The organism is Caenimonas koreensis DSM 17982 (assembly GCF_009646335.1).
Lineage (GTDB): Bacteria > Pseudomonadota > Gammaproteobacteria > Burkholderiales > Burkholderiaceae_C > Ramlibacter > Ramlibacter koreensis.
In genome coordinates this window covers 111,459-169,129 of record NZ_WJBU01000009.1, presented here as the reverse complement: position 1 = coordinate 169,129, position 57,671 = coordinate 111,459, and the positions used below count along the sequence as shown (strand labels likewise).

39 protein-coding genes (2 of these 39 cut by a window edge) are annotated in these 57,671 nt (G+C 64.9%); 16 read left to right on the top strand and 23 right to left on the bottom strand.

The window, feature by feature from the left end:
- From plsX to GHT07_RS10390, 3 genes are all read right to left on the bottom strand, one after another.
- A protein-coding gene (gene plsX, locus GHT07_RS10400) for a phosphate acyltransferase PlsX (RefSeq protein WP_153585003.1) crosses the window boundary here: on the bottom strand, positions 1-714 show its 5' portion. It extends 336 nt beyond the left edge of the window; only the first 714 of its 1,050 coding nucleotides appear in the window; the start codon lies at positions 712-714; its stop codon lies beyond the left edge, outside the window.
- Positions 715-820: 106 nt separating this feature from the next.
- Positions 821-1,003 (bottom strand): 50S ribosomal protein L32, encoded by a 183-nt coding sequence (gene rpmF, locus GHT07_RS10395; RefSeq protein WP_153585002.1) that lies wholly within the window; start codon positions 1,001-1,003, stop codon positions 821-823.
- 152 nt (positions 1,004-1,155) lie between these two features.
- The gene (locus GHT07_RS10390; RefSeq protein ID WP_153585001.1) at positions 1,156-1,707 is read right to left on the bottom strand and encodes a YceD family protein; all 552 of its coding nucleotides are present in this window, start codon (positions 1,705-1,707) and stop codon (positions 1,156-1,158) included.
- 26 nt (positions 1,708-1,733) lie between these two features.
- On the opposite strand from GHT07_RS10390, the gene GHT07_RS10385 reads away from it, so the two are divergent.
- Complete coding sequence (locus GHT07_RS10385) at positions 1,734-2,342, top strand: Maf family nucleotide pyrophosphatase (RefSeq protein WP_153585000.1); 609 nt, start codon at positions 1,734-1,736, stop codon at positions 2,340-2,342.
- Positions 2,342-3,100 (top strand): SAM-dependent methyltransferase, encoded by a 759-nt coding sequence (locus tag GHT07_RS10380; protein ID WP_153584999.1) that lies wholly within the window; start codon positions 2,342-2,344, stop codon positions 3,098-3,100. The genes GHT07_RS10385 and GHT07_RS10380 overlap by 1 nt, the downstream gene beginning before the upstream one ends.
- 6 nt (positions 3,101-3,106) lie before the next feature.
- Here the strand turns inward: GHT07_RS10380 and GHT07_RS10375 are convergent, their stop codons facing one another.
- Genes GHT07_RS10375 through GHT07_RS10365 form a run of 3 tightly spaced genes read right to left on the bottom strand, consistent with a single transcriptional unit; the run spans position 3,107 to position 5,155 of the window.
- Positions 3,107-4,123 carry a S49 family peptidase gene (locus GHT07_RS10375; protein ID WP_153584998.1) on the bottom strand — a complete coding sequence of 339 codons (1,017 nt, stop codon included), beginning with the start codon at positions 4,121-4,123 and terminating at the stop codon, positions 3,107-3,109.
- A gap of 2 nt (positions 4,124-4,125) precedes the next feature.
- A complete protein-coding gene (locus GHT07_RS10370) occupies positions 4,126-4,491 on the bottom strand; it encodes a Rieske (2Fe-2S) protein (RefSeq protein WP_153584997.1) in 366 nt (121 codons plus the stop codon).
- A 4-nt stretch (positions 4,492-4,495) separates the two neighbouring features.
- Positions 4,496-5,155, bottom strand: coding sequence for an HAD family hydrolase (locus GHT07_RS10365; RefSeq protein ID WP_153585135.1), 660 nt, complete (start codon positions 5,153-5,155; stop codon positions 4,496-4,498).
- Positions 5,156-5,233: 78 nt separating this feature from the next.
- Here GHT07_RS10365 and GHT07_RS10360 point away from each other — a divergent pair, with 78 nt between their 5' ends.
- The gene (locus GHT07_RS10360) at positions 5,234-15,982 is read left to right on the top strand and encodes a tetratricopeptide repeat protein (protein WP_153584996.1); all 10,749 of its coding nucleotides are present in this window, start codon (positions 5,234-5,236) and stop codon (positions 15,980-15,982) included.
- Here the strand turns inward: GHT07_RS10360 and GHT07_RS10355 are convergent.
- A complete protein-coding gene (locus tag GHT07_RS10355) occupies positions 15,900-16,859 on the bottom strand; it encodes an RluA family pseudouridine synthase (protein ID WP_153584995.1) in 960 nt (319 codons plus the stop codon). The two genes, GHT07_RS10360 and GHT07_RS10355, sit on opposite strands and share 83 nt — an antisense overlap.
- Positions 16,856-18,400, bottom strand: a complete 1,545-nt coding sequence (locus GHT07_RS21730; protein ID WP_153584994.1) for a tetratricopeptide repeat protein — start codon at positions 18,398-18,400, stop codon at positions 16,856-16,858. The genes GHT07_RS10355 and GHT07_RS21730 overlap by 4 nt, the downstream gene beginning before the upstream one ends.
- 496 nt (positions 18,401-18,896) lie before the next feature.
- Between GHT07_RS21730 and GHT07_RS10345 the strand changes: the two genes are divergently transcribed.
- Entirely contained in the window at positions 18,897-22,136 is a 3,240-nt protein-coding gene (locus tag GHT07_RS10345; protein WP_153584993.1) for an Rne/Rng family ribonuclease, read from the top strand.
- A 134-nt stretch (positions 22,137-22,270) separates the two neighbouring features.
- Here the strand turns inward: GHT07_RS10345 and GHT07_RS10340 are convergent, their stop codons facing one another.
- The 4 genes from GHT07_RS10340 to hemC are packed head-to-tail and all read right to left on the bottom strand — an operon-like array spanning position 22,271 to position 26,307.
- Positions 22,271-23,524 carry a heme biosynthesis protein HemY gene (locus tag GHT07_RS10340; protein WP_323740879.1) on the bottom strand — a complete coding sequence of 418 codons (1,254 nt, stop codon included), beginning with the start codon at positions 23,522-23,524 and terminating at the stop codon, positions 22,271-22,273.
- A gap of 8 nt (positions 23,525-23,532) precedes the next feature.
- Complete coding sequence (locus tag GHT07_RS10335) at positions 23,533-24,627, bottom strand: uroporphyrinogen-III C-methyltransferase (RefSeq protein WP_153584992.1); 1,095 nt, start codon at positions 24,625-24,627, stop codon at positions 23,533-23,535.
- Positions 24,624-25,391 (bottom strand): uroporphyrinogen-III synthase, encoded by a 768-nt coding sequence (locus GHT07_RS10330; RefSeq protein ID WP_323740878.1) that lies wholly within the window; start codon positions 25,389-25,391, stop codon positions 24,624-24,626. The genes GHT07_RS10335 and GHT07_RS10330 overlap by 4 nt, the downstream gene beginning before the upstream one ends.
- 13 nt (positions 25,392-25,404) lie before the next feature.
- A complete protein-coding gene (gene hemC / locus GHT07_RS10325) occupies positions 25,405-26,307 on the bottom strand; it encodes a hydroxymethylbilane synthase (protein WP_153584990.1) in 903 nt (300 codons plus the stop codon).
- Between the two features lie 87 nt (positions 26,308-26,394).
- Between hemC and ppc the strand changes: the two genes are divergently transcribed.
- Positions 26,395-29,202: a phosphoenolpyruvate carboxylase gene (ppc, locus tag GHT07_RS10320; protein WP_153584989.1), complete on the top strand. Its 2,808-nt coding sequence runs from the start codon at positions 26,395-26,397 to the stop codon at positions 29,200-29,202.
- Positions 29,203-29,344: 142 nt separating this feature from the next.
- On the opposite strand, the gene GHT07_RS10315 is transcribed toward ppc, so the two are convergent.
- Genes GHT07_RS10315 through GHT07_RS10305 form a run of 3 tightly spaced genes read right to left on the bottom strand, consistent with a single transcriptional unit; the run spans position 29,345 to position 32,369 of the window.
- Entirely contained in the window at positions 29,345-30,589 is a 1,245-nt protein-coding gene (locus GHT07_RS10315; protein ID WP_153584988.1) for an AI-2E family transporter, read from the bottom strand.
- A complete protein-coding gene (locus tag GHT07_RS10310) occupies positions 30,586-31,320 on the bottom strand; it encodes a LytR/AlgR family response regulator transcription factor (RefSeq protein WP_153585133.1) in 735 nt (244 codons plus the stop codon). Before GHT07_RS10310 ends, GHT07_RS10315 begins: the two co-directional genes overlap by 4 nt.
- Positions 31,320-32,369, bottom strand: coding sequence for a sensor histidine kinase (locus tag GHT07_RS10305; RefSeq protein WP_228488279.1), 1,050 nt, complete (start codon positions 32,367-32,369; stop codon positions 31,320-31,322). The genes GHT07_RS10310 and GHT07_RS10305 overlap by 1 nt, the downstream gene beginning before the upstream one ends.
- 60 nt (positions 32,370-32,429) lie before the next feature.
- On the opposite strand from GHT07_RS10305, the gene argH reads away from it, so the two are divergent.
- Genes argH through GHT07_RS10285 form a run of 4 tightly spaced genes read left to right on the top strand, consistent with a single transcriptional unit; the run spans position 32,430 to position 43,204 of the window.
- Positions 32,430-33,821: an argininosuccinate lyase gene (gene argH / locus GHT07_RS10300; protein WP_153584986.1), complete on the top strand. Its 1,392-nt coding sequence runs from the start codon at positions 32,430-32,432 to the stop codon at positions 33,819-33,821.
- Between the two features lie 54 nt (positions 33,822-33,875).
- Entirely contained in the window at positions 33,876-39,839 is a 5,964-nt protein-coding gene (locus tag GHT07_RS10295; protein ID WP_407646624.1) for an alpha-2-macroglobulin family protein, read from the top strand.
- Positions 39,836-42,028 (top strand): penicillin-binding protein 1C, encoded by a 2,193-nt coding sequence (gene pbpC / locus GHT07_RS10290; RefSeq protein WP_323740877.1) that lies wholly within the window; start codon positions 39,836-39,838, stop codon positions 42,026-42,028. Before GHT07_RS10295 ends, pbpC begins: the two co-directional genes overlap by 4 nt.
- Before the next feature lie 27 nt (positions 42,029-42,055).
- The gene (locus GHT07_RS10285; RefSeq protein ID WP_323740876.1) at positions 42,056-43,204 is read left to right on the top strand and encodes an alpha-hydroxy acid oxidase; all 1,149 of its coding nucleotides are present in this window, start codon (positions 42,056-42,058) and stop codon (positions 43,202-43,204) included.
- Between the two features lie 778 nt (positions 43,205-43,982).
- On the opposite strand, the gene GHT07_RS10280 is transcribed toward GHT07_RS10285, so the two are convergent.
- Positions 43,983-44,876 carry a c-type cytochrome gene (locus GHT07_RS10280; RefSeq protein WP_153584985.1) on the bottom strand — a complete coding sequence of 298 codons (894 nt, stop codon included), beginning with the start codon at positions 44,874-44,876 and terminating at the stop codon, positions 43,983-43,985.
- A 171-nt stretch (positions 44,877-45,047) separates the two neighbouring features.
- On the opposite strand from GHT07_RS10280, the gene GHT07_RS10275 reads away from it, so the two are divergent.
- Together GHT07_RS10275 and GHT07_RS10270 are read left to right on the top strand one after the other, a co-directional pair.
- Positions 45,048-46,259 carry a Y-family DNA polymerase gene (locus GHT07_RS10275; RefSeq protein WP_153585129.1) on the top strand — a complete coding sequence of 404 codons (1,212 nt, stop codon included), beginning with the start codon at positions 45,048-45,050 and terminating at the stop codon, positions 46,257-46,259.
- 72 nt (positions 46,260-46,331) lie between these two features.
- The gene (locus tag GHT07_RS10270) at positions 46,332-47,162 is read left to right on the top strand and encodes an enoyl-CoA hydratase-related protein (RefSeq protein WP_153584984.1); all 831 of its coding nucleotides are present in this window, start codon (positions 46,332-46,334) and stop codon (positions 47,160-47,162) included.
- 75 nt (positions 47,163-47,237) lie between these two features.
- On the opposite strand, the gene queF is transcribed toward GHT07_RS10270, so the two are convergent.
- The 5 genes from queF to GHT07_RS10245 are packed head-to-tail and all read right to left on the bottom strand — an operon-like array spanning position 47,238 to position 50,907.
- Positions 47,238-48,083: an NADPH-dependent 7-cyano-7-deazaguanine reductase QueF gene (gene queF / locus GHT07_RS10265; protein ID WP_153584983.1), complete on the bottom strand. Its 846-nt coding sequence runs from the start codon at positions 48,081-48,083 to the stop codon at positions 47,238-47,240.
- 12 nt (positions 48,084-48,095) lie between these two features.
- Positions 48,096-48,989 (bottom strand): alpha/beta fold hydrolase, encoded by an 894-nt coding sequence (locus GHT07_RS10260; RefSeq protein ID WP_323740875.1) that lies wholly within the window; start codon positions 48,987-48,989, stop codon positions 48,096-48,098.
- Positions 48,986-49,849 carry a 2OG-Fe(II) oxygenase gene (locus GHT07_RS10255; RefSeq protein WP_153584982.1) on the bottom strand — a complete coding sequence of 288 codons (864 nt, stop codon included), beginning with the start codon at positions 49,847-49,849 and terminating at the stop codon, positions 48,986-48,988. The genes GHT07_RS10260 and GHT07_RS10255 overlap by 4 nt, the downstream gene beginning before the upstream one ends.
- Positions 49,846-50,628, bottom strand: coding sequence for a peroxide stress protein YaaA (gene yaaA / locus GHT07_RS10250; RefSeq protein WP_153584981.1), 783 nt, complete (start codon positions 50,626-50,628; stop codon positions 49,846-49,848). The genes GHT07_RS10255 and yaaA overlap by 4 nt, the downstream gene beginning before the upstream one ends.
- 9 nt (positions 50,629-50,637) lie before the next feature.
- The gene (locus tag GHT07_RS10245; protein WP_228488278.1) at positions 50,638-50,907 is read right to left on the bottom strand and encodes a hypothetical protein; all 270 of its coding nucleotides are present in this window, start codon (positions 50,905-50,907) and stop codon (positions 50,638-50,640) included.
- 78 nt (positions 50,908-50,985) lie between these two features.
- Here GHT07_RS10245 and hemA point away from each other — a divergent pair, with 78 nt between their 5' ends.
- The 5 genes from hemA (at position 50,986) to GHT07_RS10220 (ending at position 55,800) form a co-directional block, all read left to right on the top strand.
- Positions 50,986-52,245: a glutamyl-tRNA reductase gene (gene hemA, locus GHT07_RS10240; RefSeq protein ID WP_153584979.1), complete on the top strand. Its 1,260-nt coding sequence runs from the start codon at positions 50,986-50,988 to the stop codon at positions 52,243-52,245.
- 90 nt (positions 52,246-52,335) lie between these two features.
- Positions 52,336-53,427, top strand: coding sequence for a peptide chain release factor 1 (gene prfA / locus GHT07_RS10235; protein WP_153584978.1), 1,092 nt, complete (start codon positions 52,336-52,338; stop codon positions 53,425-53,427).
- A gap of 22 nt (positions 53,428-53,449) precedes the next feature.
- A complete protein-coding gene (prmC, locus tag GHT07_RS10230) occupies positions 53,450-54,277 on the top strand; it encodes a peptide chain release factor N(5)-glutamine methyltransferase (protein ID WP_153585127.1) in 828 nt (275 codons plus the stop codon).
- Positions 54,278-54,321: 44 nt separating this feature from the next.
- Positions 54,322-54,648 carry a Grx4 family monothiol glutaredoxin gene (gene grxD, locus GHT07_RS10225; protein WP_153584977.1) on the top strand — a complete coding sequence of 109 codons (327 nt, stop codon included), beginning with the start codon at positions 54,322-54,324 and terminating at the stop codon, positions 54,646-54,648.
- A 153-nt stretch (positions 54,649-54,801) separates the two neighbouring features.
- Entirely contained in the window at positions 54,802-55,800 is a 999-nt protein-coding gene (locus GHT07_RS10220) for an AAA family ATPase (protein WP_153585126.1), read from the top strand.
- 10 nt (positions 55,801-55,810) lie between these two features.
- Here GHT07_RS10220 and GHT07_RS10215 read toward each other — a convergent pair whose 3' ends face one another.
- Positions 55,811-56,443: a lytic transglycosylase domain-containing protein gene (locus GHT07_RS10215; protein ID WP_153585125.1), complete on the bottom strand. Its 633-nt coding sequence runs from the start codon at positions 56,441-56,443 to the stop codon at positions 55,811-55,813.
- Positions 56,444-56,490: 47 nt separating this feature from the next.
- Positions 56,491-57,671, bottom strand: partial view of a proline--tRNA ligase gene (locus GHT07_RS10210; protein ID WP_153584976.1) — the 3' portion only. The gene runs 565 nt beyond the window's last position; 1,181 of the gene's 1,746 nt are visible here — the last part of the coding sequence; its start codon lies off the right edge, out of view; the stop codon is at positions 56,491-56,493.

Sequence of the window (57,671 nt, the reverse complement as noted above, 5' to 3'; positions counted from 1 at the left end):
ACCCTCGCTAGTCTTGAGGGCCACGTTGCCGACAAAACCGTCACACACGACGATGTCGGTCGTTCCCTTGAAAATATCGTTGCCCTCGACATTTCCATAAAAATTGAGATCGCCGGAGTTAGCAGCTGAACGCAGCAATTCGCCAGCTTTTTTAATTACTTCGCTGCCTTTTATCTGTTCTTCGCCGATGTTCAGGAGGCCGACTGTGGGTGCTTCGACATGGTTGAGCGCAGACACCAGTGCCGAGCCCATGACGGCGAACTGGAGCAAATGCTGCTCGGAGCAGTCCACATTGGCACCCAGGTCAAGCACGGTCGTGGCGCCGCCTTTTGCGTTCGGCAACGGATAGGCAATGGCCGGCCGGTCAATTCCCTCGACGGTCTTGAGGAGGTATCGCGCCAGCGCCATCAGCGCCCCTGTGTTGCCGGCAGAAACGGCGGCCTGCGCGTTGCCGTCCTTGACCTGCTGGATCGCCACGCGCATGGAAGAGTCTTTTTTGCGGCGCAGCGCCACTTCGACCGGGTCGTCCATCGCGACGACTTCAGAGGCACCCACCACGGTCGCGCGAGGATGATGGAACCCCTTCAGGCTGTCAGGCACGCCGACCAGCAACAGGTGTGCCTGCTCGTGGGATTCCAGGAAGTGGCGGCAGGCGGCGAGCGTGACCCGGGGGCCATGGTCACCCCCCATGCAGTCGACAGCCAGAGTAGTCATGGACCTAAATGTACGAGCAAATAAAAAGGGCCCGGACTGCGCCGCAGTCGGGCCCTGGAATTCGGTGCAAAACGCGCTTCAGGCGTTCAGTCTGAGGTGACGCGAATTACGCGTCGTTCTTGGTCTTGAGCACCTTGCGGCCACGATAAAAGCCCGTGGGGCTGATGTGGTGACGCAGGTGAATTTCGCCGGTGGTCGGCTCGACAGCGATGCCCGGCGTGACCAGGGCGTTGTGCGAGCGGTGCATTCCGCGCTTGGAAGGCGACTTTTTGTTCTGCTGGACGGCCATGAGGGGCTCCTGGAGTTCAAGCCCCACACGGCAAGCGCGAGGCGGTTAGATTGGTTGGATGGACGCGGCGAACTGTCGGCCGAAGCCAAGTCCACAGACGCGAAGCCCACGATTATAGCCCAACCGGACTTCTTTGCGACGCCCGGGCGGGCTCAGCTTTCCTTTTTCCCGGGCTTGAGTTTGCCCAGGACGGCAAATGGATTCTCGCGCTCCTCATTGGCAGCCTCGAATCCGGGGTCCTCGACAGACAGAACCACAGGCTCGGGGCAGACGTCGTGGCGGGGTGCAATGGGCATCTCCAGGAGCATCTCGTCCTCGATCAGCTCGTGCAGGTCGAAGGCGCGACTGAGCGCCAGCAAATCCTCTTCGGCCTCGTCGTCCTGGGCTTGCGCCGTCTCCTCATCCGCGACAAACCGGAATGACCGCTCCACTTCCACGTCGACATCAACAGGCTGCAGGCAGCGCTGACACGTCAGGGGCAGCGTTGCTCCCGCGCGAAGATGCAGCCAGATGTCGGGGTGAACATGCAGCGGATTGCGCACTTCACCCGTTGCCGTCCACTCGACCTGCGCCTGTTGGCTCGCTCCCGCCGTCTCGGCCTCGAGGCGCTTGAATTCACCGATGGGCGCCGCGCCGTCGATCACGGCGCCCGCTTCGGCGAACGACTTCACATCCAGCTTGCGCGGCGAAAACTGCTTGTCCATCGATTCAGTGTAAGAGAATCCCCGGCATGCCCCATGCCCAGGCCCCCAAGCAAACGCAGCGCGCGCTCGTGCTCGGCTCCAGTTCCCCTTACCGGCGCGAACTGCTGTCCCGCCTCAAACTCAGCTATGACGTCGCCGTGCCCGATGTCGACGAAACGCCGCATCCGCAGGAAAACCCGCGCGATCTCGCCCTTCGACTGGCGCTGGCAAAAGCCCACGCGGTCGCGCGCAACCACCCCACTGCCGTCGTAATCGGCTCCGACCAGGTCGCTGACCTCGACGGCGAACCCATCGGCAAACCTGGCACGCACGATCGCGCGGTGGCCCAACTGCGCCGGATGCGCGGCCGCACGGTCGTATTCCAGACGGCTGTCGCCGTGGTGTGCCATGAGACCGGTTTCGAGCAGGTCGATCTCGCGCCTGTGCATGTGAAGTTTCTCGATCTCACGGACGATGAAATCGAGTCCTACCTGCTGGCTGAGCAACCTTATGACTGCGCAGGCTCGGCCCGCAGCGAAGGCCTGGGCATCGCATTGCTTGCCGCCATCGAGAGCGACGATCCGTCGGCGCTTGTGGGCCTGCCGCTCATTCGCACGTGCCGCATGATCCGCGCGGCTGGCATCCGGGTGCTGTGATGGCGAGTCAACCCGGCGCGCTTTATCTCGTCCCCGCCCCACTCGACTTCGGCGGCACGCCGCAGCCGCTGGCGGGCTCGATTCCTGACCACACGATGGTGGTGGCTGCCGGATTGACGCACTGGATCTGCGAGAACGCCAAGACAGCTCGCTCGTACCTCAAGCGCATTGGCGAGTTGCATCCGCTCGCAGCGCCATTGCAGGAGCAGCACATCACCGAACTGCCGCGTGAAGTGCACAAAAAGGGCGACCACGATGGCAGCTTTGACGCCAGGCCCCTGCTCGCCGCCGCGCTCGCAGGCCACGATACCGGCCTGCTCAGCGAAGCCGGCATGCCCGCAGTGGCAGACCCTGGTTCGTCGGTCGTTCGGGCCGCGCACGAGCTGAACCTGCGCGTCGTGCCCCTGGTCGGGCCGGTGTCTCTATTGCTGGCGCTCGCCGCAAGCGGCCTGAACGGCCAGAACTTCGCATTTGTGGGCTACCTGCCGCAAGACGCCGGACCGCGCGCGCAGCGAATCCGCGAGCTGGAAACGCTGGCATTGAAAGGCCAGACCCAGCTCTTCATCGAAACGCCGTACCGCAACGCTGCGATCTGGGATGCGCTCGTCAAGACGCTGCACCCACAGACGCGGCTCGCTGTTGCCAGCGCGCTCACATTGCCTGCTGAGTCGACTCGCTGCCGCGCAGTGAGCGCGTGGCGCGGTGCGCCCTGCCCCGCTTCCAACGACGTGCCCGCCGTTTATCTGATCGGCAAATAGCCGCGATCAGCGAATGGCGGGAATGCCCTTCATCGCCTTGACGGCGCCTTCGCCAATGGCAGCGCCGAACTTCTTCGCCAGGCGTTCAGCGACGTTGTCGCGGCGCGTGTAGTCCACCACGTCTTCAGCCTTGATCACTTCGCGGGCGACATAGTCAAGGTTGCCGAGCTGGTCGGCCAGGCCCATTTCCACCGCTTGCTGGCCCGTCCAGAACAGGCCCGTGAACAGCTCGGGGCTGTCCTTGAGGCGCTTGCCGCGGCCGGCCTTCACCGCATCAATGAACTGGCGGTGAATCTGGTCGAGCATCGCCTGTGCGAATACGCGGTGCTTTTCCGTTTGCGGGCTGAACGGGTCCAGAAAGCCCTTGTTCTCGCCGGCGGTCATCAGGCGCCGTTCAACGCCAAGCTTTTCCATCAGCCCCGTGAAGCCGAAGCCATCCATCAGCACGCCGATGCTGCCGACGATGCTGGCCTTGTCGACAAAAATGCGATCGGTTGCGGCGGCAATGTAGTAAGCCGCCGATGCCGCCGACTCTTCCACCACCGCATAGACCGGCTTCTTGTACTTCGCGCGCAGGCGGCGGATTTCGTCGTTGATGATGCCGGCCTGCACCGGGCTGCCACCCGGCGAGTTGATCAGCAAGATGATGCCCTGCGCGCCGCTGTCTTCGAAGGCGCTTCGCATGGCGGCAACGACTGTTTCAGCGCTTGCATCCGAGCCCGATGCGATCTCGCCCTTGATCTCGATCACCGCCGTGTGGGCCAGCGTCTTGTCGCTCGCCGTGCCGCGGTGCATGAGTGACCAGGCAAGTACAACGAAGAACAGCAGCCATGCCAGCCGGGTGAACATGCGCCACCGGCGCGTCGTGCGCTGCTCATCGAGCGTGGCAAACATGAGTTTTTCGAACGTCGCCCGCTCCATCGCCAGCAAGCGCTCGGTCTCGCGTGCGGTCGCCGCTGCTGCGTCGGCCGCAGGCCGCGGATCCGGCTCTTGCGCAGCCGGAGGTTGTGTATCGATCGTCATCTTCAGAACTCGACTGGTTTGAGGTTATGGTCAGTATGCCAGTGCACCACACCGCCCTGCTCGGACAGGGTGATCTTCACCAGGCCACCGCGACAGGGGCCGCCTGCGCACTTGCCACTGTCCGGCTCGTACACCGCGCCGTGCGTGCTGCAAAGCAGCCAGCGCCCCGAATCGTCGAAGAAGCGATTGGGCTGCCAGTCCATCTCCATCGCGATATGTGCACAACGGTTGAGATAGGCATGCACGTGCCCTTCATAGCGCACGGCGAAGGCGCGGCAGGTCTGCCCGCCATACATCACATCGAACGGCACGGCGACGCCGCCGTCGACAAGGTCACCCGAATTGCAAAGCGGGATCAGTGCGTCCATGTGCTCAGGCGTTTTCAAGCAGCCAGTTGCGCAGATCCGCCACGGAATGCGCCACATGCAACGGCGCCAGCGCTTCGAACTCCGAAGGCTCATGCGCGCCGTAGCTCACCCCCACAGCGGCGCAACCCGCATTCACGGCCATCTGCAGGTCGTGGGTGGTGTCGCCCACCATCAGCATGCGCCCGGCAGGCACATCAAATTCACGCATCAGCTCCTGCAGCATCAGCGGATGCGGCTTGCCCTGCGTTTCATCAGCCGTGCGCGAGCCATCAAACAAGCCGTGAAGCTGCACCGAATGCAGCGCTTCATTCAAGCCTCGCCGCGACTTGCCCGTGGCAACGGCAAGCAGGTGGTGCCGCTGCTTCAACTCATTGAGCATGCTGATCGCGCCGTCGAACAACACAAGGTCGTCTTTGTGAGCCAGGTAATGATGCTGGTAGCGCGCACCGAGCTGCGGATACATCTCTTTCGGCACATCAGGCGCGGCGTGTGCCAGCGCCTGCATCAGGCCCATGCCGATGACATAGGCCGCCGCCTTCTCTGTCGGCTGCGCGCCGCCCACGTCGACGACTGCACGCTGTATGCAGCGCGTGATGATCCGGGTGGAGTCGAAAAGCGTGCCGTCCCAATCGAAGGCAATCAGGTCGAACCGGCGGGGGCGCATCTTGTTCATGGGGCGATTATCCGGGGGCTGGCAGCAAACCGTGTGCAGGTATAAACAGGCAACCCATCCAGGCCAGCAGTGAAGACCACCCGCACGACCTCGAACGCGGCGCCAGCGCCGGCGCTGGCTGCCGCATTCGCAGCCCACGCGGGCGGCAACATGCACGAGGCCGAGCGCATTTGCCGCGCCGTGCTCGCCCATGACGAGTCGAATGCCGACGCGTGGCACCTGCTCGGTGGCTTGATGCTGCAGGCGTGCGACTTTCCACAGGCCCAGGCGCACTTCGCCAAGGCACTGGCGCTGCGCGAAGACGCCACCTACCTGCTCAATTTCGCGCGTGCCCTGCAGGCGCAGCAACAGCTTGACGCCGCGCAAGCAGCCTTGCGCCGCGCGGCCGCACTCGCGCCGGGTAACCCCGAGATCCAACACCAGCTCGGCGTCGTTCTGCTCGAAGCGGGCCGACCGGGGCAAGCCGAACTGGCATTTCGCGCCCGCCTCGCCTGCGGTCCGCGCGATGCGGCCACGCTGTTCGCACTTGGCAGCGCACTGCTCAGTCAATCCAGGCTGCAGGACGCTCACGCCGCGCTGCTCGAAGCAACCCAGCTCCAGCCCGGCTTCGCAGATGCATGGCTGCAGCTGGGCCTGGTGCTCAACCAGCTCAACCAGTTGCAGGCCAGCGAGCAGGCACTTCGCAAGGCGATCGACCTGGGGCTGGTCTCTGCCGAAGCGTTTCATGCACTGGCTGTTGCCGTGCAAAGGCGCCGCCAGAGCGCGCAAGCCGAAGCCCTCTACGCACGTGCCATTGAGCTCAAACCCGACTTTGCTGCGGCCATCAATGGCCTGGGGTCCATCCATCGCCAGTGCGGCCGGTATGTCGAAGCCGAAGCAGCATTCCGGCATGCGCTTGAGCTCGACCCGCGTCACTTCTGGGCCCTGAACAACCTGGGCGGGCTGCTGGCCGGGCTGAACCGTCCTGGCGAAGCGCAAGCCGCCTTCCGCCAGGCCCTGGCACTGGAGCCGGCCAACGCCGACGCACGCCTGAATCTCGGCCTGCTCCTGCTCGCCAACGGCGACTTCCATGAGGGCTGGCCGCTCTACGAAGCGCGCTATGAATCCGGCCGCTTCGACGAGCAGTTCCCCACACCCGACTATCCGTTTCCCCTCTGGCAAGGCGAATCCCTCACCGGCAAATCTTTGGTCGTGTGGAGCGAGCAGGGCTTTGGCGACACGGTCCAGGTCGCGCGATACGCCGCGATGCTGAGGCAACGCGGACTCGCAAAATTGACGTGGGTGTGCCGGCCAGCGCTGCAGGCGCTGATTGCCACGGTCGATGGCATAGACCATGTCATCGACGAGCGCGCGCCTGTGGCCCCGCACGACTACTGGTGCCGCGCGATGAGCCTGCCGCTGCGTTTTGCGACGGACCTCGGCACGATTCCCGCGCAGCTGCCATACCTTCGCGCACCACCGTCGCGCATCGACAAATGGCGCACACACCTGCCCGCAGGAGGCTTCAAGGTCGGCCTGGTCTGGAAGGGATCGCCGCATCACATGAACGACGCGAACCGGTCGCTGCCCGGGCTGGAAACGCTGGCACCGCTGTGGTCAGTGCCGGGCATCACCTTCGTGAGCCTGCAAAAAGATGCGGATCAGGAGCAGGCGCTCCACCCACCGCCGGGCCAGCCTATCCTGACGCTGGGCAACGACATCGAGGATTTCGCCGACACCGCAGCGATCATCGAATTGCTCGACCTGGTGATCAGCGTCGATACAGCCACGGTGCATGTCGCGGGTGCGCTGGGCAAACCCGTGTGGGTGCTGCAGCCCGCATTCGGCATCGACTTCCGCTGGCTCGACAACCGCGACGACTCGCCGTGGTACCCCGGCGTGATGCGCCTGTTTCACCAGACCGCTGCGCAAGACTGGGCACCTGTGATCGAGCAAGTGCGTGACGCGCTGCGAGAAGCGGCAGCGCACGAGGCAGGCCATCAAGAACCGGCGCAGTTGCAAAATGCCCAGCTGAAGATGGACGCAAAAGCAGCAATCGCCGCAGGATTTGCAGCGCACACCGCAGGCAGGCTTGAGGAGGCGCAAGCCGCCTACCAGCGGGCGCTCGACGCAGACCCGGCGAGCGCCGATGCCTGGCATTTTCTGGGCGGCGTGCGCTTGCAATCCGGCGATCTCGCGAGTGCAGAAGCCCACTTTCGAAAAGCGCTGGAGCTGCGCGAAGACCCGCTCTTCCTGCTGAACCTGAGCCGCCCGCTGGAAGCACAGCAGCGCTGGGACGAAGGCATTGCCGCACTTCGCCGCGGCTGCGAGCTCGCCCCGCAGAACCAGGAGATGCGCTATCGCCTCGGCGTGTTGCTGCTCAATGCGCGCCGCTTTGGCGAAGCCGAGGCCGCTTTGCGAACTGCCCTCACGCTGGGCCCGCGTGAAGCCGCCATGCTTTATCCGCTGGGCACAACGCTCGAGAAGCTCAATCGGCTCGAAGAGGCAGAGGCTGCGCTGCGCGAAGCGATCGCGCTCAAGCCTGACTACGCTGACGCCTGGTTTCATCTCGGGCTGGTGCTCAATCGCCGCGTCCAGCTGGCTGAATCTGAAGACGCGCATCGCAAGGCCATAGCGTTCGGCCAGACATCGCCCGAGTCCTACCAGGGCCTGGCCGTCGCGCTGCAACGCCGCCGCAAATGGGATGAGGCCGACGCCACATTCCGCCACGCCCTCGCGTTAAAACCCGATTTCGCAGCCGCCGTGAACGGCATGGGCACCACGCACCAGCAGCGTGGCGACCTGGCCAGTGCCGAGGCGGACTTCCGCCGCGCCATCGAGCTCGACCCGGAGCATTTCTGGGCCTACAACAACCTGGGCGTTTTGCTCGCGGGCCTCGGGCGGCGCACTGAAGCTGAAGCCATGCTGCGCCGCGCACTCGAGCTGCAGCCCAACAACGCCGATGCGCTGATCAACCTCGGCTTCCTCTTGCTTGCAAGCGGGCGCTTCGAAGAAGGCTGGCCCTACTACGAAGCGCGGCACAAGCCGGGGCGCTTTGATGGGTCGCTGCGCTCGCCCGAATACCCGTTCCCGATGTGGAAGGGCGAGCCGCTGGCGGGCAAGTCGCTCGTCATCTGGAGCGAACAGGGCTATGGCGACACGATACAGATCGTGCGCTACGTGCCGCTGCTGCGGCAGCTGGGCATCACCAGGCTCACGTGGGTCTGCCGGCGGCCGCTGCGCGATTTGCTCGCGGGCGTTGTGGGCATCGACGCCATCGTTGACCAGAAAGCATCACCCGCACCACACGACTACTGGTGCCATGCCATGAGCCTGCCGCTGCGCCTGGGCACGCGGCTCGACAACATTCCCGCGCAACTGCCTTACCTGCGTGCGCCGGCGCAACGCATTGAAAAGTGGCGCGCGCGCCTGCCGGCAGGCGGATTCAAGGTGGGCCTGGTGTGGAAGGGCTCCACATCGCACCTGAACGACGAGCACCGTTCGCTGCCCGGCTTGCAGACGCTCGCACCGCTGTGGTCAGTGCCCGGCGTCACTTTCATCAGCCTGCAAAAAGGCGCCGGCGAACAGCAGGCCCTCAAGCCGCCCGCAGACCAACCCATCGCGGCGCTGGGCAACGACATCGATGACTTCGCTGACGCGGCGGCCATCATCGAGCAGCTCGACCTCGTCATCAGCATCGACACCGCACCGGTCCACCTCGCTGGCGCGCTGGGCAAGCCCGTGTGGGTGCTGCTGCCCGCACGCGGTATCGACTTCCGCTGGCTCATCGACCGCAAGGACTCGCCCTGGTATCCGGGTGTGATGCGCCTGTTCCACCAAGCCACGTCCGGCGACTGGTCCGCCGTCATCGACGAAGTGCGCACTGAACTGCGCAAGCTCGCGCCTGCAGGCTCGATGGCGCCGCAAGCAGGCAAGCCGCTTCTCGCACCACCTGCCAGGCCCGCGGCCAACACGGCGCTCGATGAAGCCATTGCCCTGCACAGCGCAGGCAAGCTCAAGCAAGCTGAAGCGGCCTACCGGCAATTGCTGGATCGCAGCCCGGACAACGCCGACGCATGGCACCTGCTTGGTGGTGTGTACCTGCAGTCGAGCGATTTCGTGCAGGCCGAAGCGCACTTCCGCCACGCGCTCACCCTGCGTGAAGACCCGCTCTTCCTGCTCAACCTCAGCCGCCCGCTCGAGGCGCAGCGCAAGTGGGACGAAGCGGTGCAAGTCGCCCGCCGCGCCATCGAGCTGCTGCCCGAGAGCATCGACATGCGGCATCGCCTGGGCGAAGTGTTGCTGCAGGCGGGGCGCCTTGAAGAGGCCGAACAGGCCTTTCGTGCAGCCATCGCTGTCGCACCCACTTACGCGCCATCGTGGCTGCAACTTGGCCAGGTGCTGGGCCGCCGCAGCCAACTGGAAGAAGCCGAAAAGGCGCACCGTAAAGCCGTGGACCTGGGCCTCGTTTCTGCCGAGGCCTTGCATGGCCTGGGTGTGGCGCTGGAACGCCTGCGCAAGTTCGATGAGGCCGAGGCCATGTTCCGGCGTGCCATCGACACCAATGCAGACTTCGCGCCTGCGATCAACGGTATCGGCACCTGCCATTTGCGCCGCGGCGAATTCGCTCAGGCTGAAACAGCCTTGCGGCGTGCACTTGAAATTGAACCGCGCGACATCTACACGCTGAACAACCTCAGCATGGTGCTGTCGGACACGGGCCGGCGCGATGAGGCGGAGACGCTCTTGCGCCGCGCGCTCGACATTGGCCAGGCAGGTGACGACACTTCCGCCCCGCACATTGCCACGGTGCAGCTCAACCTGGGCATGCTGCTGCTCGAATCGGGCCGGCTTGAAGAAGGCTGGCCGCTTTACGAAGCACGCTATCAACCGGGCCGCTTCGACACAACGCTGCGCACGCCGGCGTACGCCTTCCCGATGTGGACAGGTGAACCGCTCGCGGGCAAGTCGTTGGTGATCTGGAGCGAGCAAGGCTTTGGCGACACATTGCAGATCGTGCGTTACGCAGCCATGCTGCGCGAGCGCGGCCTGTCGACGCTGACGTGGGTGTGCCACCCAGCCCTGCACGAGTTGCTGTCGGCCGTCGAAGGCATCGACGCCGTCATCGATCACGACACGCCACCGCCGCCGCACGACTACTGGTGCTATGCCATGAGCCTGCCGCTGCGGTTCAGCACATCGCTGGCCACCATCCCGGCGAAGCTGCCGTATCTGCGCGCTCCGGCTGACCGTCTGGCAAAGTGGCGCCCGCGCCTGCCGCCTGCCGGATTCAAAGTCGCACTCGTGTGGAAAGGCTCGGCCAGCCACTTCAACGATGCGCAACGCTCGCTGCCCGGCCTGCAGACACTCGCGCCACTTTGGTCCGTGCCGGGCGTGAGCTTCATCAGCCTGCAAAAAGGTGAGGGCGAGCAGCAGGCCGCGCGCCCGCCTGCGAACCAGCCTGTCCTGCCGCTGGGCCACAGCATCCAGGACTTTGCCGATGCAGCGGCCATCATCGAACAGGTCGATCTCGTCATCACCGTCGATACCGCCACGGCCCATCTCGCCGGCGCACTCGGCAAACCCGTGTGGGTGCTGCTGCCCGCACGCGGCGTCGACTTCCGATGGCTGCTTGGCCGTGACGATTCGCCGTGGTATCCCGGCGTGATGCGCCTGTTCCGGCAAAGCTCGACTGACTGGGCGAGCGTCGTCAAGGCAGTGCGCACTGAACTCGCGCAACGCGTTCCGAAGGAGGTGGCCGCGCATCACACCCAGCTGGCCATGCCCAACATCGTGCTTTCGGCACCCGTGCGAAAGCCCGCATCGACGCCCGCGCCGCCAGCCCAATCGGCACCCGCACCGACCCTGCCTCCACTCGGCGAGCTGACGGCCCTGTACGAGCAAGGCGGCCGGCTGATGAATGCGGGCGATCTCGCGGGTGCGCAAAGCTGCTTGCGGCAAGTGCTGGCGAAACAGGAGCATCCGGTCGTGATGCTCAACCTCGCGCGCGTGCTGCGCGCAACCAAGGCACTCGATGAGGCCGAAGCCCTGCTGCGCCGCGCCATCTCTCTGTTGCCCGGCGCCGTGGAAATACAGCAGTTGCTGGGCATGGTGCTGCTGGATGCCGGCCGGCATGAAGAGGCCGTCACGGCCCTGGAGCTCGCACTCGCGTGGGACCGCAACAACCTCGCCACGCTCACGGCGCTGGGCCGCGCGCTCGAGGCGCTCGGCCGGCTCGAAGAGGCCGAAGCCCGACTGCGCAGCGCCATCGCCCTACAGCCCATGCACACCGATGCGTGGTTCACGCTGGGTCATGTGCTGCGAAAACAAGGCCGTCTCGCCGATGCCGAGGCGGCGCACCGCTTTGTGGTGCAGCAAGATCCGCGCTCGCCAGAAGCCGTGATTGGCCTGGTGAGCGTGCTGGCGATGCAAGGCGCCTATGACCAGGCTGAGGCCTTGCTGCGCAACGCCGTGCAGCAGCATCCCGAGCACGCCGCCTTGCAAACGCGGCTGGCCATGGTGCTGCAGGAGTCAGGCCGCACACGCGATGCCGTCGCGCAGTTTCGCCTCGCCCTGCAAAGCGATCCGGAGAACTTCTGGGCGCTCAACAACCTGGGCGTGTTGCTGGGTGAACTGGGCGATAGCGAGCAAGCGCAGCACATGCTGCTGCGCGCGCTTGAAGTCCGCCCCGGCAGCGGCGATGCGCGCTTGAACCTGGGCATGGTGCTGCTGGCAGCGGGCCGCTTCGACGAAGGCTGGCCGCACTACGAAGCGCGCAACCAGCAAGACCGGCTCGGCGGGTCGCTCTACTCGCCCCGCCATCCGTTCCCGCGCTGGACGGGCGAGCCGCTGGCGGGCCGTTCGCTGCTGATCTGGAGCGAGCAGGGCTACGGCGACACGCTACAGATCGTGCGTTACGTGCCGATGCTTCGGCAGCTCGGCATCACCCGGCTGAGCTGGGCCTGCCTGCCGCCCATGCGAGCGCTGCTGGCCTCGGTCGAAGGCATCGACGAAGTGATCGACCTGCACGACACGCCTGCGCCGCACGACTACTGGTGCCACGCCATGAGCCTGCCGCTGCGCCTGGGCACACGGCTGGACACGATCCCGTCGAAGCTGCCCTACCTGCGTGCGCTGCCCCAGCGCATGGCAAAGTGGCGCCCGCGCATGCCCGCCGCTGGGCTGAAGGTCGGGCTGATCTGGAAAGGCTCGACAACGCACGCCAACGACTCGCATCGATCGCTGCCGGGGCTGGAGACGCTCGCGCCTTTGTGGTCCGTGCCGGGTGTGACATTCGTGAGCCTGCAAAAAGGCGCCGGCGAACAGCAGGCCCTCAAGCCTCCCGCTGGCCAGCCGATCGTGCCGCTGGGCAATGACATCGAAGACTTCGCCGATGCAGCAGCCATCATCGAGCAGCTGGACCTGGTGATTGGCGTCGATACCGCATCGGTCCATCTCGCGGGCGCACTCGGCAAACCCGTGTGGGTGATGCTGCCGAACTACCGCGTTGACTGGCGCTGGCTGCAAGGCCGCGACGACTCGCCGTGGTATCCCGGTGTGATGCGTCTGTTCCGCTCCACGGCCGAAGGCGGATGGCCGCCGGTGATCGACGCCGTGCGCGCGGCGCTCGCAGGCCTGGCCGACAAGGAGACGCAGGCGAACCAGTGGTTCGCACGCGCCAATGCAGCGCGCCGTGAGGGCCGCACCGCACAGGCCGAAGCCGGGTACCGCAGCGCCATCGCACTGATGCCAGCTGCAGGCCGCTTCCACAGCAACCTGGGCGTGCTGCTGCGCGCATCGGGCCGCGCCGCCGAAGCAGAGGCCGCCTATCGCAGCGCGATCGAGGTCGAGCCGGGGTACGCCGAAGCGCACGCCAATCTGGGCAACCTGCTGCGCGCCAGCGGCCGTGTCGATGAAGCCGAAGCCAGCTACCGCGCCGCCATCGCCGCCAAGCCCGCGCTGCTCTCCGCGTGGAACGGCCTGGGCGCGCTGCTGGTGGAACAGAAGCGCTGGGACGAATCTGAAGCCGCGTTTCGCCGCGCGCTCGAAATCGACCCACAGCACGCTGAATCGTGGAACAACCTCGGCACGATGCTGCAGGACGCGCGACGCATCCAGGAATCTGAAGAAGCCTATGCGCGGGCGCTGGCGCTCAAGCCCGACTTTGCCGATGCAAGCAACAACCTGGGCGTGCTGCTGCAAAAGGCCGGGCGCGGGCAGGAAGCGCAGGCCATTTACGAGCGCGCGAAGAAGTTCCAGCCACTCGATGCGCGCTTTGCCAACAACGAAGCAGCGTTGCTCACCGAGGCCAAACGCTGGAAGGAAGCAGAGAGTGCCTACCGCCGCGCGCTTGAACTCAAGCCCGACTACGCCGATGCGCACAACAACCTGGGCGCCTTGCTGCACATCACCAACCGGCCAGAGGAAGCAGAAAAGGAACTGCGCGAAGCATTGAGGCTGCGGCCCGACAGCGCAGAGACGCAGCTCAATCTCGGCTCGCTGCTGCTCACGCAAGGCCGGCTCGCGCAAGGCTGGCCCTACTACGAAGCGCGCTACTCGTCGCAGCTGGCCGACCCGACGGTGCACGCGCCCAACTTGCCGTGCCCGGCATGGCGCGGTGAGTCGCTGCAAGGCAAGTCGATCATCCTGTGGCCCGAGCAGGGCTTTGGCGACAGCATCCAGTTCGTGCGCTACGCGCCGATGCTCAAGAAGCTCGGTGCTTCGCGCGTTACCGTGGTGTGCCATCCACCGCTGCAGCCCGTGCTGCAAACCGTGGCGGGCGTCGATGAAGTGGTGATCGACTTGCGCCAGCTGCGCACCCATGACTACTGGACTTTTCCGCTCAGCCTGCCGATGCGCTTTGGCACCACGCTCGAATCGATCCCGGGCGAGCTGCCCTATATCAGCGCAGATCCAGCGCGCGTGGCCCACTGGAAGAAACGCCTGCCCGAATCGAAGCTGAAGATCGGCCTCGTCTGGAAGGGTGCTGCGGGCCACAAGAACGACATGAACCGGTCGCTGCCTTCACTGGCGACGCTGGCTGCGCTGTGGACCATCGCAGGCGCCGCTTTTGTGAGCCTGCAAAAAGGCCAGGGCGAAGACGAAGCGTTACATCCGCCCGCGGGACAGCCCATCACCGCACTCGGCCAGGACATCAAAGACTTCGGCGACACGGCCGCGATCATCGCGAACCTCGATATCGTCATCTGTGTCGACACCGCCATCGCGCACCTCGCCGGCGCCATGGGCAAACCCGTGGCCGTGCTGCTGCCGTCTGTGGGCGTGGACTGGCGCTGGCTGCGCGAGCGCATCGACTCGCCGTGGTACCCCGGTGTGATGCAGCTGCGCCGCCAACCCACACCGGGCGACTGGGCCACGCCCATCGATGCGCTGTGCCAGTCGATCATGCCGAAGCGCACGCCGGAGCACGACCTCTTCGACGAAGCCGTGCAGCTTCAGCGCAAAGGTCAAACCGAGCCAGCGCTGGTGGCCTACCGCAAGCTGCTGACAATCAAGCCTGACAACCTGGCTGCACTCAACAACCTGGCTGTGCTGCTTGAAACGCAGGGGCCTTCGCAACAAGCAGAGCAACTCCTTCGCCGCGCCATCGCGCTGGATGCTTCTTACACCCAGGCGCGCACAAGCCTTGCCAACCTGCTTCAGCGAAGCGGCCGGCCCGATGAGGCAGAGCATCTGTATCGGCAAGTGCTCGAAGCAAGCGCGGCATCGCCGGTCAAATCCAGCGCAGAAGCGCAGCTGGGCCTGGGCAGCCTGCTGCTGTCCGAAGGCAAGTTCAAGGAAGGCTGGCCGCTTTATGAAGCGCGGCACTCACCCGTTCTCACCACACCCCTGGTCAGCGCGCCCGAACTGCCCTTCCCGCCGTGGTGCGGTGAGTCGCTTGAAGGCAAGTCGATCGTCATCTGGCCCGAGCAAGGCCTCGGCGACTTGATCCAGTTCTCACGTTATGCGCCTGTTCTTAAATCGATGGGTGCTGCACGCGTCGTGGTCTTCTGCAACAAGGCACTCGAGCCGGTGATGCGCACCGTGCAAGGCGTCGATGAAGTCAGTGTGGACGTGCTGCCTGTCTGCGACTACTGGTGCTTCGCGCTGAGCCTGCCGCTGCACTGCGGCACCACGCTGGAATCGATTCCTGCGGCGCTGCCTTACATCAGCGCCGACGCGAAGCGCGTGAAGACGTGGGCTCGGCGAATGCCACGAGCCGCGCTGAAGATCGGCCTGGTGTGGAAGGGTGCTGCCGGCCATGCCAACGATATGAACCGGTCGGTGCCGTCGCTTGCAGTGCTCGCGCCGCTGTGGTTGGTGCCGGGCGCCGCATTCGTGAGCTTGCAAAAGGGCCAGGGTGAAGACGAGGCCGCGCATCCGCCCAAAGGCCAGCCGATCAAGGCGTTGGGCGAGCAGATCGAAGACTTCGGCGACACCGCCGCCATCATCGCCAGCCTCGACATCGTGGTGTGCGTCGATACCGCCGTCGCACATCTTGCAGCCGCCATGGGCAAGCCAGTGGCGCTGCTGCTTTCTGCGCGCGGCACCGACTGGCGCTGGCTGCGTGAGCGCACCGATTCGCCTTGGTACCCAGGGGTGATGCGCCTGTTCAGGCAGCCCGTGCCCGGTGACTGGGCGACACCGGTTGCGCAAGTGGTTGCGCAGCTCGCGGCCGCAGCGCCTGCCGCGACCGTGCAAGCGGCCACACCAGCAGCCACACCAGCGGCCAAGCCTGCACGCAAGGCCGCAGCTGCTAAGCCTCGCGCGAAAACGCCGCGAGCGCCGAAGGCAACGGACTCTGCAGCGAAACCGCCTCGCCCGAAGCGGGGTGCGTGAACGCGAGCCGCCACGCATGCAGGAACATGCGCTTCAGGCCCGCCCTGGCCAGCGCCTTGTTCAATTCGAAATCGCCGTACTTGTCATCCCCCAGGATCGCATGGCCCTGCGAGGCGAGGTGCACGCGAATCTGGTGTGTGCGGCCCGTCTTGATCGTCACTTCGAGCAGGCTTGCTTCGCCCGTGGGCAGCGCCACCCGTCGCGCCACCTTCACAAGCGTGATCGAGCGCATGCCATCGGGGTCATCGCGCGCCACGACCTTCACGCGCCGCTCGCCATCGGCCTGCAGGTACTTGTGCAGCGGAACATCGATCACCTTCTTGTTCGCAGGCCACGTGCCGCTCACCATGGCCAGATAGGTCTTGCCGGTCTCGCGTTCGCGGAACTGGTCTTGCAAGTTGGTGAGCGCCGATCGTTTCTTCGCGACAAGCAGGATGCCGGATGTCTCGCGGTCAAGCCGGTGCACGAGCTCCAGGAATTTCGCCTGGGGCCGCGCTTGCCGCAATTGCTCGATCACGCCAAAGCTCACGCCGCTGCCGCCGTGCACCGCAACGCCGGCGGGCTTGTCGATCGCCAGCAGGTGATCGTCTTCGAACAGCACCGGAAATTCGCGCGCAGGTGCCGGCTTTTCCAGCTTCTCGGCCACTTTGTCGGACACGCGCGTGGGCGGAACCCGCACGATGTCGCCCTGCACCACACGCGTGTCGGCAGACGCACGCCCCTTGTTCACCCGCACTTCGCCGCTGCGGATGATCCGGTAGACGTGCGTCTTCGGCACGCCCTTCAACTCGCGGATCAGGAAATTGTCGAGCCGCTGGCCCGCCGACCCCTCGTCGACTTCGACGAACGTGGCCTGGGGCGCCGCAGGCGCAGTCATTGCGGCTGCGCCTCGCCCTGCGCAGCCAGCGCGTCGAGCGCGGCGCGCACCTCATCGATCACGCCCTGCCAGTTGCCGATCTGCTCCTGCCTGAACAGGCGCATCACGCCGGGGTACCACGGCGAATCATTGCGGCCGATGCCCCAGCGCCAGTCAAGGCCGCGGCGCGCAAGCAAAAGCCACACAGGTTTGCCGAGCGCGGCGGCCAGGTGCGCAACGGCCGTATCAACCGTGATCACCAGGTCCAGCTCATGGATCACGGCAGCCGTATCTGCAAAGTCGCGCAGCGATGTGCCAGCATCCAGAAGCGCCTGTCCAGCGGGGGGCGACTTCGCCTCCTCTTCGCCCGCACCCTTTTGCAGGCTGACGAACTGCACACCGGGCACGCTCCACAGCGACGACAGGCTGGACAGCGCCGCCAGCGAGCGAAACGCGTCATGCCGGTTGGCGGCCATGCCCTTCCAGACCAGGCCGACGCGCAGCACACCGGCCGGCCGCGGACCGAGCAGGGCCTTCGCAAATTCGGCGCGGTGTGCCGGCGCAGACAAATACGGCAGCGTGGCAGGAATATTGGAGATGTCGGTGCGCATGAGCCGCGGCACGCTCATCGTGTAGCACCAGTAGTCAAACTGGGCCGGTGCAGCCTTCACCAGCTCGTCGATGCCTTCCATGCCTTGCAGCAATGGCCGCAGTGGCGCGGCGCATTCGAGGGTGAGCCGCGACACGCCCATGCGCCGCAACAGCGGCACATAACGAACGATCTGGATCATGTCGCCGAACCCTTGTTCGGCCACGATATGCAGCGACTTGCCGTCCAGCGCCTGCCCCGCCCACGGCGTGCCCCCGGGCAAGGCCTGCCGTCGCACTTCGGCGCTCATGCTCGATGCATGGCGCGCTTCATAGCAGGCCCAGCCCTCCTCGTACTTGTCCCGCGCGAGCAGCAAGAGCCCGAGATTGAGCCGCAGGTCTGCCGTATTCGGCCAGCGCTCCACGGCGCCGCGGCATACCTGCTCCGCCTCGTCCATCCGCTGCTCGCAATGAAGCAGCAGCCCCAGGCCCTGGTGCGCTTCGCGCAGGTTCATGTCAATCCCGAGGGCCGAATGGAACATCTGCTCCGCTTCTGCCAGCCGCCCGAGGTGAAAGAGCGTATTGCCAAGACTGCTCATTGCGGCGCCAAAGTCGGGCGACGCTTCAATGGCGCGCCTGAACAGCACCTCTGAGGTGACCCATTCGCCTTTGAGCTGCATCACGACAGCAAGGCCATTGAGCGCCTGCGGATAGTCGGGCCTCAGCGCCACCGCCCGCTCAAATGCTGCCTGGGCAAGCGGCAGGTTGTTGCGCCGATAGTGCTCGCGTGCCAGCTGAAAGTGTGCAGGCGCTGAGTCGGGGTCTTGCTCCACGGCGCGCTTGAAACAGGCCAGGGCCTGATCATGACGGCCATCGTTTGCGGCCGCGCGTCCAACGGCGATCCACCTCGCCGACTCCTGCGGGTTCCGCGTCGTGCTTGCGGGGGTCTGGATGCCCCCTATAATGTGTTTCACTAGCGTAACGCTGTAAGTGGTTGATTTGCCTTGGAGTTTAGTCCACGCACTCACCGCCGGTTACGCTGGAAGGCCGGTGCCACCTTTGCTCACGTGCAAACTCACTCCAGTGCAAAGACAAGCCGGCGCGATGAAACACTTACGGAATACGAGTCCTCCAGCACCTTCTGGCGGACGGACAAAGCGAGACACACCCGTGCTAATGGCGCTCCTCATGATCTGCTGGCGATGGCTCAATGCCCCCGTCACAGTCTGGCTGTCGCCTGATATCTGCAAAACGCAGGTATCGCACACTGCGCCACTGATCGTGGCCAGACGCGCGCGCCGACGGCTCGCGCCACCTGCTGCGCCTCTCGCCCCACTCCCAGCCCTGTTGCCGCGCCCGCTCTCCTAGCAGGCGCCGCTATGCGGCCGTTCCGGTAATTTCATCGCGCCTGCCAGGCACCGTTGGCCCGTCAAAGGGCCCTGGTGTATTGGATTTAAAAGAAGGTGACGCATGAAACGCATGCTGATCAACGCGACGCAGGCTGAAGAACGCCGGCTCGCCATCGTCGATGGGCAAAAGCTCCTCGATTACGAAATTGAAATTGAAGGCCGCGAGCAGCGCAAGGGCAACATCTACAAAGCCGTTGTGACCCGCGTCGAGCCCTCGCTCGAAGCCTGCTTTGTGGACTATGGCGAAGACCGCCACGGCTTCCTGCCTTTCAAGGAAATCTCCCGCTCCTACTTCACCCCCGGTGTGTCCGTCTCGCAGGCGCGCATCAGCGACGTGATCAAGGAAGGCCAGGAACTGCTGGTCCAGGTCGAAAAAGAAGAACGCGGCAACAAGGGCGCAGCCCTGACTACGTTTGTGTCGCTGGCCGGCCGCTACGTGGTGCTCATGCCCAACAACCCGCGCGGCGGTGGCGTCAGCCGCCGCATCGAGGGCGAAGACCGCGCCGAGCTCAAAGAGAACATGGACCAGCTGGAATACCCCAACGGTATGTCCATCATTGCGCGCACCGCCGGCATCGGCCGCGCCGCACCTGAGCTCCAGTGGGACCTGAACTACCTGCTCAAGCTCTGGAACGCCATCGAAGGCGCGTCCAAGGGTGGCAAGGGCGCGATGCTGATCTATCAGGAATCTTCGCTCGTCATCCGCGCCATTCGTGATTACTTCAATCACGACATCGGCGACATCCTGATCGACACCGACGACATCTACGACCAGGCGCAGCAGTTCATGGCGCACGTCATGCCCGAGCATGCCGCCCGTGTGAAGCGCTACCGCGACGACGCACCGCTGTTCTCGCGCTTCCAGATCGAACACCAGATCGAATCGGCCTACGCGCGTGAAGTGAAGCTGCCTTCCGGCGGCGTGATCGTGATCGACCACACCGAAGCGCTCGTCTCCATCGACGTGAACTCGGCACGCGCCATCAAGGGCGGCGACATCGAAGAGACCGCCACCCGCACCAACCTCGAAGCCGCTGACGAAGTCGCGCGCCAGATGCGCCTGCGTGACTTGGGCGGCCTGATCGTCATCGACTTCATCGACATGGAAGAGTCGAAGAACCGCCGCGAAGTCGAAAACCGCCTGCGCGATGCGCTGCGGCAAGACCGCGCGCGCGTGCAGTTCGGCACGATCAGCAAGTTCGGCCTGATGGAAATGAGCCGACAGCGCCTGCGCCCGGCCCTGTCGGAAGGCGCGTCGATTCCTTGCCCGCGTTGCGGCGGCCACGGCCACATCCGCGACACGGAAAGCTCGGCGCTGCAGATCCTGCGGATCATCCAGGAAGAGTCCATGAAAGACGGCACCGCCGCCGTTCATGTGCAAGTGCCGGTGGATGTTGCTTCGTTCCTGTTGAACGAGAAGCGCGCGGAAATCGCCAAGATCGAACTGAAGCAGCGCCTGAACGTGATCATGGTGCCCAACAAGACGCTCGAAACGCCGAACTACCGGCTCGAGCGCCTGAAGCACGACGATCCGCGCCTGGACAACCTGCAGGCCAGCTACGCGATGGCAGAAGAAGTCGAAGACCCGACGGCCGTCACGCGCCGCTCGCACGAACGCACCAACAAGCAAGAGCCCGTCATCAAGGGCGTGCTGCCCGACGCACCCGCGCCGATTGCAGTGCCCAAGCCCGAAGTGGCCAAGCCCGAGCCGGTTGCTGCCAAGCCGCAAGCCGCTCGCGCACCCGCGCCAAAGCCCGCACCGGCACCTGCCGAGACAGGCTTCATGGGCTGGATCAAGAGCCTGTTCGGCGCATCCCCCGCGCCTGCACCCGCACCAGTTGTGCAAACACCTGCGGCAACAGAGGGCAAGCGGGAAGAACGCCGAGATGGCAACCGTGAAGGTGGCCGTGACGGCAACCGCCGCGGTGGCCGCGGTGGCAGCCGCGACGGCAACCGTGAAGGCGGCCAGCGCCGCGAGGGCAATCGCGAAGGCAACCGCGAAGGTGGCCGTGATGGCAACCGCGAAGGCAGCCAGCGCCGCGAGGGCGAGCCCCGGCGTGATCGCGCCGAAGCAGGCGAAGGCCCGCGCCGTGGCGGTGATCGCCAAGGCGGTGAGCGTCAAGGTGGTGATCGCCAGGATCGTGGCGAAGGCCGCGACAACCGCGAGCCGCGTGGCGACAACCGCAATGGCGACCGTCCGCCGCGCGAGCGCCGCGAATCCGACCAGCGTGCGCCGGTTGAAGGCGCGGCAGGCGCGCAGCAATCCAATGAAGGCGCCACTGGCGAGCAGCGCCAGGACCGCCCTGCGCGCGGTGACCGTCCGCGCGAGGCAAGCCGTGACGCGAGCCGGGATGGCAATCGCGAAGGAAGTCGAGAAGGAAGTCGCGACGGCAACCGCGACGGCAACCGCGACGGCAACCGCGACGGCAACCGCGACGGCGGCCGCCGCGAGCGTGGCGGCGAGCGTGGCGGCGAGCGCCGCAACGACCGTGGTCCGCGCGACCAGGCCGCCGCCAATGAGAGCGCGCAAGTCGCAGCACTCGCCGGCGCTGCAACGTCAGTGGGCGCGGTGAACGATGGCGGCCACCAGCAGGCGCCTGCCGCTGATCCGGTGCTCGAGTCGCATGCGCATCAAGACGCACAGCGCCCTGCCGCCGATGGCGAGCAGCCGCGTGAACGCCGTTCGCGCGACCGTTATGGCCGCGACCGCCGTGACCGCGCACCGCGTGAAGGCGAAGCGCCTCGTGAAGACGGCGCTGCACCGCAAGCGGCTGACGCGGGCGATGCTGCCCTGCAGGACCGCGATCGTCCGCGCTACCCGACGGGCTTCGCCAGTGACGACGCGCAGGCGTCCAACGACGAGCAGCGCCAGCCAGCACCCGCCATGCAAGCGGCCGCGCCTTCGATGGCGCCTTCGACGGCACCGGCACCGCAGTCCGACGCCGCGCAAGCCGCACCGGCATTCGTTGCCGAGCCCATCGCCGTGCGTGCTCCCGCGCCCGCAGCAGCCAAGGCCGCAGCGCCTGCCAATGGCCGCGCACCGCTGCCCAAGGTCACGAAGTTCGAGTTGCCCGTGAGCGACCTCGTGCAAGTGGCGCAAAGCTCGGGGCTTGAGTGGGTCAACTCCGACGCCGGCAAGATCGCAGCCGTCCAGGCCGCGATCGCTGCCGAGCCCAAGCCCGTGCATGTGCCCCGCGAGCGGCCGCCTGTTGTCGTCATTGACGAAGGTCCGCTGGTGCTGGTGGAGACAAAGCGCGACCTGCGCGAGATGAAGCTGCCCTTCGAGCAGGCAGGTAGCTGATGGCTGCGCCCTCTCCTGCTCTGGGAGAGGGTTGCGGTGATCTGGAGAGCCGGCGGTAGCAAAGCCGCTTGCCCCCACCCCTGCCCTCCCCCGGAGGGAGAGGGAGAAATTCAATGCTTCTGCCGCGCGGGCGCCTAGTCCGTCGCGGCGCGCTTCCAGGCTTTGGCGGCAGTCTCCGAGTCGCCGCGCTCTTCAGCCAGTTCGGCCAGCGCACGCCACGCTTTGCGATGCAGCCGGATGTCCTGCAAGGCCAGCGCCGCCTGGCTCAGGTGCTGCTGCGCCTTGCCCCAGAGCTGGCGCTTCATGCAAGCCATGCCTGCCAGGTATTGCAGCGTCGCATCGCGCGGGTTGGCCTTTTGGGCTGCCTCGATTCGCGCCAGCCATGCACTGTCGAGGCTGTCCATGCCGGCCTCAAGCGCCAGCACGAGCTTGACCTTGATCGAATCGCCCAGCTCGGCTTGTTGGTCCCACACGGGTGCCAGCCACTCGCGGGCCACCTGCGCATCACCGCCCAGCGCCGAGAGCTTTTGCGCTGCATGCACCGCCAGTTCCGGCATCAGCCGCTCGGACGGCTCCAGTGAATTCCAGGCGCGCTGCAACTGCGCCACATCATGCGCAGCGTTCAGCAAGTCGATAGCGAGGCCGCGCACCAGGCTTTGCGCCGCGCCTGCCGAAAACGCCCGGTGCTTGGCGAGCAAACGGGCCGTCTCCATCGCGTCGGCCGTGCGGCGCGCAAGGCGCGCTGCCTTCAGCTTGGTGCGCAATGCCAGCGTGCGGCGTGCCGCGCCCTGCGGCAAGCCCTGCAGCCACGTCATCGCGGCCTCGGGCTCCTGGTCCTGCAGGGCCCAGCGGGCTGCGCGCATCAAGGCGCCTTCATGCACTTCCTGCGCATCGCGCGCCGAAGCCTGCGAAAGCGCCTGCTTCAAATGATCTTCACGACCCGGCCGGTCTTGCAGCGATTGCGCGCTTTCAGCCGCCAGCAAATGCGCCAGCGTGCGCACCTGCGGCGCATTGGCGACGCGCTGGCCGCTGGTGTCGAGCGAACGCTCCTGCACCAGCACGGCCTCAGCCGACTTGCGCGCGCGGATGAACCGCCCTGCGAGCATGTGCGACCAGCCATCGAGCAGCGAGCCATACATCGCCCGTTCCTTTTGCTGCGTGCGCCAGCGCAGCGCCTGCCGGGGCAAGTCGAACAACGCTGACATCGCGCCCAGCACCGCATGCAAAAACACGAATGCGCCGACCAGCAGCAGCAACACCAGGTTGAGCGACAGGTCCACGCGGTAGGGTGGCCAGTAGAGCGTGACAGTGCCCTGGTTGTTGCCCGCAAACAGGGCAATGGCCACCGCGATGGCAAAGAGGGCCAGAAGCCACAGGGCTGCGCGCACGGCTTTGCTTACCTTCCGGCCGCAGCGGTGTTGATCACGGCCAGCGACTCATCGATACGCGGCAACGCCACCGCCTGCAATTGCGTCTGCACCTGCTGCAGCTGCGTCGCCACCAGTTGCGTCTTGCGTGACGCGGGGTCGAAATACTTGTTCACGGCCAGCAGGGCGGCCGACACATCGGCACGCGCCGCATCGCTTTGGCGCGACAGCAACGCCAACCGCGCGTTGAGCAGCCGCAACTTGAGGTTCTCACGCAGGAAGAACAGCTGCTCGGGTGCCAGCAGCACAGCCTCGGGCTGGTCGATGCGGCTCACGCGCAGCAGGCCGCGTGCTTCATCGCGTATGTCGTCCACGAGCTTGACCCACCACTGCACGCTGATGGGTGTCGATGCCGGCTTGCGAGCGGAGGCGGCGGTTGCAGCCGCACCGGCTTTCGGCACGGCATTGGACGCCGGCAGTTCATCGGCCAGCCGCGCCAGCTCGTCGAGCCGCGCAAGGATGCCGGGCACGTCAGTCGTCGTGGCGGTCTTGATGCGGTCCAGGTCGCGCGTGACGGCGGCGCGCACGCGCGACAGGCGCGGCTGGCCCGCACGCTCGAGCCGCTGGTCAGCCACGCGCAACGCCGAGAGCAATGGCTCGACACTGCCCGTCGATTGCGCCTGCTGCTGCGCAAGGCGCAATGCGGATTCGATGTCGACCAGCATGTTCTCGTCTCGCGAGCGCGACATGCTCTGCACCAGCTCTTCGATCTGCGAGCGCTGCATCGCCACTTCGCTGAGTTTGGTCTCGGCGATGGCCTGCCGCGCCGCAGTGTCCCGCGCGATTTCCTGGGCCTGCTTGGCCAGGGCGCGCGCTTCGATGGCATTGGTGCCTGAGTCCTGGCTTTGCCTGGCCAGCTGCTCCTGGATGGTCGAGAGCTTTTGCCACAGCGTGAAACTGCCCGCCAGTGCGAGTGCGGCGACGATCATGAACAGGTAGAGCACACCACGCGGCACCGCGCCAGATGAAGATGGCGCAGGTAGAACGGCTGCCGCAGGTGGGGCAACGTCCAGGGTTTTCACTTCGGTGCGGGCGGCGGCTTCGTCCGCAGGCTCTTGCGTCATCGAAACGATTTTAGGGCCGCGACTACAGCGTCCACGGTCGGCCGTGACACGCAAACAACACCAAAGCCAGCATCCTGCGCAGCGGCTGCAATGCGTGCATGTGTGGCGATAGCGCGCGCTTGCTTCCAGCTCTGCAAAGGCAGAAGTTGGCGCAGGTTGGCAATGGCCTGCGAGCTGCTGAACAGCCAGCAATCGGCTGCCAGTGCGGCAGCGCTCGCCTGCTCTGCGGGTGTCCATGCGGGTGTGCCGCGCTGGTAGGCGATCACTGTTGTGACGACGGCATCCGCGCCAGCCAATTGCTGCTCCAGCCAGTCGCGCCCCTGGTTTTGAGGCTGGCCCGCCTCTGCGCCACGCACGATCTGCACACGATCACCGGACGATACCTGCGAGGCGACTTGCGCCCACAGCGTTTCGGAGTCGAACTGCTTCGCGTCTGCTGACGGCGCGTCGATCGCATCGCTTGCGACGCCCGCATCGCGAAGCGCCTTCAACGTGCCCGGCCCCGTGGCCCAGGCACGCGTGCCCGGCGGCCAATGCGCTGCGTTCGCGTTGGCGTGTGCGAAGAAGTGGCGCACGGCATTGCTGCTCACAAACATCACCGCGCGCACGCCGGGCAATGCTGCCCACGCCTGCGCCACGCTCGTGGTATCAGCGGCTGGCAGTATTTCGATGAGAGGCAGCGCCTGTGCCTGCACGCCGCGCTGCACCAGCTGCGCGACCCATTGATCGGCCTCCTGGCGGGGCCGCGTCACGATCAGCCGCACAGCAACTTCCTGCTCAGCGCGCGCCCGCAGCGCGCAGCCGCGCGGCGACTTCGGTACCCAGCGCTGCCGCAGCTTCGAGGTCAGCCACCGAGCCGGCGGACTGCGCGCGCAGCAGCGTTGCATCGCCTTCCGGGTCGCCCCAGGCTGCACGCAACTGCAGGTATTCGCCAGCAAACACCGCATGCGCAGCGAGCGGCATCGAGCAACTGCCGCCCATGGCACGGCTGACAGCGCGCTCGGCGGCCACGCACAGCCAAGTGGTCTGGTGAGCGAGTGGCGCGAACAGCTCCAGCAAGTCAGCGCGGTCAGACCGCACTTCAATGCCAAGCGCGCCTTGCCCGGCGGCAGGCAGCATCACTTCAGGCTCGAACACTTCACGAATCCGCTCACCGAGGCCCAGGCGCTTCAGGCCCGCGGCGGCAAGAATGATCCCGTCGTACAAACCTTCATCGAGCTTGCGCAGGCGCGTGTCGAGGTTGCCGCGCAAGGGCTCGATCTTCAGGTCAGGCCGCAGCGCGCGAAGCAGCACGACGCGGCGCAGGCTGGACGTTCCGACCACGGCGCCTTGCGGCAAGTCGGCCAACGCAGCGTACTTGTTGGAAACGAAGGCATCGCGCGGGTCTTCGCGCTCCATCACGCAGGCAAGGGCGAAGCCTTCGGGCAGGTCCATCGGCACGTCTTTGAGCGAGTGCACGGCGATGTCGGCGTGGCCTTCTTCGATGGCCACTTCAAGTTCCTTGACGAACAGGCCCTTGCCGCCGACTTTTGACAGCGAGCGATCAAGAATCTGGTCGCCCTTGGTGGTCATGCCCAGAAGCTCCACGCCATGCCCCCGCTGCACAAGGAGTGACTTGACGTGTTCGGCCTGCCACAGGGCCAGGCGGCTTTCGCGTGTAGCGATGACCAGCTTGCTCAATCCTGTCACCTGTCTGTAATGCTAAAAGGAGCGTCGATGCTAGCATGCAGACTGCTCAAAAACTAAGCACAACGAGATCGCCACCCCATGCCGCCCAGCCCGGAATCCCCCTCGCGCCGCGCCCGTGACAATGAGCGCCCCCTGGTTGAAGACATCCGCCTGCTCGGCCGCATCCTGGGCGATGTGATCCGCGAGCAGGAAGGCGTTGAGGCCTACGAGCTGGTCGAGCGCGTGCGCAAGCTCTCCGTGGCTTTCCGGCGCGACGCCGACCATGAAGCCGACAAGGCACTCAAGAGCCTGCTGAAGTCGCTGTCGAGCGACGCCACGGTGAGCGTGATTCGCGCGTTCACTTACTTCAGCCACTTGGCCAACCTCGCGGAAGACCGCCACCACATCCGCCGCCGCATCGTGCATGAACGCGCGGGCGACACGCAGGAAGGCAGCATCGAGGTCGCCCTGGCGCGCTTGCGTTGGGCAGGCATCAACGCCAAGACGGTTTCGCAAACACTCGCCCACAGCTACGTCTCGCCCGTGCTCACCGCGCACCCGACGGAAGTGCAGCGCAAGAGCATCCTCGATGCAGAACGCGCCATCGCCAACCTGCTGGTAGCCCGCGACGAAATCAAGTCGCATGCGATGCCGAAAGACATGCTTGCGCCGCGGGAGCTTGCCGCCAATGAAGTGCAGATTCGCGCCCGCGTGCTGCAGCTGTGGCAAACGCGCTTGCTGCGGTTTACCAAGCTCACCGTTGCCGATGAAATCGAGAACGCGCTGAGCTACTACGAAGCCACGTTCCTGCGCGAGATCCCCAAGCTCTACGCAGAGCTGGAACACGAGCTGGGCAGCCACCCCGTCGCCACGTTCCTTCGCATGGGTCAGTGGATTGGTGGCGACCGCGACGGCAACCCCAACGTCACCGCCGAAACGCTCGACTACGCGCTGCGCCGGCAAAGCGAAGTGGCGCTGCGCCACTATCTGACAGAGGTGCATTACCTGGGCGGTGAACTGTCGCTCTCGGCGATGCTCGTTGGCGTCACGCCCGAGATGCGCGCACTGGCCGAAAGCTCACCCGACCAGAGCGAGCACCGCATGGACGAGCCGTATCGCCGCGCACTCACCGGCATCTACTCGCGGCTGGCCGCCACGCTGCGCGAACTCACGGGCGGCACAGCTGCCCGCCACGCCGTCGCGCCGCAAAACCCCTACCTGCGCGCGGAAGACTTTTTGGCGGACCTGCGCATCATCGAAGCGTCGCTGCTTGCCCACCATGCAGCTGCGCTCGTTGCGCAACGCCTGCATCCGCTGATCCGCGCTGTCGAAGTGTTCGGATTTTTCCTCGCGACGGTGGACTTGCGCCAGAGCTCCGACAAGCATGAAGAAGTGGTGGCTGAATTGCTCGCCACAGCGCGTGTGGAGCCCAACTACTCGAAGCTCGCTGAAGCCGCCAAGCGTGAGTTGCTGATGAAACTGCTGTGCGACGCGCGGCCGCTGCGCGTGATGGGCGCGACGTATTCGCCGTGGGCACAAAGCGAGATCGCGATCTTCGAAACTGCACGCGTGATGCGCGAGCGTTTCGGCGCGCAGGCGATTCGCCACTACATCATCAGCCACACCGAGACGGTGAGCGACCTGCTCGAAGTGCTGCTGCTGCAAAAAGAAGTCGGCCTGATGGCAGGCACGCTGGACGACAAAGCGATGGCGCAGCTGATCGTCGTGCCGCTGTTCGAAACCATCGAAGACCTGCGCAATGCCGCGCCGATCATGCGAGAGTTCTACGCGTTGCCCGGCATTGCCAAGCTGGTGCAGCGCTCAGGCAGCGAGCAGGACATCATGCTGGGCTACAGCGACAGCAACAAGGACGGCGGCATCTTCACCAGCAACTGGGAGCTGTATCGCGCCGAGATTGCGCTCGTCGATCTGTTCGACCAGCTCGCGAACAGCCACAACATCCAGCTGCGCATGTTCCATGGACGCGGCGGCACGGTCGGCCGCGGCGGCGGGCCCAGCTACCAGGCCATCCTGGCACAGCCACCGGGCACAGTGCGCGGGCAGATTCGCCTGACCGAGCAAGGCGAGGTGATCGGCTCGAAATACGCCAACCCGGAAATCGGCAGACGCAACCTTGAAACGCTTGTAGCGGCCACGCTTGAAGCCACGCTGCTGCAGCCAACCAAGCCAGCGCCGCGCACCTTCCTGCAAACGGCAGATGCGCTTTCCAGCGCGAGCATGGCTGCGTATCGCGCGCTGGTGTACGAAACGCCCGGCTTCACCGAATACTTTTTCGGCTCTACGCCGATCCGCGAAATTGCGGAGCTGAACATCGGCTCGCGGCCCGCGTCCCGCAAGTCGTCGATGCGCATCGAAGACTTGCGCGCGATTCCGTGGAGCTTCAGTTGGGGGCAGTGCCGGCTGACGCTGCCGGGCTGGTATGGCTTTGGCACGGCGGTGCAGCAGTTCCTCGGCGACGACAAGGCGCAGACGCGAAAAGCAAACACGGCGCTATTGCAGAAGATGTATCGCAACTGGCCGTTCTTTCGCGCGTTGCTGTCGAACATGGACATGGTGCTCGCCAAAAGCGACCTCGCGCTCGCCTCACGCTACGCCGCGCTCGTTGCCGATGCGCGTTTGCGCAAGCGCATCTTCGCGATGATCGAAGCAGAGTGGCATCTCACCGTCGAGGCGCTGCAACTGATCACCGGCGAACGCAGCCGGCTTGCGACGAACCCGTCGCTGCAACGCTCGATCAGGCACCGGTTTCCGTATATCGATCCGCTGCATCACTTGCAGGTGGAACTGGTGCGCAGGCACCGCGAAGGATCGCTCGATGATCGCGCGCGGCGCGGGATTCATTTGTCGATCAACGGGATCGCCGCGGCGCTGAGAAACACCGGCTGATTGCCTTGCTCCCTCCCCCCCTGGGGGAGGGCTGGGGTGGGGGCAGGCGGCGGCTGATACGGTCACAACCGCTGCGCGACCACAACCACCGGGAGTGCCCCCACCCCTACCCTCCCCCGGAGGGGGAGGGAGCAAGGCGTCATCAAGTCCCCAGCAGCTCACCAATCGGCTTGAGGTCATCCACCCGGTCGCACACCGCCTTCACGATCATCATAATCGGGATGCCGAGCAGCAGGCCCCACACGCCCCACAGCCAGCCCCAGCCGAGCACGCCAATGAACACTGCCACGGGGTTCATGCGGCTCGCCTTGCTCGTGAGCCACGGCACGATCAGGTTGCCGACGATGGTGTGAATCACCAGCGATGCACCCGCCACATAGAGCGCCGAATTGACTTCGCCGAACTGCATGAACGCAATGAGCGCAGCAGCGCCCGTCACAATGATCGCGCCGATGTACGGCACGAAGTTCAGCAGCCCGCTCGCCAGCCCCCACACGACCGACTGATTCATGCCCAGCGCCCAGAAAGCCAGGCCCGTCGCAATGCCGACGACCACGCTCAAGAGCAGCTGCACGATGAGGTAGCGCTGGATCTGCAGCGTGATCTCGTCCAGCGCCTGCACCGTGATGCGCTTGTTGGTCAGGCTGGGGCCTGTGATCTTCACCAGCTTGCGCCGGAACGTGTCGCCCGACAGCAGCAGGAAGTACGTCAGGAAAACGACGATCACGACCTGGCCCAGGAAGCTCACCAGCCCCATCGTGCCCGTCCAGAGGTAGTCGCGAATGTTGAAGTGGGGCTTTTCGATCTGCACGCGCTGCACGCCGCGGGTCACCGGCGTGGGGCCAGTTTCTGCCGCAGCCCGTTCCAGCTGCGCGGCGGCCTTCTGCACGGTGTCGAGCGACGCTGTGTTGGTGCCCGAACGCGAGCGCATGGCATCACGCAGCTTGCTGGCAGCCGTCGGCAGCGAACTCACGAGCTGGCTCGCATCGTCGCTGAATGAATAGATCGACGCACCTGTGCCACCCAGGATGCCTATCAGCAGGACTGCCGCACTCACGGCGCGCGGAATCCTCCAGCGCTGCATCATGTCGACCAGCGGCGTGAGCGCGTAGCTCATCATGAAGCCGATCATCACCGGAATGAAGAAGTCGCTCGCCCAGCGCAGCATCGCAATCACCAGCAACGCAGCGAGCAACGCCAGTGTCGCGCTGCGCACATGCACGGGCATGCGCAGCAACACGTGCGATGGGTCGTCAGGGTCGTGGGCCATCGGCGGTCCCGCGGGCTTGGCGGTCTGCGCGGGCGATGGCGCTGGCGACGGCACCGGGAGTGAGGCTGCCACCGGCGCGAGCGCCGGTTCGGGGGTGGGTACTGCGTTGTCTGTCATGGTGCGGCCAATGCTTCACGCACGGCGCTGAGTTGTCGCCGGGAGACGGCCAGAAGTTCTTCAACGCCATTGAGCCGCAAGGCCCAGCCTTCGCCCTCTTCGGGGTCGTAGTGTTTTTCAAGCGCGCGGATAGCACGGCGAGCGACCAGCGCGTTGCGATGCACCCGCAGGAACTGGGCGGCGTGCCGCTCTTCCAGCTCGCTCAGTGACGCATCGAGGATGTAGCTGCGCGTAGCCGTGCGCACCGTCACGTATTTGAGTTCGGCCTTGAAGTACAGCACCTCGACCAGCGGCACCCGCTCGGTGCGGCCACGGTCCTGGATGAGCAGCACTTCAGGCGCGTCATGAGAGGCCGCACCACTGGAGGCAACCGCGCGCTCGACTTTCTGCAATGCGATCTGCAAGCGCTCGAGCCGCACGGGCTTGGTGAGGTAGTCGACGGCTTCCAGCTCGAAAGCCGCAACCGCATGCTCTGCGTGCGCCGTCACAAAAACAATGGCAGGTGGCTGCTCCAGTGCACGCAAGGCCTGGGCCAGCGCCAGGCCATCGGCGCCGGGCATGTGCACATCGAGCAGCACGGCATCGAACTGGCCGCGCCGCAGCAGATCCATCGCCTGCGCCGCATTGCCGGCTTCTGCCTTCACCACGGCGGGTGGCGCCAGGCAGCCGGAAATCATGTTGCGCAGGCGTGAGCGCGCGAGCGGCTCGTCATCAACGAGCAGCACCTGCATCATGCTGGCACCTCCATGCGAACCTGGTACATCCCGTCTTTCAAAACAGCCTGGAACTGGCCCTGCACATCGTGCAACAGGCGAAGCCGGTCTTGCACATTGCGCTGCGCAACACCATGCCCGCGCACGCCCTGCCCACCGGGCACGGTGTTGGTGACCTTGATCACCACCGTGCCGCCGCGCCGCTGCGTGCTGACTTTCACCTGCGCTCCCTCCGCACTCGGCTCCACGCCGTGCTTGACGGCATTCTCGACGAGCGGCTGCAGCATCAGTGGTGGGACACGGGCGCTTCCCGCCGTAGGATCGAGCGCCCATTCGAGCTGCAGTCGGTCGCCAAAGCGCACCTGCTCGATCTCCAGGTAGCGGCGGGCCAGCGCGATTTCTTCAGACAGCGTGACCGAGTCGCCGGGGTTTGCCTCCAGCGCATGGCGAAAGAGCTCGCTCAAATCTTCGAGCACAGCTTCCGCCTTGGCGGGTTCTTCCCGCACGAGGGCAATGGCCGTGTTGAGCGTGTTGAACAAAAAGTGCGGGCGGATGCGCGCCTGCAACTCGGACAAGCGCGCCGCCGCATCCGCAGGCATGCGCGTCTTGGCCCGCAGCACGAGCCCGGCGACAAGCGCCGCAGCCAGCAACGCGCCCGTGAACGCTGCGCCTACCCACGGAATGCTCGGCCCGTAGCCGCCCAGCGCCAGCAACCCGCAACCGTAGAGGCCAGCCAGCGCACCCAGGCCAACGCCAAAGGCCTGCTGGCCCCAGTGCGGCAGGCGCGCGATCAATTGCTTCAGGCTGCATGCCACGATCAGCCAGGCCAGCACAGAGGGCAACACCGCCGCCGTGAGCACCGCCACGCGAATCAGCCAGTCGCCGATGCTGGCGGCCGCGTAGATGGCGCCGACGGCCATCACGGTTTCAACGAACACCACGGCGCGCAGGATCACGCCGACATGGCAGGCATCAAACACGAGCGCGCGGCGCGCTGTCCCGGCCACCGGCTCAAGCGGCGCGGGGGCTGTTTCCTGCAAGGTCGATAAAATTTGCGAATCCATCAAACGAATGCGGTGCCCTCGAAGCCCGATTATTGGTGATCCATTCCCCGAACCGGTCTTTCCATGAATCAACTCGACAAGAAATCCGAAGCCTGGTCCGCGCTCTTTTCCGAACCCATGAGCGACCTGGTCAAACGGTACACGGCCAGCGTCTTCTTCGACAAGCGCCTGTGGAAAGCCGACATTGAAGGCTCGCTGGCCCACGCCAGCATGCTCGCCGCGCAAAAAATCATCGGCGACAGCGATCTTGCCGCGATTCGTCAGGGCATGGCGCAAATCACGCAAGAAATCGAATCCGGCCAGTTCGAGTGGAAGCTCGATCTCGAAGACGTCCACCTGAACATCGAAGCTCGCCTGACGCAACTCGTGGGCGATGCCGGCAAGCGCCTGCACACGGGCCGCAGCCGCAACGACCAGGTCGCCACCGACGTGCGCCTGTGGCTGCGCGGTGAAATCGACCTGATCGCCGTGCTGCTGGTGGACTTGCAAAAGTCGCTGCTCGCCCTGGCCGAAAAGAATGTGGATGTGATCCTGCCCGGCTTCACGCACCTGCAAGTCGCGCAGCCCGTGAGCTTTGGTCACCATATGCTCGCCTACGTCGAAATGTTTGCGCGCGACGCCGACCGCATGGCCGACGTGCGCAAGCGCATGAACCGCCTGCCGCTTGGCGCTGCTGCGCTGGCGGGCACGAGCTACCCGCTCGACCGGGAATCCGTCGCGAAGGCACTGGGCATGGACGGCATCTGCGAGAACTCGCTCGACGCCGTGAGCGACCGCGACTTCGCCATCGAGTTCACGTCGGCAGCGGCGATTGCCATGGTGCACATCAGCCGCCTCTCGGAAGAACTCGTCATCTGGATGAGCCAGAACTTCAGCTTCATCCAGATTGCCGACCGCTTCACGACCGGCTCGTCGATCATGCCGCAGAAGAAAAACCCGGACGTCGCCGAACTCGCACGCGGCAAGTCGGGCCGCGTGGTGGGCCATCTGGTGGGCCTGATCACGTTGATGAAGGGTCAGCCGCTGGCCTACAACAAGGACAACCAGGAAGACAAAGAGCCGCTGTTCGACACCGTCGATACGCTCAAAGACACGCTGCGCATCTTCGCGGACATGATGGGCGGCATCACCGTGCGGCCCGAGGCGATGGAAAAGGCCGCTCTGCGCGGCTATGCCACAGCGACTGACCTGGCGGACTACCTGGTGAAGAAGGGCCTGCCCTTCCGCGATGCGCATGAAATCGTGGCGCATGCCGTGAAGGAAGCGACTTCGCACAACTGCGACTTGTCCGAGCTGCCGCTGGCCGTGTTGCAGAAGTTCAATGCCGCGATCGACAAGGATGTGTACGACGTGCTGTCGCTGCGCGGCTCGTTGAATGCGCGCAATGTCACTGGCGGGACGGCGCCTGCACAAGTGCGCTTGCAACTGGCAAAGCATCACGCGCGGCTGGCCTGATTTCGGCTACGCTCCCACCGACTCCAGGAGGGAAGCGTGCACAGTAACAAGAAGATTCTCCGCGGCGCGGCTGGCACGCTGGCCGCTTTCATCGGCTCTTTCTCACTCGCCGCGCTCATCGCGCTTTCGCCCGGCACCACGCATGCCGCACAAGTCACCAGCGTGACGCCGCAAGGCGAAGTCGCCAAGGTGCGGCAGGTGGTGGCCAAGTTCGACGAAGCCGTCGTCAACTTTGGCGACCCCAAAGCCCCCGCCCCACTGTCCCTGAGCTGCAGCGACGCGCAGGCCACCAAGGGCACGCCGCGCTGGAACAACGACCGCGAATGGATCTTCCAGTTCGACGAAGACCTGCCGCCCGGCGTGACGTGTTCGCTCCAGGTCAGAAGCGGCTTCAAGACGCCCAAGGGCGCAGACCTGGCTGCCGGCAACTGGCGCTTTTCCACCGGCGGGCCTTTTGTGCAGCAGATCCGGCCCGGCTCGTACGAGCGCATTGACGAAGAGCAGTTCTTCGCGATCCAGCTCAATGGTGCAGCCACCGTGGCAAGCCTCAAAGACAACCTGTGGTGCTCGGTGCAAGGCGTTGGCGAGCGTGTGCCCGCCCGCCTGCTCGACGGCAAAGACCGCAACGACTTCCTCAAGGCGCTGGGCATGGACAAGGCCGCTGCGAAAGACCCGCTGCGCTTCGCCGTGTTCGCGTGCAACCGCAGGCTCGCCGCCAACACCAAGGTGCAGATCGTTTTCGGCAAAGGCATCGCCACGCCAAGCGGCATTGCCAACTCGATTGAAAAGCGCTTCGACTACCAGGTGCGCGAGCCCTTCCAGGCGACGTTCACGTGCGAGCGCGAAAACGCGCAGTCCGCCTGCCTGCCGATCCGGCCCGTCACCCTCGCCTTCAACGCCCCCGTGTCCCGCAAGCTGGCCGAACAAGTGCGGCTGAAGTCCGAGAAGGACACCCTCAAGCCCAGCTTCGGCAAGGAAGAAGGCGACAACGAAACCGTCGTGAACAGCGTTTCGTTCAAGCCCATGCTGCCGGAGCGCACCGCCTTCACCATCGAACTGCCGCGCGACTTCAAGGATGCATCGGGCCGCACGCTCGCCAACGCCGACAGCTTTCCGCTGAAGGTTGCGACCAGTGCGATGCCGCCGCTTGCCAAATTTGCTGCTGCGCCCTTCGGCATCGTCGAGCGGTTCGCCGAGCCGGATAGCGGGCCGCTGCTGCCGATCACGGTGCGCAATGTGGAGGCCGCGTTGCGCGCACAAGCCTTCACACCCGGAAAGGTTCGCGACCTGCAACCCAAAACCGACGCAGAGATCATCGCGTGGTTTCGCAAGGTGCAGCGCTACAACGAATACACCATCGCGCGGTCTGCCGCCGCCGTGGACGCGAAAGGCGCGCTGCCCAAAGTCCTCGACAAGAACGACGGCGACCGTGTGCAGACCCGCATGGTGTCGCTGCTCGCAAGCCAACCCACAGCGCGCACGCTCGACATGCCCAAGCCCGTTGAAGCGGGCGACCCGCGCCCGTTCGAGGTGGTGGGAATTCCGTTGCAGCCGGGCTTTCACGTGGTTGAAATTGCATCGCAGCGCCTCGGCACATCACTGCTCGACGAGCGTCACGGCGCGGCGCGCACGATGTACGTGCGCACGTCTGCGCTGGTGACCAACCTCTCTGTGCATTTCAAGCTGGGCCGCGAGAACTCGCTGGCGTGGGTGACGACGCTCGACAAAGGGCAACCCGTTGCCAACGCGCGCATTCGTGTGTCGGACTGCAAAGGCATGGAAGTAGCGACCGCCACCACGAACGCGCAAGGCATTGCGGACATGAAGAACGTGCCGCCGCAGCCGCCCGAGTGCTCGCGCGAGGACGACAGCGACTACCGGCAGACGTATTTCGTGAGCGCGCGCGCGACTGATGCGGGCGGCGTGGAAGACCTGGCATTCACCTGGAGCGACTGGTACCGCGGCATCGAGCCCTGGCGCTTCAATGTACCGACCAGCCAGGACCCGCAGCCGGACGAGCGCGTTCACACAGTGTTTGACCGCACACTGCTGCGCGCCGGTGAAACGGTGTCAATGAAGCACATCATCCGCACCGAAACACGCAACGGCTTCGGCGTGCCGGAGCAATTGCCCAGCGAGCTGTCGATCACGCACATCGGCAGCGGCCAGCAATACAAGCAGCCGCTCGTGTGGCGCAAGACGGCGACGGGCGGCCAGAGCGCGGAGAGCACGTTCGCCATTGCGCCCGCCGCGAAGCTTGGCGAATACTCGGTGACGCTCGTCAATGCCGCGCGGCGCTACAACGCGCAGTCGGGCCAGTTCCGCGTCGAGGAATTCCGCTTGCCGGTGCTCGAAGGCCGCGTGGTGCCCGCAGACAAGAAAAGCCTCGTCAACGTGAAGAGCGTGCCGACCGACGTGCAGATCAACTACGTCTCGGGTGGCGGCGCGGCGAACCTGCCAGTGCGTGTGTCGGCGCTGGTGCGCGGCAAGTCGCTGAGCTTTCGCGACTACGACGAGTTCAACTTCCAGCCGCCGCGCAAGCGCACCGACAAAGACCGCAGCGACGACGAAGAAGCTGCCTCCAGCCAGGACTCGCGCGTGATCGCAGACAAGCTGCCCATCACGCTCGACCGCAACGGCGCGGGCAAGCTCACCATCGCGGATGTGCCCGCGTCACGACAGCCGCAGGAGCTGTTGCTGGAAGCGACCTACGCCGACCCGAACGGTGAAGTGCAGACGCTGCGCAGCGTCTCGACGCTCTGGCCCGCATCTGTGGTGGCGGGCGTGAAGACAGAGGGCTGGGTCTCCGCCAGCCAGAAGATCGGCTTCCAGGCGCTGGCGCTGGGCCTGGACGGCAAGCCCGCCGCCAACGTGCCGCTCGAAGTGAAGGCGGTGGCGCGCATCACCACATCAAGCCGCAAGCGCATTGTCGGCGGCTTCTACACGTACGACAACAAGACCGAGCTCAAAGACCTCGGCAAGGTGTGCAGCGGCAAGAGCGATGCGCGCGGCCTGCTGCTGTGCGAGACAAAGCTGGGCGAAGCCGGTGAGGTGGAGCTGGTGGTCACGGCCACCGATGCGCAGGGCAACACGATTCAAGCCGCGAGCTCGGTGTGGGTGACGAAGCAAGGCGAGCTGTGGTTCGGCGGTGAAGACAACGACCGCATCGACCTGCTGCCCGAGAAGAAGGCCTACCAGCCCGGCGACACAGCGAAGTTCCAGGTGCGCATGCCCTTCCGCTTTGCGACGGCGCTGGTGACTGTTGAGCGCGAAGGCGTGATCGACTCGCGTGTGGTGCAGCTCGACGGCGCCGACCCGACGATCAGCCTGAAGGTGATGGAAGGCTGGGGGCCGAATGTGTACGTGAGCGTCGTCGCGCTGCGCGGCCGCCTGCGCGAAGTGCCGTGGTACAGCTTTTTCACCTGGGGCTTCAAGGCGCCGCGCGAATGGTGGACGGCCTTCTGGTACGAGGGCCGCGAGTATGTCGCGCCCACTGCGCTGGTCGATTTGAGCAAGCCTGCGTTCAAGCTGGGCCTCGCAGAAATCCGCGTCGGCACCAAGGGGCACGAGCTGGCCGTGAACGTGAAGGCCGACAAGGAGAGCTACACGATTCGCGGGCAGGCCCGCGTGACGATCACCGCCAAGCTGCCGAACGGCCAACCCGCTGCGAATGCAGAAGTGGCACTTGCTGCCGTCGACCAGGCGCTGCTGGAGCTGATGCCAAACAGCAGCTGGAACCTGCTCGACGCGATGCTGCAGCGCCGCTCGTGGGGCGTGCAGACATCGACGGCGCATATGGAGATCATCGGACGGCGGCACTACGGGCGCAAAGCCGTGGCAGCAGGCGGCGGTGGCGGCAAGTCACCCCAGCGCGAACTGCTGGAGACCTTGCTGCTGTGGAACCCGCGCGTGGTGCTCGATGCGAACGGGCAAGCCGTCGTGACGGTGCCGCTCAACGATGCGCTCACCACCTTCCGCATCGTCGCTGTAGCCGACGCGGGCACTGGCCTGTTCGGCACGGGGCAGACGACGATCCGCGCCACGCAGGACTTGCAGATCATCAGCGGCCTGCCGCCCCTCGTGCGGGAAGACGACCAGTTCCGCGCGCAGTTCACGCTGCGCAACACCACGGCAAAGCCGATGAAGGTGGAAGTCGCGCCGCGCGCCACGCTGCTCACACTGCAGCCGCAGACCATCGACATTCCCGCAGGTGAAGCGCGGGAAGCGGTGTGGAACGTGACGGCGCCTGCACAGCTCGGCCAGCTGCGATCTGAAGCGCTGCTGTGGGAGATTGAAGCGAAAGACACAGCCAGCGGCGCACGCGATGCGTTGAAGGCGCGGCAGCGGATCATTCCTGCCATTCCGCTCACGGTGCAGCAGGCAACACTCGTGCAGATCGAAGGGCCCTTTTCGCTCGACGTGAATCCGCCAGCTGATGCAACACCCGCCAGCGGGCCCAAGCGCGGCGGGCTGAAGTTGTCGCTGCAGCCGAAGCTGGCTGAAGGCCTCGCGGGCGTGCGCGATTACTTCGCGCTGTACCCGTTCATTTGCCTGGAGCAAAAGACGAGCAAGGCGGTGGGCCTGCGCGATGGCAAGTTGTGGGAAACCGTTGTTGCCCAGCTGCCGACGTACCTCGATGCAGACGGCCTGGCCAACTACTTCCCGCCACGTGAAGGCGATGCGCGCAACGGCAGCGATACGTTGACGGCTTACCTGCTCGCCGCCACGCACGAGGCTTCGTCGATCAACCCGTCGTTCGCCTTGCCCGATGACGTGCGCGCGCCGATGGAACGCGGCCTGATCGCCTTCATCGAAGGAAAGATCCAGCGCGACTTCTGGAGCCCGCGCAAGGATCTGGATGTGCGCAAGCTCGCCGCGCTCGAAGCCCTGTCGCGCTACGGCAAGGCGCGCGGCAGCATGGCGGGCAGCATCACCATTGCGCCGAACCAATGGCCGACCAACGCGGTGATCGACTGGCTGAACATCCTGCGCCGCGTGAGCGATATGCCGCAGCGTGACCAGCGCATTGCCGAAGCCACGCAATTGCTCAAAGCGCGCCTGTCGTACAACGGCACGAAGCTCGTGTTCAGCACCGAGCGCGACGACTACTGGTGGTGGCTGATGACCAATGGCGACGTGAACACCGCGCGCCTGATCCTCGCCGTGATCGACGACCCGGCGTGGAAGGACGACATGGGCCGCCTGGCCAACGGCTTCATCGCCCGGCAGCAGCGTGGCGCATGGCTCACCACGACGGCCAACCTGTGGGGCGGGCTGGCGCTGGAGAAGTTCAGCGCGAAGTTCGAATCGACGCCGGTGGCCGGCGCCACGCGTGCATCGCTCGCGGGGCAGCAAGCGAGTGTCGAGTGGAACAAGGTGGATCGCGTGAAGGCGACGGATGCCACCGGTGCGCCGCACCAGGTCGGCTGGTTTGGCGCTCCCGCTGCGCCGGGCAACCTGCGCAACAACACGATGTTCCTGCCGTGGGGCGCAGGCAAAGAGACGCTGGCGGTCACGCATCAAGGCACGGGCAAGCCGTGGCTGACGCTGCAGTCAGTTGCCGCCATCGAGCTGAAGGCGCCGTTCAATGCCGGCTATGGCGTCACACGCACCGTCACACCGGTGGAGCAGGCCGTGGCGGGCAAGTATTCGCGAGGCGATGTGGTGCGTGTGACGATCGAAGTCAATGCATCGACGGACATGACATGGGTGGTGGTCAGCGACCCGGTGCCCGGTGGCGCGACGATTCTGGGCTCGGGCCTCGGCCGCGATTCGCAGATTGCCACGCAGGGCGAGAAGCAGTCGGGCTGGAGCTGGCCCGCTTTTGAAGAGCGCAGCTTCGAGGCCTTCCGCAGCTACTACCGCTATGTGCCCAAGGGCGTGTTCAAGATCGAATACACGCTGCGCCTGAACAACGCGGGCGACTTCTCGCTGCCGCCCACGCGCGTGGAAGCGATGTATGCGCCGGAGATGTTTGGTGAAACGCCGAATGCACGCGTGAAGGTGGAGTCGCGGTGAAGCGGCTTGTGGCTGGGCTGGTGCTTGCGTCGCTCGGCGGCGCGGCATTGGCGTTGCCGGCTTATGAGGAAGTGAAGGCGGGCTACACGTCGTCGGACACGCTCGTGCTCGACCGCAACGGCGAGGTGCTGCAGCGCGTGCGCACGGACGCGACCATCCGGCGCGGGCAATGGGTGGCACTCGCCGACATTTCGCCCGCGCTGCGCCGGGCCATGCTCGCCTCGGAAGACAGGAATTTCTACGAGCACAGCGGCGTGGACTGGAGCGCTGTGTCGTCAGCCGCCTGGGGCAACTTGTGGCATCAACGCACGCGCGGCGCATCGACGATCACGATGCAACTGGCGGGCCTGCTCGACGACGACTTGAAGGCTGGCGCCGCAGGGCGCAACCCGGCACAAAAGCTGGGGCAGGCAGTGGCGGCACGCGTGCTCGACAGGCGCTGGCGCAAAGACCAGATCCTGGAAGCGTATCTCAACCTCGTATCGTTCCGCGGCGAGGTGGCGGGCATCGACGCGATGTCGCGCACGCTGTTCGGCAAGGCGCCGCATGGGCTCGACGCGCGCGAGGGTGCGATTGCTGCTGCACTCGTGCGCGCACCGAACGCCAAGCCGCAGGCCGTGGGCCAGCGTGCGTGCGGCGTGTTGCGCGCGATGGATCCGGCGAATGCGAAGCTGGATTGCGAACCCATCGTGGCAATGACGATGGCCGCCGTGCAAAGGCGCGCAACTGATGCGGACGAAGGGATTGCACCCCATGTCGCGCGCCGCGCACTGGCGCAGCGTGGTGACGCGAAAGCCCCCGCTGCGACGGGCTCGATCAGGACAACGCTACGCGCCGACGTACAGCGCTTTGCCGTGCAATCGCTGCAGCGGCACCTGCGGGAGCTACATGGCCGCAACGTGGAAGACGGCGCGGTGATCGTGCTCGACAACGCAACGGGTGACGTGCTGGCATGGGTGGGCTCATCAGGTGAGTTGAGTGACGCAGCGCAGGTCGATGGCGTGCTCGCGCGCAGGCAGGCCGGCTCCACGCTCAAACCGTTCTTGTATGCACAGGCGCTTGCTGAGCGTCGCCTCACGGCGGCGTCATTGCTCGAAGACTCACCCGCGCATCTGGCAACGGCTTCGGGGCTGTACGTGCCGCAGAACTACGACCGTCAGTTCAAGGGCTGGGTCTCGATGCGCACGGCGCTGGCCGCATCGCTCAACGTGCCGGCGGTGCGCACGGTCGTGCAGGTATCGCCCGAGCCGTTTGCCCGCACGTTGCGTGCGGCGGGCGTGTCGCTGAAGGAGGACGGCGGCTATTACGGCTACAGCATCGCGCTGGGCAGCCCGGAGGTGACGTTGCTGGATATGGCGAATGCGTACCGGACGCTGGCGAATGGCGGCGCGTATTCGAGCGTGTCGCCTATCAGGGCAGCGCCGAACAAGCTGAGCAGGACGCGCGCGATCGACGAGCGCGCCGCCTTCATCATCGGCGACATCCTGTCGGACCCGAACGCACGCGCGCGGACCTTCGGCACCGACAGCCTGCTCGCCACACGCTTCTGGACCGCCGTCAAGACGGGCACGAGCAAGGACATGCGCGACAACTGGGCGCTGGGCTGGTCGCAGCGCTACACGGTGGGCGTGTGGGTTGGCAACGCAAGCGGTGCGGCCATGCATGACGTGAGCGGCACCACTGGTGCTGCGCCCGTGTGGGCGGCGGTGATGGGTTACCTGCACACGCGCGAGAACAGCCGCGCACCGAAGCCACCTGCGGGCGTGGTGCGCGCGCATGTCCGCTTTGGTGACCGGCTCGAAGCCGAGCGCGACGAGTGGTTCCTGCCGGGCACCGAGCAGGCCGTGTTCGCCCTGGCGCCTGCCAACGCGCCCGGCGCTGCGCCGCGCATCACGGCCCCGGCCGACGGCGCGATCATCGCGCTGGACCCCGACATCCCGCCCTTGCGGCAGCGCCTGCAATTCACGGCGACGGGCGAGCGCCTGCGCTGGCTGATCGACGGCAAGGAGGCCGCGCGTGGCGCGAGCCTGCAGTGGCTGCCATGGCCCGGCCGCCATCATGTGCAGCTGGCCAACGAGCAAGGCGCGGTGCTGGACGACATTCGTATCGAAGTGCGCGGCGCGGGCGTCTTGAACAAAATTCCGGCGGCCGGCAAAAAACTTCAATCGCGCGAGCGCCGTGCCAGCTAGCATCAAGGCCAACGAGGAGTTAACACCGTGCCTGTAATCACCAATATCGAAGACCTGCGAGTGCTCGCGCAAAAGCGGGTGCCGCGCATGTTCTATGACTACGCCGACTCCGGCTCGTGGACCGAGGGCACCTATCGCGCCAACGAATCGGACTTCGACAAGATCCTGCTGCGCCAGCGTGTGGCGGTGAACATGGAGAACCGCACCACGCGCACGCAGATGATCGGCCAGGACGTGGCCATGCCCGTCGCCATTGCGCCGACCGGCCTGACTGGCATGCAGCATGCCGATGGCGAAATTCTTGCGGCGCGCGCGGCGAAGAAGGCCGGCATTCCTTTCACGCTCTCGACGATGAGCATCTGCTCCATCGAGGATGTGGCGAAGGAGACGGGCAACCATCCGTTCTGGTTCCAGCTGTATGTGATGCGCGACCGCGATTTCATCGAGCGGCTGATCGATCGCGCAAAGGCTGCGGGTTGCTCTGCGCTCGTGCTCACGCTCGACTTGCAGATCATTGGCCAGCGTCACAAAGACATCCGCAACGGTTTGTCGGCGCCGCCGAAGCTCACCATCCCCAACATCATCAACATGATGACCAAGCCGCGCTGGTGCCTGGGCATGCTCGGCACGAAGCGGCGCGAGTTCGGCAACATCGTGGGCCACGTCAAGGGCGTGGAGAACATGGGTTCGCTCTCAGAGTGGACGGCCAAGCAGTTCGACCCGGCGCTCTCGTGGAACGATGTGGAATGGATCAAGAAGCGTTGGGGTGGCAAGCTGATCCTGAAGGGCATCCAGGACGCAGAGGACGCGCAATTTGCGGTGGACAGTGGCGCCGACGCATTGATCGTCTCCAACCATGGCGGCCGGCAGCTTGATGGCGCGCCGTCGTCAATCTCGGCGTTGCCCGGCATCGTTGATGCGGTGGGCCAGAAGATTGAAGTGCACATGGACGGCGGCATCCGCTCAGGCCAGGACGTGCTCAAGGCCGTGGCGCTGGGCGCGAAGGGCACCTACATTGGCCGCGCGTTCCTCTACGGGCTAGGTGCGATGGGTGAGGCAGGCGTGACGAAAGCGCTGGAGATCATCCACAAGGAGCTCGACCTGACGATGGCGTTTTGCGGGCGCACCGACATCAAGACGGTGGACAAGGCGATCTTGTTGCCGGGGACGTTTTAGGGCGCGCGGTTTGTTCGGGGCGCTATTGTTCAGGGCGCTCCGCGTGTTCAGGGCAATTTGCTGTTCAGGGCAGCTCGCGTCAGGCGGACTCTGGCGCGGCCTCCTACTGTGCTGGTTTGCGCTGTCGCGCAAACTTCGCTTTGAAATTTTCCTTCGGACCGGTGCGAAAAAAACTCCCTGCGAGTTTGCAAGCAAACTCTCCGGTCAAACAGCTTTTCGCAAGTCAGTGCACGAGTCGCGCTAAAGCGCGATCCGGTCCGAAGAAAAATTTCAAAGCCAGCACACAAGTCGGCCGCGCCAGAGTCCGCCTGCCGCGAGCCAACGGCTCTGCTTGATCGACGAGATACCGACCACTCCGCTTCTTGCTAGCTATTGCGCAGACTAGTTTGCCGCAGATGCCTCACTCTGCCGCGCTGTCCCTCATCCCAGGCAATGCGAAGCGAGCCGAGACTTTGTCACCACCCCCCGATGGTTAACTCGCGGCAGGTGGACTCTGGTGGGGCCGATTTCTTTTGTGGCTTCAAGAATTGGCTCGAAGGCGGATCGCGCTTTAGCGCGACATGTGAACTGACTTGCAAAAGCGGTTTGAGCGGAGAGTTTACTTGCAAACTCGCAGCGAGTTCTTTTGCACCGCCTTCGAACCAATTCTTGAAGCGACGTTTGCGCGACCAGCGCAAACCACAAAAGCATGAGGCCCCGCCAGAGTCCACCTGCCGCGAGCGCCCTGAACAGCAGAGCGCCCCGGACAATGACTTGGAACGATCAACGACCGAAGACCTCACCGCCCCCCAGCCGCCTTCGCAGGCACAGTCTTCAGGAACTCGTACAAAGCCTGCGCGTCCACATCACTCACCTTCGACAGCGACTCAAACGGCATCACCGCAATCGCAGACCCGTCGGGCCGCTTGCCTGAGCGCAGCATCGCAACAAACTTCGTCGCATCGGGATAGCGCGGCATCACCGAGCCCTCGCCCGGCGTGATGTTCGCAGCAGCAGGCCAGTCTGGCGGGCCACCGGGAATCTTGCCGCCGGACAAATGCTCGCCATGGCAGCCAATGCACATGTTGGCAACATACTCGCCATGCTGCGCATTGACGCCAGCGGCCACAGGTTGTGCGGGCGGCTTGGAATGATCGATGCGCGCAGCTGCATCGGCAATCGCACCAAAGCCATAGAGCACGCGCGCCGGCAAGGGCAGGTTGATGATGGCGCCGCCGCCCTGCACAGGTGCAAGGCTGCGCACATAGGCAACGACAGAGGCCAGGTCTGCATCAGTGAAACGGTTGTAGTCTTCGCTGGGCATCACAAGGATGGGCCGGCCATCGGGCTTCACGCCGTGGCGGATCGCGCGGTCCCAGTCGGTGGGCTTGTAGGAAGCAGTGATGCCCGCGGGCGTGATGTTCGCGCCGGCCAGATGCACGCTGTCGGTCTTCACGAAGTCGCGGCCTGCACCATTGGCACCGTGGCAGTCAGCGCAGCCGCGCGACTCGTACAGATACTTGCCGCGCTCGAGCGACTGCGGGTCCGTCGCATACGGCACAGGCGCCACCGTCACGTTGACGACGCGCGCCTTCTTTGATTCGCCCATCTGCAGGCCGATGAAGGCAACGACGGCCACCAGAAGCGCCAGGCCGCCAATGACAATGGCAGCCCACTTGGCAATCGATTTCATCTTGTTGACTCCTCACAGGCCGCAGGGCCTGCCTCATCGCTTGTTTGAAGACGGCTGATTCTGGAAGTTGGCAGGAGATCCGTCAGTGACGCATTTCACACGGAACAATCCGGGCCAGTCAAGCAGCAAAATCGGGGCGTGACCCATCTGCGCCGCATTGCCCATCTCGACATGGACGCGTTCTTCGCGTCAGTGGAGCTGCTGCGTTATCCGCAGCTCAAGGGCCTGGCTGTCGTGATCGGCGGCGGCCGGCGCAAGGTCGATGAAATGATTCGCGAGCGGTTCGCTGACTTGCCGCTGTCTGAAATTCCCGCCAGCGCCTTTCCGCTGCTCAAAGACTATGTGGGCCGCGGCGTGATCACCACTGCCACTTACGCAGCGCGCCAGTTCGGCGTGGGCTCCGCCATGGGCATGATGAAGGCGGCCAAGCTCTGCCCGCATGCACTCGTGCTGCCGGTGGACTTCGAGGAAGTGCGCAAGTATTCGCGGCTCTTCAAATCGACCATCGCAGAGATTGCACCCGTGATCGAGGACCGCGGTGTGGACGAGGTCTATATCGACTTCACCGATGTGCCCGGCGGCCAGCGCGAAGGCGGCCGCGTGCTCGCACGCCTCATACAGCGTGCGATCCATGAGCGCACGGGCCTGACGTGTTCGATTGGCGTCGCGCCGAACAAGCTGATCGCGAAGATGGCGAGCGAGTTCAACAAACCCAATGGCATCTCGGTCGTGTACCAGGAAGATGTGCAGACAAAAATCTGGCCGCTCGCTGTGCGCAAGATCAATGGCATCGGCCCCAAGGCGGAAATCAAACTCGCCAAGTTGCACCTGCACACCATCGGCGACATTGCCGCGCAGGAGCCGCAATGGCTGATCGACAACTTCGGCAAGTCGTACGGCGCATGGATGTACGAGGCGGCGTGGGGCCGCGACGACCGGCCTGTGGTGACCGAGAGCGAACCCGTCTCGATGAGCCGCGAGACCACCTTCGATCGCGACTTGCATGCCGTGCGTGACCGCGCAGAACTGGGTGCGATTTTCACGGACCTGTGCACGCAGGTCGCATCCGACTTGAAGCGCAAGGGTTATGTGGGCAAGACCATCGGCATCAAACTGCGCTATGACGACTTCAAGATCGCGACGCGCGACCAGACGATTGAACATTTCACCGCCGACGCGAAGGAGATCCGCCGGGTGGCGGGCCAGTGCCTCAAACGCGTGGATCTTGGTCGCAAGCTGCGCCTGCTGGGGGTTCGCGTGGGCAAGCTGGCGAAGGTGGGTTCGGCCGAGGCAGCGGTGGTGCCCGGCGCTGCCTCGCAGCCCTCACACCCTCACCGCGTCGAAGAGCCCGCACCCGGCTATGGCACGCTTGACCTGTTCTGACGACAGCCACGTGGACGCGCCGATGCGCGGCGTGATACATATCCCATCCGTTTTCCGCGAAAGAAGACACACATGCAATGCTTCGAGCTGACCGAACAAGACCACATCGCCCATCTCGTGCTCAATCGTCCCGAAGCGATGAACACGATGCATCCGCTGTTCTGGCGTGAGCTGGACGACACGCTGACGCGCCTCAACCGCGAGGGCACCGCGCGCGCGCTGGTGATCTCATCGACGGGCAAGCATTTCAGCGCCGGCATGGCGCTGGAGACGTTCAGCAATGCGATCACGCTCGACGATTCGAGCGCCGAAGGCCGCGCTGCTATCTTCGACTCGCTCGCGGACATCCAGAGCACGTTCACCAAGCTGGAGACGATGCGCATCCCGGTGATCGCGGCCATTCATGGTGGCTGCATTGGGGGCGCAGTGGACATGGTCACGGCGTGTTGCATTCGCTACGCAACGAGCGATGCGTTCTTCTGCATCCAGGAGATCAACATCGGCATGGTGGCTGACGTGGGCACGCTGCAGCGGCTGCCTAAGCTGATTCCGCTCGGTGTTGTGAAGGAGCTTGCGTACACGGGCCGGCGTTTGCCTGCGCAGAAGGCGCTGGCCTATGGGCTGGTCAACGAGGTCTTCGACTCGCAGGAGGCGATGGTTGCAGCTGCGCTGAAGTGCGCACAAGAGATCGCTGCCAAGCCGCCTGTCGCGATCTGGGGGACCAAGCAGGTCATTCACTACACGCGCGACCATTCGGTTGAAGATGCGCTCAAGCAGATGGGTTGGATACAAGGCGCCATCTGGAGCAATGCGCATGTGCGCGAGGCGATCACCGCGATGAAGGAAAAGCGTGCGGGTGAGTTTGCGCCTCTTGCGGCGTTGGGGTCGTTCAGGGAGCTTTGAAGTCTTTCAGGGCGGGGACACGGAGGGAAAAGGCCGCCCGACGGCCGCAGCCCACCCCCAAACACAGGACCAGATTTACTGCCGCGCAGTCCGAACGTTCACAGGCACAGCAGAAGGATGACTCGTGCGGAACGGGTTGATATCCAACCCGCCACGGCGCGTATAGCGCGCGTACACAGACAGCTTCACGGGTTTGCAGCGCTCGCGGATGTCCATGAAGATGCGCTCGACACACTGCTCATGAAACTCGTTGTGGTTGCGAAAACTCACCAGGTAGCGCAGCAGCCCACCCTGGTCAATTTGCGGGCCTGAGTACTTGATCTGCACACTGCCCCAATCGGGCTGACCTGTGACAAGGCAGTTGCTTTTGAGCAGGTTGCTCGTCAACGTTTCATCGACCGGCTGCTCGTCAAACGCTGCCGTCAACAACGATGGATCGGGTGTGTACTGATTGCAGTCGATGTCGAGGCGGTCGAGGCTGAAGCCATCGAGCTCGTGCACCGGCTCGCGGTCGAACATGTCGGGCATCAGGATGCGCACACCGACTGACGCCTGCGACGCGGCGCCGCGCCACACCGCCTCGCTCACATCGGCACGGATGCGGTCACGCACTTCATCGGCAGAGGCGAACGATGTATTGCTGAAGCTGTTGAGGTACAGCTTGAACGACTTGCTCTCAACGATGTTCGGCGTCTCGCACGGCACCGTGATGTGCGCAATGGCAACGTGCGGCCTGCCGCGCGGCGTGAGCCAGCTCAGCTCGAATGCCGTCCACAGGTCAGCACCGAAAAAAGGCATTGTTCCGTGCATGCCGAGCTCTGCACGCTTGGGCGCGCGCGAAATCGGGAAGAGCAGCGACGGGTCGTAGTGATCAGCGTAAGCGGCGGGCTTGCCGAGCTGGGATTGTTCGGGCGTGTTCATGGCCATCGCGCACTAGGCGGCTCTCAGGTGGGGCACCAGCGGCTCCAGCAGCCGCTCGACAACGCCTGGCGGCAGGTCGTGGCCCATGCCGGGTATCGCGTGGAGCTGCGCGCCGGGGATACGGCGCGCGGTGTCGTGGCCGCACGCCAGTGGCACCAGCGGATCGGCAATGCCGTGCATCACCAGCGTGCGCGTGCGGATCTTCGGCAGCTCGTCGGCGCGTGCGGCATCAGCTGCGATGGCGGTCATCTGCCGCATCGTGCCTGCGGGGTGGAAGCTGCGGCGCGTGCCTCGCAGGATGCGCTCGCGCATGGCCGCGTCGTCGAGCGGATAGCCAGGGCTGCCAATCGCCTTGAACAGCTTGACGTAGTGATCGACGATGGCCTCCTCGCTCGTGCCAGCGGGCCGGCTGAGCAGCGCGCGCAGCACTTCGGGCTTGGGGCCAGGCAAAAAGCGCGCACCGCTTGAGCTCATGATGCTCGTGAGGCTTGCCACGCGGCCGGGCGCGGCCAGGGCCACGCGCTGGGCAATCATGCCGCCCATGCTCACGCCAACGACGTGGGCGGTGGCAATGCCCAACGCATCGAGCACACCGATCGAGTCGGCGGCCATGTCGCGCAGGCTGTAGGGCGAATCCACTTTCCAGCCGAGGCGGTGCTTGACGCTCGCCCACATCAAGTTGGGCACGCCCAGGTGATCCATGTGCTGCGACAGGCCGATGTCGCGGTTGTCAAAGCGCACGACGCGAAAGCCTGCGTCTGTGAGGCCCTGCACAAACTGGTCGGGCCAGGCCACGAGCTGCATGCCCAAACCCATGATGAGCAGTACGACGGGCCGCTCGGCCTGCGTGCCGTCTGCGCCTGTGTCTTCGACTTCGATCGAAATTCCGTTGGCAGTGACCTTCACTCGAACCGCCGTTCGCGCAGCCACTTGGTGGCGATCCACTTTTCGCCGGCAAGCACAGGTGCGCCGCCATGCAGTGTCTTGGTGGAAGGGTGTGCGCGTTCATACGAGAAGAACACGGCGTTGCCGCGCTTGGGCGCGACTTCAAGGCGAATATCCGGAAACACGGTGCCGCCTCCTTTTTCAGGCTCGGCCAGGTACATCACCACCGTGCCCACACGCTGGCCGCCGCGCCTCAGGATGGTGGGCGTGCCCGGCTCGTTCGGGTCGAAATAGTCGTAGTGCGGCTTGTATTCGGTACCCGGTGTGTAGTGCAGAATTTGCAGGCCCTCGCCGTTCTCCATGGGCCAGTCGAGCAGGCGTGCAATGCGCTCTTCGATCTTGGTAACCAGCGGGTTCTCGCCACGCTGGAAGAACATGCCGTTGCTCGTGCGGTCGGCGTTGATTTCCTCACCGCCGGTCTTGGCTTGCACCGTGAGCGAGCGAGCCAGCTTGGGCCGCGCCAGTTCGATCAGCGCATCGCATTCTTCGTCGGACAGCAGGCCGCCAAACACCACCACGCGCGGCGAGTGCATCACTTGCAACACAGCCACGCGGCGGTCGCCCAGGTCAAGGTAGAGCGGCGATTCGTCGAGCTTGGCATCGGGCACGGGCACCGCCGCGGGCAATCCGTCTTCAACCGCCTTCTTCTCAAGGTGGCCGCGCAGTGTGGTCTCCATCGCCTCGATGGCGACGTCTTCGTTCCAGCCGGAGGCGATCATGGACTGCAGCACGGCTTCTGCGCTGTGGCCGCCTTGCGCCTGCTCGACGATCCACTGCCGCAGCTGCGGCGTGATGTTCTGTGAGGTCTGAGTCGAATTCATGATGTCTCTTGCGTCCTTCGCCTGAAAACCATCCTGTCGCGTGTGGATGCGCCTGCGTCGAAAGCATAGCCCTCCTCGGCGAACTCCTCCAGTTGCTCAGGCATCTGGATGCGGCGCCGGGTGGCGTAGCGCGCCATCGTGCCGCGCGCCTTCTTCGCGAAGAAGCTCACCACCTGCCAGCCAGCGGGCTTGCGTTCCTCGAAGACGCATTCAATCACGCGTGCCTTGAGCGCAGCGCGGTCGACTGCCTTCGCGTATTCCTGCGAGGCGAGGTTGATGACGACAGGCGTGCGGTCTGCCGCAAGCCGCCTGTTGAGGTAGTGCGACAGTCGCGGCCCCCAGAACTGGTAGAGGTTGCGCGTCTTGCCGACGGCCAGCGGCGTGCCCATTTCCAGCCGATAGGGTTGCATGCGGTCGAATGGCCGAAGCACACCGTAAAGGCCGCTGAGGATGCACAGGTGTTCGTTGGCCCAGGCCAGGTCTTCGGGCGAGAGGGTTTTGGCCTGCAGGCCGTCGTACACATCACCGTTGAACGCAAGAACGGCCTGCCTGGAGTTGCTGGCCGTGAAGCGCGGCGACCAGGCCTGGTAGCGCGCCACATTCAGTTCGGCGAGCGAATCGCTCAGGTCCATCAGCTGTGCGATCTGGCGGGGCGACTTGGCTTTGAGTGCCTCGATGAGCTGCTCAGAGTCATGGACGAATCCGGGGCGGCTATGAGGCAGGTCTGGCAGGGGTGACGCATAGTCGAGCGTCTTCGCGGGTGAAAGCAGGAACAGCATCTGCCGCGATTATCCCTTCCAGCCCTTGCTGCAGACCCATTGCGACGTTGCTGCCGCGGCCACCATGGCCGCATAAGTGGCCATCTTGCCGTCCACGCCGAAGTACCACAGGCCCCCCAAAAGCGCCCCCACGCCAGCCAGTGAGTTAATAGCGGTATGCTGCCACCAGCGTCCTGATGAGCCGGCGGTTGAAAACCACAGCCTGCCCGCCAGCGCGACGAGGGCGCCGACAGCAACGGCCGGCGCAATGAAGCTGGCGAGGTGAATGAGGGCGTCCATGGGGTTCATTCGCGTTCTTGGCAGGTCATTGTTCTAGCGCAAGTACTTGAGACAACTGGGAATTTTATAATCGCGCCTATGGCTGTCTGGGCATTGGGGATCAATCACAACACCGCACCGCTCGACCTGCGCGGCCGGTTCACCTATGCCATTGACCAGGTCGAGCCCACGCTCAGGTCGCTGCGCGAATCGCTCACGCGCCACCCCGAAGCCGCCATCCTGTCCACCTGCAACCGCACCGAGATTTATTGCGCAGGTGACCACAACGACCTCGAACACACGATGGAGTGGCTGGCGCATTCCAATGGCGTTGCGCCCACCATCCTGCGCTCGCACGCCTACATGCTGCGCGACGACCAGGCCGCGCGCCACGCCTTCCGCGTTGCCAGCGGCCTCGATTCGATGGTGCTGGGTGAAGCGCAGATCCTCGGCCAGATGAAAGACGCTGTGCGTGCCGCCGATGACGCGGGTGCGCTGGGCACCACGCTCAACCAGCTCTTCCAGCGTTCATTTGCAGTCGCCAAGGAAGTGCGAACGTCCACCGAGATCGGCGCGCATTCCATCAGCATGGCCGCGGCTGCCGTGCGGCTGGCCGGCCAGCTCTTTGAAGACCTGGGCCAGGTGCGCGTGCTGTTTGTGGGCGCCGGCGAAATGATCGAGCTGGCCGCCACCCACTTCGCTGCGCGCAAGCCACTTGGCATTGCAGTTGCCAACCGCACGCTCGAGCGTGGCGAGCGGCTGGCCGCGCGCTTTGGCGGCGAGGTGATGCGCCTGGGCGACCTGCCCTCGCGCCTGCATGAATTCGATGTGGTGGTGAGCTGCACGGCCAGCACGCTGCCCATCATCGGGCTCGGCGCGGTGGAGCGGGCGTTGAAACTGCGCAAGCGCCGCCCGATGTTCATGGTTGATCTGGCGGTGCCGCGAGATATCGAGCAGGAAGTCAAAGCGCTCGAAGACGTGTATCTGTACACAGTGGATGACCTGGCGACCGTGGTGCAAACAGGCCATGCGCATCGCCTGGCGGCGGTGGAGCAGGCCGAGGCGATCATCGACGCCGGTGTGCAGAGCTTCATGAACTGGATGGACCAGCGCGGCGCTGTGCCGCTGATCCAGCAGCTGAACGCACAGGCCGACGAATGGCGCGCGCTGGAACTGGTGCGCGCCCGAAAGATGCTTGCCAAGGGTGGCAACATCGATGAAGTGCTCGAAGCCCTGTCAAAGGGGCTCACGCACAAGTTCCTGCACGGCGCGATGGCCGAGCTGCACGCTGGCGACAGTGCTGCACGCGAGCGGGCCAGCACAGCCATTCACCACTTCTTCCTGCGCAAGGAACGTTAGGGAGGTTGAGCGTTCGGCGTTCGGCGTTTTGCGTCGAAGCTGCAGCGCTCCCGCCTCGCTCGACGCTCAACACCCAACGCCCAACCCCAATTGAAACCCTTTCTTCGACAGCAACTCGAGCGCTATCCGGTCCGCCTGCAGGAGCTGGACTTTTTTCTGTCGCAACAAGATGTGGTGCAGGACATGGACCGCTTTCGCGCGCTCACGCGTGAGCATGCGGAAGTGACCGAAGTGGCCGGTGTCTTCGCGCAGTTCCTGCAGTGCGAGAGCGGCCTGGCTTCAGCGCGCGAGATGCTCGACGACCCCGAAATGGCCGAGATGGCCCGCGACGAAATCGCAGGGCTCGAAGCGCAGTTGCCGCTGCTGGAAGACACGCTGCAAAAGCTGCTGCTGCCCAAAGACCCCGACGACGTTCGCAATACCTTCCTCGAAATCCGGGCCGGCACGGGCGGCGATGAGTCGGCGCTGTTTGCCGGCGACCTGCTTCGCATGTACACGCGCTATGCAGAGCGCAGGGGCTGGCGCACCGAGATCGTGAGTGAGAGCCCGGGTGAGGTGGGCGGCTTCAAGGAAGTCGTGATCCGCATCGAAGGCGATGGCGTGTATGGCCGTCTGAAATTCGAATCGGGCGGCCATCGCGTGCAGCGTGTTCCCGCGACGGAAACACAAGGGCGCATCCATACCAGCGCCTGCACGGTGGCAGCGCTGCCGGAGCCTGATGAAGCGCAGGCCGTGCAGGTCAACCCGGCTGACCTTCGCATCGATACCTATCGCGCCAGTGGCGCGGGCGGCCAGCACATCAACAAGACGGATTCGGCGGTGCGCATCACACACATTCCAACGGGCATCGTGGCCGAATGCCAGGACGACCGGTCGCAGCACCGCAACAAGGCCAAGGCCATGCAGGTGCTGGTGGCGCGTCTGCACGAGAAGGAGCGCAGCGAGCGCGCGGCCAAGGAAGCCGCAACGCGCAAGGGCCTGATTGGCAGTGGCGACCGCAGCGACCGCATCCGCACGTACAACTTTCCGCAGGGGCGGCTGACGGATCACCGCATCAACCTCACGCTCTACAAACTCACCTTCGTGATGGAAGGCGACCTGGACGAAGTGATTGAAGCACTGCTGCTCGCGCGCAAGGCAGAACAGCTCGAAGAGCTGGAGCTGGGTGCCACAGCCAGGTAACACCATTCACGCCAGCGCACCCATGACCGTGACGCAGATGCTCGCAGCAGCAGCCGCTTCGGGGCTGGAGCGGCTCGACGCGCAGCTGCTGTTGTTGCACGCGCTCGGGCGCAATGAGGGCGATCGTGCCTGGCTGCTGGCACACGACGATGATGAAGTTGCGCCCGCAGCCGCGCGCGCCTTCCGTGCGCTTTGCGAACGGCGCGTGGCAGGCGAGCCCGTCGCCTATCTCGTGGGACACAAGGAATTCTTCGGGCTCGACTTGAAGGTTGATCCGCGTGTGCTGGTGCCGCGGCCCGACACTGAAGTGCTGGTTGAATGGGCGCTGGAACTGTTGCCGCCTGGGCGGCCGTCGCGAGTGATCGATCTGGGCACGGGCAGCGGCGCGATTGCACTGGCGATCAAACATGCGCGCCCTGCCGCGCATGTCGAGGCCACCGATGCAAGCGGCGATGCACTGGAAGTCGCACGGGCGAACGCGCTGGCGCATTCGCTCACTGTGACGTTGCGCCGCGCAAGCTGGCTCGATGGCGCATCGGGGCCGTATGACCTGGTCGTCAGCAATCCGCCTTACATCGCCCCGGGCGATCACCACCTGGCCGCGCTGGCGCACGAGCCGCTGTCGGCATTAGCGGCGGGCGAAGAGGGGTTGGCCGACTTGTCGCAGATCATTGCGCAGGCACCGCGGTGCCTCGCCCGCGGTGGCTGGCTGCTGCTCGAACACGGGTTCGACCAGGGCGCGGCCGTCAGGGCGCTTTTGTCGACGGCCGGGTTGGTGGAAGTCGCCACCCGCCGCGACCTGTCGGGTCATGAGCGGTGCTCCGGCGGAAAGTGGCTTGAACTGGGATAATCCAGCCCAACTTACCGGGCACTACGCCACCGCAGGAGAACCCCATGAGCGATACCCAGCAACGCATCGATGACCTCGTGAAGAACAGCGAAGTCGTGCTCTTCATGAAGGGCGACGCGAGCTTTCCCCAATGCGGCTTTTCCGGCCGCGCCATCCAGATCCTGAAGGCCTGCGGCGTCGATACGAAGGCGCTGAAGACGGTGAATGTGCTGGCTGACGACGAAGTGCGCCAGGGCATCAAGGAATACAGCAACTGGCCCACCATTCCGCAGCTCTACGTCAAGGGCGAATTCATCGGCGGCTCGGACATCATGATGGAGATGTACCAGAGCGGCGAATTGCAGCAGGTGCTCGGCACACCGCAGCAGTAACGCAGCAGCAAAAAATAGCACAGGCACATTGCTGCTGCCAAGTGCCTGTCGGCTGGTGCCGACATCCCCATGCGGTCATCGGTCGCCCTGATTGAGTTCTGGCACGTCTTGTGCTCGAATAAAAATCAAGGAGTGACCGCAATGGAAGTACGCATGGAGTCCCGCAGTCTTGTTCCACATTCCCCAGCCGCGTTCCGGTTGCCCATAGCCAACCTGCGAAACGTGTTTGCGCCGCAAGACGTCGAGCGCAAGCTGGCCAAGCTGCCGCAGCGCGACTACGAAAACCTGCGCTCCACTTATGAACGAATGCTTGAACGCGGGCCGGAACGCTTCCAGGTCAAGCCGCATGGCGTGCCCGAGATGGCAGACCTTTACGAGCAGCTGCCCAACTTCACCGATGCGCTCGATGACGTGAAGCGCCATGTTGCCCTCTCGCAGGATTCACGCGACGGGCTCGAAGTCACGCCCATGTTGCTTCTCGGGCCACCCGGCATCGGCAAGACGCACTTCGCACGCAAGCTCGCCGAGCTGCTGAGCACAGGCATGAGCCTCGTGCCCATGAGTTCGATGACGGCGGGCTGGCTGCTGTCGGGTGCTTCATCGCAATGGAAAGGCGCCAAGCCCGGCAAGGTTTTCGACGCGCTGATCGAGGGGCAATATGCCAACCCGGTGATCGTTGTCGATGAGATCGACAAGGCCAGCGCCGATGCACAGTACGACCCGCTTGGCTCGCTCTACAGCCTGCTCGAACATGACAGCGCCGGCTCATTCATCGATGAATTCGCCGAAGTGGCCATCGACGCGAGCCAGGTGATCTGGATCATGACGGCGAACGACGACCGCTCGATTCCCGAGCCCATCCTCAATCGCATGAACGTGTTCGAGATCGAAGCACCCGACTTCGACGCCGCACGGCGCATTGCGCGCAACATGTACCAGGGCATTCGCACAGAACATGGCTGGGGCGAGCGCTTCGAGGCAGAACCGCGCGACGACGTGCTCGATGCACTTGCCGCGATGCCGCCGCGCGATATGCGGCGCGCGCTGATGACGGGTTTTGGCAATGCGCGGCTGCAGGCGCGCGATGTCGTGATGCCTGATGACCTGCCGAAGGCTGGTTCGGCCAAGGGCAAGCTGGGCTTCGTGCAGTAACGGCTGCGGGCTAGTTGGGCCCGCCAGGCGACTTCTCGAGCGGCCTGGTGGGGTCGGCGGGCCGCTCGACGGGCGCCGAGTCGCGCCACTCCCAGTTCTTGCCCGCTGCGAAGACTGCATTGGGGTATTGCGGCTTGCCGCGGCTGCCGTTGTAGCGGCCAAGCGCCATGAACAGATCGCCGCGCTCGCGGTCGATGTAGTGGCGCAGGATGACGCATCCAAAGCGCAGGTTGGTCTGCATGTGGAACAGCTTGCTGGCATCGCCGTCGCCAATCAGGCGCGTCCAGAAAGGCATCACCTGCATGTAGCCGCGTGCGCCCACCGGGCTCACGGCGAATTTACGGAAGTTGCTCTCGACCTGGATCAGGCCGAGCACGAGCCCGGTGTCGAGGCCCGCGCGCCGGCTCTCGTACCAGACGGTCTGCAGGAATTCGCGGCGCTCTTGCCATTCCTTGGTTTTGCGGGCGAGCTGCCGGTTCATCGCACCAAGCCATCGCAGGTAGGCCAGGCGCGCATCCAGGTTCTTGAAATCGGGAATGGGCGGCGCGGAATTCGCAATGGCCGAGCTGAGCGCCGTGCGAACTGAATCGATCAAAGGCTCTTCGATCTGGCCGCCTGCCCATGCTCGCGAGGCGATGCCCATGGACGCCAGCACAGCCGGCGTTGCGACCAGGCACTGCCTGCGCGTAATCACGCCTGCAGTCGCGCCTTGACGAACCCGAACACTTCGGCGGCGGCGACTTTGGTGGCTGCCGCGTCGCGGCGATGCTGGTACTCGAGCTGGCCTTCCTTCAGGCCACGATCGGAGATCACGACGCGGTGCGGCACGCCGACGAGTTCCCAGTCGGCAAACATCGCACCCGGGCGCTCACCACGGTCATCGAGGATGACGTCGACGCCTGCGGCTTCGAGCTCGTCGTGCAGCTTTTGAGCCGCGGCTTTGACTTCGGCGCTGCGGTCCATGCCGATAGGGCACACGACGACGCCAAAGGGCGCAATCGCGTCAGGCCAGATGATGCCGCGCTCGTCGTGATTTTGCTCAATGGCAGCTGCAGGCAGGCGCGTGATGCCGATGCCGTAGCAACCCATTTCCATCAGCTGCGGCTTGCCGGTTTCGTCGAGGAACGTCGCCTGCATCGGCTTGCTGTACTTGGTGCCAAGGTAGAACACATGGCCCACTTCAATGCCACGCTCGATGGCGAGCGTGCCTTTGCCATCGGGCGAAGGATCGCCTTCAACCACGTTTCGCAGATCGGCAATGACATCAGGCTCGGGCAGGTCGCGGCCCCAGTTCACGCCTGTCATGTGGAAATCGGCTTCGTTCGCGCCGCAGATCCAGTCGCTCATCACGGCGACTTCACGGTCGGCGACGATCTTCACCGGCCGACTCGTGTTGATCGGGCCGAGGTAGCCAGGCTTGGTGCCGAAGTGATCGATGACTTCAGCCACGGTTGCAAAACGGAAGCCGACATCCAGGCCCGGCACCTTGCCGGCCTTGATTTCATTCATGTCGTGGTCGCCGCGAAGCAGCAGCAGCCACACCTGCGTCTTCACGATCTCGCCGCGCTCGTTGGTTTCATCAGTGGCGAGCACGAGTGACTTGACCGTGGACTGGAGAGGCACGTTCAGCAGCTGCGCAACATCAGCGCACGTACTCTTGCCGGGAGTGGCTGTCTTGGTCAGGGCCAGGGTTGCGGCCCCACGCGGCTTCGACGGGGCCAGCGCCTCGGCCTTTTCCATGTTGGCGGCGTAATCGCTGTTCGGGCAATAGACGATCGCGTCTTCGCCCGTCGCGGCGATCACCTGGAACTCTTCGGACAGGTCACCACCGATCGCGCCGCTGTCCGCAGCGACGGCGCGGTAGCGCAGGC

Bases quoted from the DNA above. Each gene is read 5' to 3' on its own strand.
- GHT07_RS10335 (WP_153584992.1), bottom strand. From the start codon at position 24,627: ATGACGCAAGAGCCTGCGGACGAAGCCGCCGCCCGCACCGAAGTGAAA.
- GHT07_RS10375 (WP_153584998.1), bottom strand. From the start codon at position 4,123: ATGACGATCGATACACAACCTCCGGCTGCGCAAGAGCCGGATCCGCGG.
- GHT07_RS10365 (WP_153585135.1), bottom strand. From the start codon at position 5,155: ATGCGCCCCCGCCGGTTCGACCTGATTGCCTTCGATTGGGACGGCACG.
- grxD (WP_153584977.1), top strand. From the start codon at position 54,322: ATGAGCGATACCCAGCAACGCATCGATGACCTCGTGAAGAACAGCGAA.
- GHT07_RS10355 (WP_153584995.1), bottom strand. From the start codon at position 16,859: ATGACTGCGCCTGCGGCGCCCCAGGCCACGTTCGTCGAAGTCGACGAG.
- ppc (WP_153584989.1), top strand. From the start codon at position 26,395: ATGCCGCCCAGCCCGGAATCCCCCTCGCGCCGCGCCCGTGACAATGAG.
- yaaA (WP_153584981.1), bottom strand. From the start codon at position 50,628: ATGCTGTTCCTGCTTTCACCCGCGAAGACGCTCGACTATGCGTCACCC.
- GHT07_RS10245 (WP_228488278.1), bottom strand. From the start codon at position 50,907: ATGGACGCCCTCATTCACCTCGCCAGCTTCATTGCGCCGGCCGTTGCT.
- prmC (WP_153585127.1), top strand. From the start codon at position 53,450: ATGACCGTGACGCAGATGCTCGCAGCAGCAGCCGCTTCGGGGCTGGAG.
- GHT07_RS10390 (WP_153585001.1), bottom strand. From the start codon at position 1,707: ATGGACAAGCAGTTTTCGCCGCGCAAGCTGGATGTGAAGTCGTTCGCC.
- GHT07_RS10255 (WP_153584982.1), bottom strand. From the start codon at position 49,849: ATGAATTCGACTCAGACCTCACAGAACATCACGCCGCAGCTGCGGCAG.
- GHT07_RS10280 (WP_153584985.1), bottom strand. From the start codon at position 44,876: ATGAAATCGATTGCCAAGTGGGCTGCCATTGTCATTGGCGGCCTGGCG.
- GHT07_RS10275 (WP_153585129.1), top strand. From the start codon at position 45,048: ATGGACGCGTTCTTCGCGTCAGTGGAGCTGCTGCGTTATCCGCAGCTC.
- GHT07_RS10315 (WP_153584988.1), bottom strand. From the start codon at position 30,589: ATGACAGACAACGCAGTACCCACCCCCGAACCGGCGCTCGCGCCGGTG.
- GHT07_RS10270 (WP_153584984.1), top strand. From the start codon at position 46,332: ATGCAATGCTTCGAGCTGACCGAACAAGACCACATCGCCCATCTCGTG.
- queF (WP_153584983.1), bottom strand. From the start codon at position 48,083: ATGAACACGCCCGAACAATCCCAGCTCGGCAAGCCCGCCGCTTACGCT.
- GHT07_RS10215 (WP_153585125.1), bottom strand. From the start codon at position 56,443: ATGGGCATCGCCTCGCGAGCATGGGCAGGCGGCCAGATCGAAGAGCCT.
- GHT07_RS10220 (WP_153585126.1), top strand. From the start codon at position 54,802: ATGGAGTCCCGCAGTCTTGTTCCACATTCCCCAGCCGCGTTCCGGTTG.
- GHT07_RS10345 (WP_153584993.1), top strand. From the start codon at position 18,897: ATGAAACGCATGCTGATCAACGCGACGCAGGCTGAAGAACGCCGGCTC.
- GHT07_RS10385 (WP_153585000.1), top strand. From the start codon at position 1,734: ATGCCCCATGCCCAGGCCCCCAAGCAAACGCAGCGCGCGCTCGTGCTC.
- rpmF (WP_153585002.1), bottom strand. From the start codon at position 1,003: ATGGCCGTCCAGCAGAACAAAAAGTCGCCTTCCAAGCGCGGAATGCAC.
- argH (WP_153584986.1), top strand. From the start codon at position 32,430: ATGAATCAACTCGACAAGAAATCCGAAGCCTGGTCCGCGCTCTTTTCC.
- GHT07_RS10380 (WP_153584999.1), top strand. From the start codon at position 2,342: ATGGCGAGTCAACCCGGCGCGCTTTATCTCGTCCCCGCCCCACTCGAC.
- hemA (WP_153584979.1), top strand. From the start codon at position 50,986: ATGGCTGTCTGGGCATTGGGGATCAATCACAACACCGCACCGCTCGAC.
- GHT07_RS10370 (WP_153584997.1), bottom strand. From the start codon at position 4,491: ATGGACGCACTGATCCCGCTTTGCAATTCGGGTGACCTTGTCGACGGC.
- GHT07_RS10310 (WP_153585133.1), bottom strand. From the start codon at position 31,320: ATGCAGGTGCTGCTCGTTGATGACGAGCCGCTCGCGCGCTCACGCCTG.